Here is a 52,821-nt window from a genome sequence, read left to right as displayed (position 1 = left end):
GGTTTTTAAAAAAAGAAAAAAACGAAATTTTGATGAAAGAAAATGTTTAGAAAGCGGATACAAAATTAAAAGTTTTATTTTATAAAAAGGGAGCTAAAAAAACTCCCACAAAAACTTGACTCAATCTAAAAGAAATATTTGGTTGACCACATGAAAAAAAACTGTTAACATCACATTATATTTCTTAAATAAATTACATGCTATGAATGTTATGGATCAAACTATAACAGGAGCAGCTTCTGGAGAGACCGTTTGGATTCCCAAACGGCACCGAAGGATTCACAATCTCAGGTAAAAGGACAGAAGAACAACCAATACATATTTATAATCATGTCCTGGTTCTTCTTATCCTTTGAAACAGATTGGTGTATCCAATCTGTTTTTTTCATACATTCATTAAATCGTTTTATTTGAGAAGCAAACAAAATTGTGAGGTATGAGGTGAAATAATGGTTCAACAACGTCGAGCAGTCGTAAGTGTCATTGGAAAAGATCAAATTGGAATTATCAGTAAGGTAACAACAATCCTTTCTAATAATCACATTAATATCCTAGATATCAGTCAAACCATCCTACAAGATTTCTTTACAATGATGATGTTAGTAGATATTACCGATAAAGAAAACTTGGATAACTTAACAAAACAGTTTGATGAATTAAGCGAGCAACTTCATTTAAAAATTAATATCCAATTAGAAGAAATTTTTCAATCCATGCACCGTGTCTAAGAAAAGAGGGTCAGAAAATGAAAATTGCATTGAATGAAATGATGGAAACCATTAATATGGTACAGATGGAAAGCCTTGATATTCGTACTGTTACGATGGGAATCAGCCTTTATGATTGTGCTGATTCAGATTTTCAAAAGTTAAATGAGTCTGTCTATAAAAAAATTACAAAGTATGCAAGCAAATTAACGGAAGTAGCAAATGCTGTTGAAAAGGAATATGGAATTCCCATTATTAATAAGCGTATTTCTATCACTCCAATTGCAGAAATTCTAGGAAATAGTACAGTAGAACAAGCAGTAACCCTAGCAAAAACATTAGATAAAGCCGCAAAAGATTTAAATGTAGATTTTATAGGTGGATATTCTGCCCTTGTACATAAGGGGATTACTAAAGGTGATCAAACATTATTAGCTGCCCTTCCAGAGGCACTTTCTGTGACAGAACGCGTTTGTGCCTCCGTATCTGTTGCTACGACTAGAACCGGTATTAATATGGATGCAGTAAAACAAATGGGTGAAATAATTAAAAAAGCTGCTGAAAATACAAAAGATCAAAATGGTCTAGCATGTGCTAAGCTAGTGGTTTTCTGTAATCCTGTTGAAGATAACCCATTTATGGCTGGAGCCTTCCATGGAGCAGGTGAAGGAGAAGTTGTAATCAATGTTGGTGTTAGTGGACCTGGCGTTGTATTAAGTGCATTGAAGAAATATCCTGAAGCTGATTTAGGAGAAGTCTCAGAAATCATCAAAAAAACAACTTTTAAAATAACTCGAGCTGGGGAATTAATTGGACGAGTAGTTGCGGAACGTTTAGATGTACCATTTGGAATTATGGATTTATCCCTTGCACCGACTAATGCTATTAATGATAGTGTTGCAGAAATATTAGAAGAGATTGGTTTGGAACGTGTCGGAACACATGGGACCATTGCAGCATTAGCTTTAATGAACGACGCAGTTAAAAAAGGTGGAGCAATGGCAAGTAGTTATGTTGGTGGATTAAGTGGCGCCTTCATTCCAGTAAGTGAGGATAATGGAATGATTAAAGGAATTTTAGATGACAGCTTAACCCTTTCTAAACTGGAAGCAATGACTTGTGTATGCTCTGTTGGACTTGATATGATTGCCCTGACTGGAGATGTTACAGCAGCTACGTTATCAGCAATCATTGCCGATGAAGCAGCTATTGGAATGATTAATAAAAAAACAACAGCTGTCCGTGTCATTCCTGTCCCAGGAAAGAAAGAGGGAGAAATCGTAGAATTCGGCGGTCTTTTAGGTCGAGCACCTGTAATGGGAGTTAATCCATTTAGTTCAGCTAAACTCATTGACCGAGGCGGACGTATACCATCTCCCCTACAAGCATTAATTAACTAATAGTATCTTTACATGACAAATACATGAGGCTGGGACATAAGCATTTCATTCAACAATAAACACGAACTATTATGTAATTAATTTGCATGAAAATTCGTGTTTATTGTTTTGAAAAAGGTTTAAAAAACGAAGTGTAATGGAGCGGAGGATGCTCGACTCCTGCGGGAAATAGAGGAAAGGCTGAGACCCCGCAGCGCAGCGAGGAGGCTTAGCTTCCTCCCCGGCGCATCGTGCGTCCGTAGCGCAATGGAACGACTTAGTTTTTACACCTGACTATATTTAAAAACATAGAAAACCATCATGAGAAAGTAGCTTTATTTAAAAGCTACTTTAGAGATTATTCGTCTTTAAAGATTAGTTTTTTAGTTTTGTCCCAGCCTCACCTTCTTGTTAGAAGCGAAAACCAATTATTTAGGCACAGGTTTAATCCATAAGAACAGCAAGAATACTAAGCTTATGTAACCAAATATAGGATATAAAAAGGATAATAATGTGCCATACTGTACGAAACTAATTAAATAGGAAACCAAAATAATTCCACCGATTATTACCATACTTGGTAAAGGAATGAAGCTCCGCAACTGCCTCTCTAACCCATAAATATTCCCGATTACCGAACTGAAAATTTCTCCATATATGACTAAAATATAAACCCATGAAAGCTGTGGAGCTAAATTTTTCATAATAATAGCCATAGGAATAGAATACAGATAAACATCCTTCAGCATAATAAGGGAAAAATGACTGGATATTAGAATCATCATTAGAGCAATTCCACCTAAAATACCTCCCCATTTAACCACTTCTTCATCACCAATTTCAGAGGCTGCAGGTACTAGCACAGCAATTGCTAAAGCCAAATTTAAGGCAGTATACGAAAACGGAGAGCTGATCGTTTTCCAAGTAATGGTCTCCATTTGAAATATCTCTCCCAAAAATCCTGGCAAAGAAATAGAAAGTATAAAGAGAATAAAGCTGAAACTGATCATAATAGGTACAACAAATGTGTTTACGGCAAATAACCCTCTTGTTCCTACCATCATAACCATTAAAGAAAGGACAATTGTAAAAATGACGCCAACCGTTTTATCTAGGCCGAGCTGCTCTTCAAATACAGCACCAGCTCCTGAAAACATCACAGCACAGACTCCTATTAGCATAAGTAATAATAGAATGTTAATCATTGTTCCTATGACATTACCAAATAAGTAAATAGTAAACTCTTGATAGGAAGATGCCTTTATTTTGACCGAAATACGCATTAGTTTCGCCCCAAAATACGCAAAAATAAATCCACTTACAATGATTCCTAACAAGCCGATAAATCCATATTGTGAAAAAAAGACTACTATCTCTCTTCCTGTCGCAAATCCAGCACCGACAACAGTACCTACATACACCGCTGCTAGCTGTATTGCAGCATACCATTTATTTTTCACAGATTTCCCTCCCTACATCAACTATATGTAGAAATGGACAAACAATGACGAGCATTTTCTCTAAATAAAAAATAAATTTTTAAATGAAATAGCTTCCTAATTTTGAACAAGAATATTTACATTTGGATTAGGAAGAACCCAGTCTATCTTCCTCCCATTCTGTATGCAAGTAAAGAGTCTTCAGGAGATTTTTAAACGGAATAAAATTCCATTAATATTTTTTAAGCAAAAAACTTGAAAGTCAAAAAAGGTCAAAGTATAATCATAATTACAAAAGGTCAATATTAGTCAAAATCAAAAGGAGGATATTTAATGATGAAATGTGAAATTTGCCAACAAAACAGTGCCACAATCAGCTTACGATTTGTATTAAACAATATGGAAAGCACAATGAATATTTGTCATGTTTGCTATCAAAAAGAAAAGCAAAAAATGACAGCACAAAACGGCCCAATGTTTTTCCAACCTTCCCCTTTTGACGAGTTATTTCAATCACTTAACCAATCAAATTCATTAGGGGGAGCTAGTGCTTCAAAGGAAGCTCCTTTTATTAATAACAATAAAAAAGCTGGCATTCTCGATAAACATGGGAAAAACTTAAATCAAATGGCTAATGCTGGTTTGATTGACCCAGTTATCGGAAGAGAAAATGAAATTGAACGTATAATCGAGATTCTAAATCGAAGAAATAAAAATAATCCAGTACTAATCGGGGAACCTGGTGTCGGGAAAACAGCGATAGCAGAAGGATTAGCTTTAAAAATTATGGAAGGCAATGTTCCAAAAAAATTACAAAATAAAGAAATTTACTTATTAGATGTGGCTTCCCTTGTATCAAATACAGGTATTCGCGGTCAATTTGAAGAAAAAATGAAGCAAGTCATTCAAGAAGTACAAGCTAGAAAAAATGTTATTGTCTTTATTGACGAAATCCATCAGTTAGTAGGTGCAGGCTCTGCAGAAGGCTCTATGGATGCTGGGAATATTTTAAAACCAGCATTAGCTCGCGGCGAACTGCATATCATTGGGGCAACAACCTTAAAAGAATATCGTCAAATCGAAAAGGATGCTGCCTTAGAGCGACGATTCCAGCCAGTGCAAGTAAGTGAGCCATCTGTGGAAGCTACATTATCGATTTTAAATGGCATTAAGGATAAATATGAAAAATTCCATGAAGTTTCTTACACGGAAGATGCAATAAAAGCATGTACTGAGCTATCCCATCGTTATATTCAAGACCGCTTCTTACCAGATAAAGCGATTGACTTAATGGATGAGGCTGGTTCTAAAATGAATCTTTCTTCTACTTATCAAAACACGGAAGAAATCGAAAATCGTCTTGCTATGATAGCAAAAGAAAAAGAAAAAGTATTAAAAGAAGAAAATTATGAAAAAGCAGCTCAACTGCGCAAAGAAGAACAACAGCTTGAAAAGGCATTAAATGAACCAAACAATGATGATAAGCCGATTGTGGATGTTGCCCTTATCCAGCAATTAATCGAAAAGAAAACGGGCATTCCAGTAGGAAAATTACAGGAAGATGAACAGCAAAAAATGAAGTTTTTAAGTGATCGATTAGCAGCAAAAGTAATTGGACAGGATGAGGCTGTTCGCAAAGTGGCTAAAGCCATTAAACGTAGTAGAGCAGGACTTAAATCAAAAACGAGACCAATTGGTAGCTTCCTTTTCGTCGGTCCAACTGGTGTGGGGAAAACGGAACTTACCAAAACACTAGCAGAAGAATTATTCGGCAGCAAGGATAGTATGATTCGCCTAGATATGAGTGAATATATGGAGAAACATAGCATTAGTAAAATCATTGGTTCTCCTCCAGGATATGTTGGTCATGAAGAAGCAGGACAATTAACAGAAAAAGTTAGAAGAAATCCATATAGCATTATTCTGCTAGATGAAATCGAAAAAGCACATCCTGATATTCAATCCATCTTCTTGCAAATTCTAGAAGACGGACGCTTAACAGATAGCCAAGGACGCACTGTCAGCTTTAAAGACTCTGTTATTATTATGACAAGTAATGCAAGTGTCGCCCATAAACATAGGGTTGTTGGCTTTGGAAATAATGATGCAATCGAAGAAAGCAATCTTTTACAAACATTAGGAAACTTCTTTAAACCAGAATTCCTTAACCGCTTTGATGCGATTATCGAGTTTAAATCATTGGAAAAAGAACACTTACTACAAATTACAGACTTATTATTAGAGGAACTTTCTCAAAATTTACAAGAACAGCAAATCACTTTACAAGTAACCGAAACGGCCAAAGAGAAAATCGTAGAATTAGGAACACATCCAAGCTTTGGTGCTCGTCCTTTAAGAAGAGTAATTCAAGAGCATTTAGAAGATCAATTAGCAGATGTTATTCTCGATGAGCCAACAGTTAAAGAATTAACTGCAGTTATTGAGGATGACCAAATTAAGGTCAAACCAGTGCAAACACAATCTATTAGTCAGTAAATAAAAAGAAAACCGTGGGGCAATCCCACGGTTTTCTTTTATAGATTTCGGTCATCTACAGAACTTAACCACTCATCAATTACGCCGACAACTGACTCTACACAGCCATTTTCAAATGGAGAGATTAAATTAGCCTCTTTCACTAATTCCGTAAACGGCATGCTTCCCCCTAATTTGCATAGCTTAACATAATCAGCCCAAGCATCTTCTTGATTCTCTCTTGAACGTTTCCAGAATTGGAATGCACAGATTTGCGCCAATGTATAATCAATATAATAAAATGGAGAACTAAAAATATGCCCTTGCTTTTGCCAGAAGCCACCATTCTCTAGAAACTCATTTCCATCATAATCAAGATGTGGACTATATTTTTTTTCGATATTTCTCCAAGCCTGTTTTCTTTCTTTTGGAGTAGCGGTCGGATTTTCATATACCCAATGTTGGAATTCATCCACTGATACTCCATAAGGAAGGAATAAGAGTGCTGAGCTTAAATGAGAAAACTTATATTTCTCTACATCTTCTTTAAAGAATAATTCCATCCATGGCCATGTAAAGAACTCCATACTCATCGAATGAATTTCTGCAGCTTCATATGTCGGCCAATAGTATTCAGGAATATCAAATCCACCACTAGAGTACACTTGGAATGCATGACCTGCTTCATGTGTTAATACATCAATATCTCCTGAAGTTCCATTGAAGTTAGAAAAAATAAATGGCGCTTTATAATTTTCAATAAAGGTACAATATCCTCCCCCTGCTTTTCCTTTTTTAGCAACCAAATCCATTAATTCTGTTTCTCTCAAATAGGAAAAGAAATCACCAGTTTCTTTTGATAGTTCCTTATACATTTTTTGACCATTTTCAACTATCCAGGCTGGATCTCCTTTAGGAGTAGCATTCCCCGTTAAAAATTCGAATGGTTCGTCATAATATTTTAAGGAGTCGACCCCTATTCTTTTTTGCTGTCTTTCTTTTAATTTTGTTGTTAATGGGACGATATGTTCTTTTACTTGATCTCTAAATGCGGCAACCATTTCTGCATTATAATCGGTACGATACATACGATAGTATGCTAGCTCGACAAAGTTTTCATATCCTAGCTTTTTGGCAATTTCTGTACGAACCTTTACCATATCATCATATATTCTATCTAACTGCTCTTCATGCTCACCAAAGAAAGCAAAACGGGCTTCACTAGCAGCCTTTCTAGTATCACGGTCTTTTGATTCCGTAAATGGCTGCAATTGTGCAAGTGTTCTTTCTTCTCCCTCAAACATTATCTTTGCAGAAGCTACAAGCTTTGTGTATTCTGTTGATAGTTTATTTTCTTGTTGCAAAAGCTCTACTACTTCTTCTGAGAACACTTTTAATTGAGCTTCCGCTAATGCAAATAGCTGATGTCCCCATTTTTCTTCCAATTGTTCTTTAAACTTAGATTTTACAAGCGCTTCGTAATATTTAGTAGTAAGCCCCTCCACCTTAGGAGATACTTCATCCATATAATCTTGTTCTTTTTGATAAAATTCATCATTTGTATCAACAGAGTGTCGAATATAGCATAAATTAAACATTGTAGAAACATCATTTCTTAGCTCGTTTATTTTCTCTATCGCAGTAATTTGCTGCTGAACATGTTCTGCATTATTAAAATCTACTAATAGTTCATTCATCTTAACTGCAAACTCTTCAATATTTGGTCTTTTGTATGTAAATTCCGAAAATTTCATTTATATACCCCCTATTTCTTCTATGTATCACTATAATTATACATGAATATTAACAACACAAATACATAAAAGCGAAATTCGTAAGGAAGATTTATTTCAAATAGTTCCTTCGAAATAAACCTTTATCCTATTTATGAATACTCGCTTTTTACATTATACAATGACTATTTTCCAACTGATAAACCAAGGCGTTTAATTAATTCAATTGCCACATCTTTTTCTCCTGGTGATAGTTCAGACATGATTTCATGGATTCTTTGTTCGTGATTTGGAAAAATGCTTTCAATCAACTGTTTGCCATTTTCCGTTATTTGAGCGAATGTGACTCTTCGATCTGTTGGACAGGCAATTCTTCTTAAATACCCTTTTTCTTCCAGTTTATCAACTACATAGGTAATACTTCCACTTGCTAATAAAATCTTACCTCCTATTTGCTGTAACGGTTGATCTCCTTTATGATACAACAATTCGAGAACAGCAAACTCAGTTGGATTCAATCCATTTGCAGTAATTAATTTATTCACATTTTCATTGATTGCTCGAAATGCTCGAGACATAACAATATATAATTTTAATGATTGTTCAATATCTTTTTTTTCCATATAAAACTTCCCTTATTAGAATAATTCATTATCTCGAATTCAGATAAATTATAGTATTCTCCCTTAGATTTGTCAATTTCTGTAGAACTCCGCCTGTCATTGAGCTTTTACCATTTCATGTTATAATGAAGTTTATACATTGGAATTTCGTTATGGAGAATCTATTAATGAAAATAACTACACAAAAAAAAATTTCGTATATTGTAATCGTTGTTATTCCTATTATGATTACTGCAGTTCTTTTTTTTAATTACCAAATAAATAAAGAAGAAGCCAAAAATAAAGCTCATGCAGAATGGGTTGCTTCCATCCACCAAAAGCAATGGGACTCTTATATAAACAAAGTAGTATCCTCTTTAAATATATTAAGTCTATCTATTCAACCAAATATTGATACACCTAATGAGATGGATAGCTTACTTAAAAAAGTATTTACGAATGAGCATATCTATGGGGGTTTATTTTTACTCGACAGTAAAGGGAAAACGATTGCAGGGGTAAATGATACTTATGATTCCATTGATATTTCAGAGGAAGATTATATATTGGAAGTTATAAACTCAAAGGATTTAGTGATTTCTAATCGAGAAGAAGTATTAAGTAACGGACAGAAGGTTATCGGTATTGCAATGCCAATATTAGGTCAACATAATAGACTAGACGCGATTATAACAGCATATCTTCGTGTCGATTACCTTATTAATTTAACGAAGATGTTATCCTCAGAGGAAAATATTGCGATTATGAATGGGCAAAAAGAAACCATTCTCTATATAAATGATGGTGCAACTTTAGGCGAAAATGTCATTAACATGCCGATTGACCGTTTACCTTGGTCAATCATGGTTGAATTAGTAAAACCGAATATTTGGAACATTGTCAAAGCAAATATTTGGATACCTCTGTTCTTCATTCTCATTTTTCACCTTATTTATCTGATTATGATTCTTTACTATCAAAGAAAAGTAAGAAAGGAAGAAACAAAAGAGAATGAAATCCAAAAATTAGAGCTTGTTGGTAATTTAGCTGCTAGTTCAGCTCATGAAATTAGAAACCCTTTAACAGGAATTAAAGGATTGATCCAATTATTAAGTGAAAAACATCAAGATCAAAAGGATCAGCTATACTTTTCCATTATCCAAAAAGAAATTGCTCGAATAAATGAAATTGTAAGTCAATTCCTCATTTTAGGAAAGCCTACAGCACAAAAAAAACATAATATGAATTTAAAAATGATTATAGCAGAACTTAATCCACTTATTATTTCAGAAGCAAATTTATATAATGTAAAGTATATTGAAAAAGTGCCTGATGAAGACATTTATGTACTTGGAATAGCAGATCAAATGAAACAAGTACTGTTGAATTTAACAAAAAATGCACTTGAAGCAATGGAAAATGGTGGTCAATTAGAGCTTACAGTTCGTCCTATTCGTTCAAACGTACTTATTTCAGTAACGGATAATGGTATAGGCATGTCCAGCCGTCAATTAAAGAAAATATTTGAACCATTTAACACTTCGAAGGAATCAGGTACCGGCTTGGGGCTTGTTGTATGTAAAAGAATCATTGAATCATTCGATGGTGAAATACAAATATCTAGTAGAGAAAAGAAAGAAACAAGGGTGAATATTATTTTACCTTTAATAGACTAACAACCTACTTCTTCGCTTCTTGCATGTTCCTTTATATTTCCCTTCTTTCCACAAAGAGGGGAATAACTATTGAACAAAAGATGCTTTTTTCTTTATCCTGATCGTGGACACATGCGGAATAATGGGGTATTAACATCATTTAATTACAGAAGGGCATTGATTTAGATGAGATATTATTAGGTAATTACTGCCATTACCCTTCACCAATATTATTTAATAGTATATTATCTATATACAACCTCAGAATAATTTTTGCGCTTATATTGACTAGCATTAGACCAAAAAATTCGAGTGTTTTTATATTTTCTTTTTATTTGTTTTCTTTTTTCTCGTTCGTAACGAAAAACAAGCTGATATTTATAGATTAATTCATCAAGCTCTTGACTTAACCTAATCGTCTCCGCATCAATAGTACCAAGCTCTTTTGCTGTTTTTATCATTACCTCCCTCTTCTCTTGAATTTCATCTAACAATTCTGTTTTCTTACAATACACCTTTTTCTTCCTCCTAATCAAATTCCAACTTTCAAACAATTCATTATTGTTTACTTGATGAATTATTACAATAAAACAAATAAAAGTAAATAGATTCGCAATATTAGACATTTTTTTAAGAAAAAATAGGTAAAAAGACCTATTTATCTATCTAACCATTACTGTTGTTCGACAAGAAACGCGACGAAAATAGTCGAATGGTATGACTAAAGTAAGCAAACGCTTTCTTTTTGGTTATTTCCGCCCATTATTTCCCCTCATATAAAAAAAGCTAGTACTCTTTATATTAAAAAAGGATTAAATAGATAAAAATCTATTCAATCCTAAATGAAATTTTATAGCTTTATTCCATCTTATTTAAAAATCGGAAGTGTACTTAATCTTTCAATGGCCTCTTGTAATCTATCCACTTCTGTTAATAACCCCACTCGAACATATCCCTCTCCAAATTGACCAAAACCCGATCCTGGAGCCATTGCAATATGTACTGTCTCTAATAAATAATCACTAAATTCTTGTGACGTAAAACCATCTGGTATTTTCAGCCAAGCAAAGAAGGATCCCTCTGGCGCCTTCACTTCCCAACCAATTTCGTTGAGTCCTTTTATTAATATATTTCGTCTCTTTTCATAAAGCTCATTCATCCTTTTTACACTCTCTTGAGATTCTGTTAATGCCGTGTAAGCAGCTTCCTGTATCGCACCAAATAAACTTACATACAGATGGTCTTGGTAAAGATTAATAGCTGAAATAACACTGCTATTTCCAACTGCAAAGGCTACTCTCCAGCCTGCCATATTAAACGTCTTTGACAATGTATATATTTCAACTCCAATATCCTTTGCTCCATCAGCTTGAAGAAAACTAATTGGTTTCTTTCCATCAAAGCCAATCGCACCATATGCAAAATCATGGACAACACAAATGTCATGCTTTTTACTTAGAGAAACTGTCTCATCAAAGAATTCCTTTGTTGCTATCGCTCCTGTCGGATTGTTTGGGTAATTTAAAAACATTAACTTTGCTTTCTCTAAATCCTTTTCTGCTATATCCTTATAATTGGGCAAAAACCCATTTTGTTCTCGCAACGGCATCATAACTGTTTCTGCTTGTGCTAAAGCAATCCCAGATAAATAGTCGGGATAGCCAGGATCTGGAACCATTACTGTTTCTCCTGGATTTAATAGACATAACGGAATTTCAACAAGACCTGCCTTCCCCCCAAATAAAATAGCCACCTCTGTTTCAGGATTTAAATCTACATTATATTCTTGCTTGTAAAATAGAGAAATGGCCGTTTTTAAATGAGGATAGCCTCTAAAAGGTGAATACTTATGGTTTTTCGGTTCTTCTGCTGCAGCTTGCAGGCTCTGGATAATAGTAGAAGGAGTCGGTTGATCTGGATTACCTTGTCCTAAATTAATCACATCATAACCTCTCTCAATATAGCTATTAACTTTTGTAACTAATGAAGCAAAGAATTGTTCTGGCAAATTTTTCAATAACTGAGATTGTTCATATTTCTTCATATAACTCACACCTTCTTTAAACGATAAAGTGAAACTTCCATCAGGGAAATTTTTCTTCTTTTTCCCCGCTGATGTTAATGGAATCATTCAACCTTTACAAACAGTTGATTATCAAATCTCCTACAAAAAGAAATGAGCGTGTTCCTGTCCGTTAATAGTGGGATAATCGCTAAAAATATTTCACTTACTTAAATGATGCAATACAAAAATAATCATTTAATAATTCGCTTTTTTATGATATAACCAAATTACCTTAATAATTGGATTTTTTAGTTGATTATCATTATATAGGAAAATAACGAAGATGAATAGAGGTGTTAGCTTTTGAATTTTCGAATTAGTTTGATTCAAATGGATATTGCATTCGGTAAACCAGAAGATAATTTTCAGCAAGCAGAAGAAAAAATTACGGCCGCTTGCAAAGATAACTGCGATATCATTGTATTGCCTGAGCTATGGTCAACGGGCTATGACTTAGCAAGACTTTCATCAATTGCTGATAATCATGCCAAAAGAACTATCTCTTTTTTAAGTGAATTAGCACTTAAACATCAAGTTCACATCATTGGTGGATCTATTGCGAATAAGAAGGAAAATGGCATATTTAATTCCCTTATTGTTATAGATAAATCAGGAAATGTCGCCCACACCTATGACAAGCTCCACCTTTTCCAATTAATGGATGAACATTTATATTTAAAAAGCGGAACATCAAGTGGATTGTTTTCTTTAGAAGAGAGAATGTTTGCTAGTATGATTTGCTATGATATTCGCTTCCCAGAATGGATAAGAGCACATACAACAAAAGGGGCGGAAGCAATCTTTGTTGTTGCTGAATGGCCAAAGCCAAGATTGGCACACTGGAAAAGCCTCCTTATTGCTCGAGCCATTGAAAATCAATGCTTTGTAATTGCTTGTAATCGCGTTGGTGCAGATCCTGATAATGTCTTTGCAGGACATAGTATGATTATTGATCCATGGGGAGAAATCGTAGCAGAAGCCGGTGAAGAAGAAGAAATTCTAACAGCCTCTGTTCATTTAGATAAAGTTACAGAAGTTCGGAAGACTATCCCTATTTTTACCGATCGCAAACCAGAATTTTATAATTGATTTTAGCATTTTTATAAAAATATTCTAAGTAGAAATAATGAGCAGCCTGAATACACATAAACTTAGACTCCTCTTGGATTTGCGGAGGGCACTGAAAAAGAATAGTATCTCCAAATTAAATAAGAATTTATTTATTTGAAAGCGAATATTAAGTTGGTTTGGAGAGGCGTCCGCTCGACTCCTACGGGAGATGCGAGAAAGTCCGAGACCCTGGCTGTGAAGCGGCTCGGCGCTCGCCCCTATGAGTCACGTGGGCACCTCGGAAAACAATTTGCACATCTAAGTTTAAAAGGCAGTTACTCTCAATCATCAATAGCTATCACTTTTTCAGTGATCTCGATTTGCGAGAGTGAGATCCTATAGCCGAAACACGGGGATTAAAAGCTTTCCCATTTGAAAGCAAAGTGTATTTAGGCAGCGGATTATAGCAAAAATATTAACAAAAATACCGATCATTCTTTTAAGGACTGTTTGACTCTGTTGATCAGTCCTTCCTATTTTTTACTTTGCCCACATTTCCTCTGGATTAAGTTCATATATATTATTTTCTCTATACATAAAATGATTAATGATAAATTCTCTTCTAATAGTGGCATAATCATCAAAGTACTGTTTTATATGTTCATTTATTTCTTTTTCCTCATATTTTCTTCCAAAAACTAATCCTTTTAACATGTATTTGAATACTATTAATTTCTTCTTTCTTTGAGCAGGGATATTCTTAAGTCTCCCCTCTGCAGTAAAGAAGTTTTCGATAATTTTTGATTGTTCCTCATTGTTAACAGTCATTACACTTTCCTCCATTCCTATAGCAAGTTTTTTTAAGGCTTCTGTTTGCTGCAAAATAACAGATTTGTTTAAATAAAAATAAATCGTGTTCTTATCTCTTCTATCATAGACGATATTTATTTCACGCATTTTCTTTAAATGATGTGTAATCGTAGGGGCAGATAAGCCTAGTTTATCTGCTAAAGCTTGCCCATTCCATGGTTTGTTTGCTAATAAAGAAATAATTCTTATTCTCGTTGGGTCTCCCATTGTTTTATAAAAAGCAACCAATTTATCTAATTGCATTCAACCACCTACTTTCATAACCTTCTAATTAGATACTAATAAAAGTAGTTGGTTGTGTCAAGAAAGAAAATCAGTATTAACTAATTCTTTTTTCCTATTGAAAAAACAACAATCTTTTAGAAAACGGACAAAGTTTACGAGATGCTTTCCCTTTTACCTTACTTCAACAAAAAAAGACCTAGTTTACATCAACGGGGTCTTTTGTAATAATTCCATTAGTCTATTTTGTTTATGTTTATTGGAAGTAGGAGGTGAAAAGTCGTACCAATGCCCAGCTCCGACTCTACTTTCACTTTCCCTTGATGGTCTTCTATTATTTGATAAGATACTAATAAACCTAATCCTGTTCCTTTTTCTTTTGTCGTATAAAAAGGCTCTCCGATTCTAGCTAGCTTTTCTTTACTCATCCCTTTTCCATTATCCCGGATTGCTATATGGAAGTAATCTTGTTTTACTTCCATCGAAGCCTCGATTTCTCCGCCATCTTCTAATACCTCTATTGCATTTTTGATAATATTTATAAATACTTTTTTCATTTGATTAGGTTCACAGTAAATCATCTGAATTTCTTCTTCGTATTTTTTTATAAATTGAACATTTTGTAATACTGCTTGAGCATGAAGTAATTCCATCGTTTCATTCATAATCTGTCTTAAATCACTTTTTACATATTTGACTACCTGTGGCTTAGCAAGCAATAAAAATTCATTAATAATGGATTCAATTCTCGTTAGCTCCGATTTTATTACCCCAAAGTACATTTCATTTTCAGGAGAAGCCACATCTGTTTCTAATAGTTGAATAAACCCTTTTAAAGCTGTCATTGGATTACGAATTTCATGTGCTATTCCTGCTGCCAATTCTCCTACAACATTTAATGTAGATGATTTCCTCAGTTGTTCTTCCAAGATGGCATTCTCTGTAATATCACGTAGCGTAGTAATACTTAAGCCAGAATAAACATTAAATTTATTTCTATATTCTAGCTGTGTGTACTCCCATTTATTCTGAAATTTCACTGTATATAGTCCTTGATTTTGTCCTTCTTCCTTCAAATGAATTAATTTAGGCTTGATATCTTCGCCTATCGATTTAGCAGGAGGAAGAGTGGATAATAAATCTAGACCGATTACTTGCTCTTTATTTTTGCACAATAGACGTTCTGCCGCTTTATTCATATCTATTATTGTAAATTTCTGATCCCAAATAATAATACCATCAAAAACTTCTTCAAAAATATTTTCGAACATCGCCTTACTTTCTCTTATTTCCTCTTCCATTTTGTATCGTTCCGTTACATTGCGAAAAATACTCATATTTAAACCTTCCACCGAATGGAGTTTTGTTGTAAATTCCAGTATTTTCTTCTGCCCATTTGGCATCAAAAACATTAATTCATCACGATTTTCCTTTTGATGATATAAATTCATGACTATTTCAGCATATTGCTTATCTTTTTTATAAATATAGTCACTAATCTTCGAAGTCAGCAATTGTTCCTTCGTGCTTTCAAAAATTTTAAGAGCAGAGGCATTAGCTGCAATAATTTGCCCTGTTTCTTTCCATAGCATTATCCCATCTAGTGCTTCTGTAAAAAATTCATTATACAAAATTTGTGTTTCTTCTTTTTCTTTCTCTTTCTCTATTTCTTCTGTAATATTTTCGATGATTGTTACAAACCCCATATCATATGGCAAGCAACTTGTTAAGGTTTCAAAATAATGTAATTTATTATTAATTGTTAACGGTAATATGCTACGTTTTGAATGCAAATCAGATTTGGTTATTAGATTGTTAATATTATTTCTTATCATCGAACGCTCTTCTTGTTGAAGGAAGTGGGTTATATTTCTACCGACAACTTGATCAACTTTTAAGTTAAAGTTATCACAAAGAAATGTATTGATATCGCGAATAACACCATTTTTATCAAATATAATGATTCCTACATTTATTGTTTGGAAAGCAGTTGATCGCCTATCCTGTATATGACTCTTTTCCTTTAGTTTTTTTCTCAGAATTGTATTCTCTTTCTCGACTTCGCTTAGTTTCTTCTGCAATTGGCGATATTCTTCTGAATAGGATATACGATCCATCCTAGTGGTTACCCTCCTTACAAACGTAGTGTTTACATTATTCTACATAATTTCCGAATTTCCTTTACTTCTGGAAAAAATAAGAGAATAAAACTATTTTTATAAATAGGAAAAGGAAGCTCCCAATTTAAAAGAAACAAATGAATTGTCACAATCTATCCAATATATCCCTTTCTCCCCTATTATTTCTTAATAGAGACCCACAAAAAATTAAACAAATTTAAAGTTTTACCTGCTATGATAAATAAGATTTTTTCTCTTTGGGTTGTTCACCAGTTCATTTCATTTTTGTAATAAATAAAAGTTATTTATTTAACAGATTGACTACATGCGATTAAAACAAGGGATTTTGTGTTATATATAGTTAGTGAAATATATGATATTTCCATTCATGAAAGGATGAGTTTATGAAACAACGGGATTACTACTTTGATAATGCAAAATTTATTTTGATCTTTTTCGTTGTCTTCGGTCATTTTATCCAATCATTTATAAATGACAATCAAAATATTTATACGTTATATAAAGTAATTTACACTTTTCATATGCCGGCATTTATATTAATTTCGGGATTTTTTGCTAAGGGGATTGCGGAAAAGGGCTATATAAAAAAATATGCAAAGAAGCTGATTATTCCTTACCTGATCTTTCAATTAGTATACAGCATTTTTTATTATTTTCTTTATGGAAAGTCGACTTTTGCCATTGAACCGTTAACACCACATTGGTCATTATGGTTTTTAATTAGTTTATTTTTTTGGAACATCTTCTTATTAGCTTTTGTGAAATTAAAGCCGATACAAGGGATTATTATATCCCTACTTTTAGGACTTGCAATAGGTATGATTGACTGGACATCAACCTATTTAAGTTTAACAAGAACATTCGTTTTCTTCCCTTTATTCTTAATGGGCTTTTATATGAAGAAGGAACATTTCAATTTAGTTAAAACGAGAAAAGCTAAAATTAGCGCTATTATCATTTTCGCTCTTGTTTTTATCGGTTTTCATTTCTTTCCGTCGATTAATTATCAATGGTTATTTGGTTCTAAATCTTATGAGACATTAGGAGAAGGGTATATTGCAGGAATGGCAATGCGAGTATTTTTCTATATATTAAGCTTTCTAATGATTTTTTGTTTTTTCGCATGTGTACCAAAAAGGGAGTATTTTTTTACTAAATTTGGTAAATCAACGTTATATGTATATTTATTACACGGTTTCTTTATTCGTCTTTTTAGACAAAGCGATTTGCCGGATATATTTGTATCTCCGAGATCCTATGTGATGATTGTCGTTGTATCATTCTTAATAACGATGCTGCTTTCAAGCAATATAATCATTTCTTTAACACAGCCGCTGATTGAGTTAAGAAGTTCAAAATTGAAACAACTACTCTTTAAACGGTCGACATATACTTCGAATAGATAGATTTTGAAGAATCTTCCCATCAGTTACGGATTCACTGATGGGAAGATTTCTTTATTTCCTTCTAGCTTTTCCCTTTACTTTATCTTTTGTTAACGCTTCTGTATCAAAGAATTTGCTTGCATTAACATCGCCAAATTCTTGACCAAATTCTACATTTGAGCTCTCTGTTTGTTTACGATTCTTTTGTTTTTTCGACATTTAATTTCCCTCTCTTCCTTGCTTAGAATTTCGATTAGCACCTTTGATTGGGTTCTCGCCTCTGCTAAATTCAGCAGAAAATTCCGTTTCTTGGATGTTTTTCTTCGGAGTTTTACTATATTTTTCTACACTATTAAATTCAGCCTTGCGCTTTGCCATTTTTGTCATCTCTCCTTTCACACTTACATTCTTATTATTCACAAGCAAAAAGAAGATATGCTTCCCTACATTTGTTAAAACGGAATAAGGTACACAAGTATTCTAACTATAAAAAAACCCAAACAAGTACAATTGTTGTTCGGGTTATTAATTAGTTATAATAGGCTGTTTTAGTAAAATTGGTGTTTCACCCAATAATGATTCGTTCTTTTGGATAGTGGAAATTATCTTTTTTCTCTTTTCCACCGATGATATAGATGAAAGAAGTCAATCCAATTCTTCCGATAAACATGAGGAGCATAATTACACATTTTCCAAAGTTAGATAATTCTGGAGTCAAGCCTAAGGAAAGCCCTGTAGTACCGAAAGCAGAACAAACTTCAAAAAGAATTGCAATAAGAGAGGCATTTTCAGATATGGAAAGAGCAATAACAGCGACAATACAAATACCAGTTGCAAATATTGTTACTACTAATGATTTTATTATATCCTCTTCATGTATTTCTCTTTTAAAGATCTTTATATGTCTGTTTCCATTTGCATAATGATAAATAAATAATATGTTTAATGCAAAGGTTGTCGTTCGTATCCCCCCACCGACTGAACTTGGAGAAGCTCCAATAAACATAAGGAAACAAAAAATAAGCAATGTCGTAATAGAAAAAGCATTTAAATCCATTGTTGCTAACCCACCGCTTCGTGTAGACGTAGAATGGAAAAAGGCATTAAAGAATATTTGGTGCCAGTTCATTCCTGCATAATAATTACCCCATTCTAAAAGAATAAACATAATTGTTCCAAATAACAAAAGAAAACCAAACGTCATGGTCGTTAACTTTGTAAATAAAGAAAATTTAAGATTCACATTCCCTTCTTTTGGAAAAAGATAATTCTTTCCTTCAATTAATACAGGAAAACCGATAGCTCCCAATGTAATTAGAATGATATTTACCAACTGTACAAAATAATCATCCTTAAATGGAATAAGAGATTGTCCTGTTAAATCTAAACCTCCATTTGTTGTAGCACTAACGGACGCAAAAGCTCCATGTAAAAGAGATTCTTTCCAGGTAGGATAATAATTATGGAATTGCAATGTAAGAATAATAGCTCCAACAACTTCAATGATTACAATAATTTTAAAGATTTCTCTAATTAAATTGACTAACCCTGACAGATTAGACTGATTGTGATCAATCATAATTAACTGTCTCTCTCTTAATCCTATCTTCCTCCGAAAAATCATCCAGAAAAATGTTCCTATAGCCATAACGCCAATTCCGCCAAATTGTAAAACAAGCATTAAGATGATAATTCCATATGTACTATATGTCTCTGCGATATTAATTACCGTTAGTCCTGTTACACTTACTGCTGTTACTGCAGTAAAAAGTGTATCCATAAACGATACCGTTACTCCTTCTTTATGTACACCTGGTAAACTCAATAACAGAACAGATATACTAACTGCTAAAATATAATAGCTGGTTATCATTTGCGCAGGAGTTAGGTTTTGAAGGACTAACTTAAACTTCTTGCCCATTAAAAAACAATCCCTTTCTTTCAAAGCTAATTAATTAAAGACCTTTTTTAACAAGATCCTTTATGCATGGATAATAAACAGTATAAGTTATCCCTAGTCGTACAACCTTATATTATAATTGTTTATTTAACTTTTATAGAGGCACTGTAACATTATACGATACGCAAATGTAGTTGGGAAAGATTCATTTTTTTGAAATTCTTTTCATAAAGCAAATGACAAGAACAAATTTTTCAAAAAATTTATGTTGATTGTAATTTATCCTATTTTCTCCCATATAAACAAACATTACCACTAATGAACTTCAATAAAATCCATATATTATTAATACAGAATCATTTATCATTTCCATATAAATTGCAAATGAATTTGATAAATAATCACTGTACTATTAATAAGGAGGAAAAAAGAATGGCTTCTAGTAATAAATTATTAGTTCCGGGAATTGAACAATATTTAGATAGTGTGAAATATGAAATTGCACAAGAATTTGGAGTGAATTTAGGATCAGATACCGTTTCTCGTGCCAACGGCTCTGTCGGCGGAGAAATTACAAAAAGACTTGTTCAACAAGCACAAGCAGAACTATCAGGTAAAACACAGTAATATCGCTAATCTAGCGTAGTTTGTTGAATAAATTATTAGAAAAAGCCATTCCAAATATGGATGGCTTTTTCTAACCTTTTATGCATTGCTTTCCTTTGTTTTAACAGCTTCTTTATTGGAAAAGAAATATCCCCCAATTGCAATTGCTACCAATACAACCCAGAAAATCCCTTTCCATATTTTAGATTCTGGAAAATGTTCATCTAGGAATCCTACTGATGGATGTGCTAAAGTAAATACAGCTAATTTCACACCAACCCAACCAACAATTAAAAATGCTGCTGTTTCAAGAGACGGGCGGGAATGAAGTAACTTGACAAACCAGTTTGCTGCGAAACGCATGATGATTAATCCAATCAAACCACCCATGAACATAACTAAAAATTGTCCGCCATCAATTCCACCAAGCGAAAACCAATTTGTTTTTGGTAAGGTAATTGCAAGCGCAACTGCCGCTAACATAGAATCGATTGCAAAAGCAATATCTGCTAACTCTACTTTTAAAACAGTCATCCAAAAACCAGATTGTTTCTTCGTCTTCTTCTCCTTATCCCCTTCATTCTTCTTCGCATATTTGCCATAAATATTATGCACCGCAATGAAGAGAAGATAAATGGCACCTATCGCTTGAACTTGCCATACGTCTACCAAAAACGAAATCATAAATAATGTAGCAAAACGGAAAACAAACGCACCCAATAGGCCATAAAAAAGCGCCTTTTTTTGTTGCTCAGCAGGTAAATGTTTAACCATAACCGCCATAACTACTGCATTATCTGCTGCCAATAACCCCTCTAATACAACTAGAATTAATAAAACCCAACCATACTCTAATAACATGCTCGCATCCAATAATTTTTCCCCCTTTAGGTATTTATTTGTATACTTCCTATTAGCAGGTTTTGCTACAACTCTCGTTATTATGTACAAAAGTGCGCAAAAAAGACCTTTGCCAAATAGGCAAAGGTCTTGCTAAGCACTAATATGCCAACAAAGCCGATGGCAAATGCCATGAACTGACGACTTTGTTTTAGGTATCAACCTAAAAGCTACTCCCCTTTGAGTAGTATACAAATATTAATATGTATTAATTATATACATAGTTGAGCTATTTTGCCAATAGTTTTTTCTATATTTTTTTATTTTACTGATAATTTTTTGAATAAACATAATGAATCCTATGCTTTCACCCTATATCTAGGATCTAGCATACGTTTCACAAATGTCTCTTTTTCCTATAATAGATTAAACAATACTTTACTATATGACCGCAAATGATACCAGGTATCAAAAAAACCATCGGTAAAAAAACAGGACCGAACAATACGCCAAATAGCTTCAACTTTGTTGAATAAAAAACGCCCACCGTAACAAAATATGCGCAAAAAACAAATGGCAAAAATGCGTATTCATTGTCTGTATCCATTACTTCTTTATAAGCATCCCACATCGCAAACATATATAAACACGGATAAAACAATATCCATTGAAAGTCTATTACGTCTATCGCTTCTTGGATATTGCCACAAAAACTAAGCATAATTGCCATATTGAAGTTACTTTTCGCATTTATAATAAACTCTAAAATAACAAACAATGTTCCTTTCCAATATTTTTTCAATAACAACTGACTAAAACCTGGAAGTGCAATACTCCACATGATTGCTTCAAGTCTACTTAGGCCCTTCATTGGTATCACCATCTATTTTTCTGTACCTACTTATATAATTATCAAAATAGTGATTTTTTATACAAAATGAATTTCTAAATTTTTACATCATTAAAAAACTTACTATACTGCACCAATATTCTTATTTATCCACCCCTCTCCTCTTGCTTATGAGAATTGCAGAAAGATAGTTGGTGATGAAGTTGCGTTATATTAAAATAGAATAAACAAAAAAAAGGCCAAATGGCCTTTTTTTAAAGTATCTGAGATAAGAAAGCTTTCGTCCGTTCATGCTTAGGATTGTCAAATAATTCTTCTGGTTTACCCATTTCTACAATTTCTCCTTTATCAAAAAGGATAATACGGTCTGCTACTTGTCTTGCGAATCCCATTTCATGTGTTACGACAAGCATAGTCATACCAGATTCTGCCAGAGTTTTCATAACATCTAATACTTCTTTTACCATTTCTGGATCGAGTGCAGATGTAGGTTCATCAAATAGCATTATCTTAGGCTGCATCGCTAATGCTCTTGCAATTGCAACACGCTGCTGTTGCCCACCTGATAATTGTCCAGGGTATTTATTCGCTTGTTCAGGAATACCTACCCTTTCTAGCAAATCCTTTGCAATTTGCTCCGCTTTTGTTTTCTTCCACTTTCTCACCCAGATAGGAGCTAAAGAAATATTTTTCAAAATTGTCATATGTGGAAATAAATTAAAGGATTGAAATACCATTCCCGTTTCTTTACGAATCTCTTCAATATTTTTAACATCATCAGTTAATGCAATATCATCAACAATGATTTCACCTTTTTGAAATTCTTCTAAAGCATTAATCGTACGAATAAAGGTTGATTTGCCTGACCCAGATGGTCCTAAAATAACGATAACCTCTCCTTGCTTAACCGTAAGATCTACATCCTTTAATACATGATGATCTCCATACCATTTATTCAATTTATTTACTTTAATAATATCTTCTCTCTCCGTTAAAGGGGTTGTTAATTTATTTACTCCAAATACACTTTCCATATAATCCGATTCTCCTTTCTATCTCGTTCCAACACCAAGTGATTTTTCGATATGTTTACTTACATGGGACATTAAAAAGCAGAAAATGAAGTATATAAACGCAATGACAATGTATAACTCCATATATTTTCCTAGATATTCAGGGTTGGCAGCGATTTTTTTCCCCATACCAAGGAAATCCGCTAATCCTATCACCGCAACCAATGATGTATCTTTAAAAACAGAAATAAATTGTCCAACCATTGCAGGAATAACGGCTTTTAAGGCTTGTGGCAAAACAACAAAAATCATTACTTTGACATTATTTAACCCAAGTGCCTGTGCTGCTTCGAATTGTCCTCTCGGAATCGATTGTAATCCACCGCGAATATTTTCTGCTAAATATGCGGCACTAAATAGGGTGAATGCAATCATGGCACGAACAACATTGTCTAATTGAATACCTCCAAGAAACATAGGAAGCAATAATTGTGCAATAAATAAAACCATAATGAGAGGCATTCCACGAATTAATTCTATATACAGAATACAGCAATACTTTATTATAGGCAGTTTACTTCGTCTACCTACTGCAAGTAATAAACCTATTGGAAAAGAACAAATAATTGCTACCGACGCAATTACTAAAGTTAATAAGAATCCTCCCCAAACATTTGATTTTACAGGCTCTAATACTCCAAATCCGTTAATGATAGAAAGACAGATTGGAATATATAATATCCATAGTACAAGCATAGGAATTTTTAATTTTGGAACATATTTCCCAACGAAATAAAAAACAACAATCGTAGCAATACATGAAAACAAGTATACTTTGGATTCATTTTCTGTATACGGAAGAATGCCGAATACTAATAATAGAGCACCAAGACTAATTGCTACATGACCGATTATCCCTCTCCAAACTCCCCAAGAAGTACCTAATAACACAGACATAAATAAAAGGGATACCCACAATCTCCAAATTTCTTCTATTGGAAATTGCCCAACAAATAGTAGTCTCAAATTATCAGTGACAACATTCCATTCACTGGCAAATAAAAATTTCCCTATATTTGCAAGTAAATAAATTGTAAACATTAGGGTCACAATCGTTACTATTGCATTTTTCCAGTCTTTAAATAAATTATTTTTAAGCCATAACTGTAGTTTTTTCTGACTATTTAATTTTGTGGTTTCCATAACTGGTTCCGTGTTTTCTAATTGTATATTATCCAATTCGCTTCCCTACCTTTCTACCAGCTGGAATTTTTTGTTGAAAAGATTCATTAACAGGGATGTAGTTAAGCTAAACAGTAAATATACAGAAATTACAATTAATAGTGTCTCTAACGTATGTCCTGTTTGATTAATGATTGTATTTCCGATTCCAACAATATCTTGATATGCTACCGCCATCGCTAAGCTTGAGTTTTTTATTAAATTTAAATACTGGCTTGTCAACGGCGGGATAATTATTCTGATTGCCTGTGGAAAAATAATTAACCGAAGCGCAGTGCGACTTTTAAAGCCAAGTGCTTTTGCAGCTTCTGTCTGTCCTTTTGGAACGCCCATAATTCCAGCACGGACAATTTCTGAAATATAAGTAGATGTATAGATAGTTAGTGCCACGAGCACAGACATAAACCCAATAGATAAAGATGTTCCACCATCAAAAGAATTTCCATTAAAAACTGGAACAGATAGACCAAATGGGCCATTTCCTAAAACAAGAAAAGTAATAATCGCGCCAATTACTATTAATCCGATACTGGAGATTAGTGGATATGTAGATTTACCTGATTCTAATGATACCTTTGTTAATATTCTGAATAAAAATACACTACCTACAATGAGGAGAATGAGTACGATTAACCAAATAAGCGTATTATCTTGTAATGTAAACCATGGGATGGATGTCCCTCTATTAGAAAAATAGAAAGAACCGATAGAGAGTGCTTCTTGTATTTTTGGCATCGGTAAAAATACGGCAAAATTCCATATAAATATTTGTACCAAAAGGGGAGTATTTCTAAAAACCTCTACATATACAGTAGCCACCTTGCTTACTAACCAGTTATCAGATAAACGTGCAACACCCACTATAACTCCGATAATGCTTGCAAATATAATTCCAAAAATAGAAACCTTAAACGTATTTAATAATCCTACCAATAATGCACGTATATATGGATCATCAGGTGTATAGCTAATAATAGATTCTGAAATCGGAAAAGATGCTTTTAAAGTTAAATAATCTAATCCTAATGTCAATCCTATTTGTTCAAGACCAGATATCACATTATTGACCATAAAAATAATCACTGTTCCTACTAAAATGACAAAGAGGATTTGAGCAATAATCGGTATTATTTTTCTATTTCTCCAAAGAGGAGTCGATGTTGTCTTTTTTACTTCCACTCTTTCTCACCTCTCACCTAAAAGAATAGGGGGTACTCAAAAGGGTATGACAATTTGAGAACCCCCCTTATTTTTAAACTTAATAATTCATATTAACGGAACGGAATAGAGTACAATAATCCGCCATCACTATATAATGCATTTTGAGCACGCTCTAATTTGAACACTGTATCTGGACCTAAGTTACGGTCATAAATTTCACCATAGTTACCGACTTGTTTAATTACTTGGTAGGCAAAGTCATTAGATAGTCCTAATTGTTCACCAAGGTTTCCTTCTACTCCTAATAAACGTTGAATTTCTGGATTTTCACTAGTTAAGAAATCATCTACGTTTTGAGACGTAATACCAAATTCTTCTGCTTGAATTGTTGCAAATACAATCCAAGTTACCGCATCTGCCCATTTTTCATCTCCATCTTTAACAGCTGGAGCTAAAGGTTCTTTTGAAAGTGTTTCTTCCAAAATAATATGTGCATCTGGATCTTGTAATGTAGACTGACGAGAAACTAGTCCTGATTTATCTGTTGTCCATGCATCGATTGAGCCTTGCTCATATGCAGCTATTACTGCATCAGCATTATCAAATGTTTGTGCTGTATAGTTAACGCCTGCCGCTTTCATTTGATCCGCTAAGTTTAATTCAGTTGTTGTTCCTGTTTCTACACCAATTGTTTTTCCTTCTAAATCTTGTAACGTTTTGATATTACTATCTTTCGGTACCATAATTCCTTGCCCATCGTAGAAAATTACTGGAGCAAAGCTTAAGCCTACTTCGGCATCACGGTTTGTTGTCCAAGTTGTGTTACGTACTAACACATCAACTTCACCAGACTGAACAGCGGTGAAACGGTCGGTAGCTGATAATGGTCTAAATTCAATTTTCGTTGCATCTCCAAGTACTCCTGCTGCAACTGCTTTTGCAAAATCAACATCAAAACCAGTATTTTCTCCATCTGATCCTATGTATCCAAAGCCAGGAAGTGCATCATTAATACCAGCTTTTAAAGTTCCTCTTTCTTTTATAGTATCAAGTAGACTGCTAGAATTTGATGTTTCTCCACTGCTACCATCCTCGTCAGATCCTGTCTTACTTGAACAGCCGGCTAAAGCAAGTACAAGCACTAGTAAAATGCTAAGAGTAAGCGAAAAACTTTTTTTCATGCAACATATCCCCCTATTATCTATTTTGTTATCATACTACCTGACTTCCATTGAACGAATATTCAATCTTTTTAACTTAATAGAATACTCTTATTGCATCGAAAGATAGTATCATCATTGCTAAATTGCTAACAAGTCAAATATGTTAACATTTGTTTGTTAACTTTTATAACAACTTGTTTTTATTATACCTATTTTTTTTCTAAATACAAATAGTTTTTTGAAAACTTTTAATTTTTATAATTATCGCGTGTTAATTATTTATTTAGACATACAAAAACCTTATATATCAGTAATTCGACTATCGAAAGACTTTTATTCCTACTATGAATACTAATAATTTATTAATTATTTTAATAATTATCAGAAAAAACAAATAGTATTCTTCTAAAATATATTATACCAACATAATAATCTCTCTCCTTTTTCAATAAACACTTGTTTTCTTCATCTATTTTCCTTCCTACATTTGTTCAAAAACCTGACATACTCTTTAGACATATCTCCTCCTTCCTATGATATCTTTTTATTGATTGACCATCCTAATGAATCAATCTAAATAGATTACATAGGGTCCCTTGGAAACAAGAATTATTCCAAATAAAAAAAGACTGTTCCAGCCATGGAACCCCCCTTAAATAAACAGGGGATATCCATTTGAAACAATCTTATTTCTATCTTATTCTTGTTCATCCATCGGATTAAATAATTTCATTTCTGGATTTTTATCTTGGAACCATCTTAAGGCAAATTCATTTTCAAATAAAAATGCTTTTTTGCCGAAACGATCCTCCACCAATAAGCTTCTTCCACTAGAAAGATTTTCATTCACTTCTTCATCTACTAGCCAACGAGCAATTTTAGAGCCAACATGTTCCATAATTACTTCAACATTGTATTCATTTCTCATGCGGTGCTCAAACACTTCAAATTGCAATTGACCTACTGCTCCAAGAAGATAATCTTCCGTTTTAACAGTCTTATACAGCTGAATTGCTCCTTCTTGAACAAGCTGCTGAATCCCTTTATGAAAATGCTTTTGTTTCATTACATTTTTTGCTGTTACCTTTACAAAAAGCTCTGGTGTAAACTGTGGTAATTTTTCATACTGAAAGGATGTTTTACTAACCGTTAACGTATCTCCAATTTGATAAAATCCTGGGTCATATAATCCAATAATATCCCCACTAACCGCTTCATTTACAGTGCTTCTGTCATCTGCCATAAATTGAGTCGATTGAGCTAGCTTCACTTGTTTTCCAGTTCTCGGTAAATTAACAGTCATTCCTCGTTCGAATTTCCCAGAACAAATCCGTAGGAATGCGATACGATCACGGTGAGCTGGATTCATATTCGCTTGAATCTTAAAAATAAACCCTGAAAATTCCTCAGAAAGCGGATCAATCTCGCCAACAGAAGAGTTTCTTGCTTGTGGCGATGGAGCAAATTGCAAGTAGGTTTCTAAAAACGTTTGAACACCAAAGTTGCTTAAGGCACTCCCAAAAAATACTGGCGTTAAATCCCCATTGTTTATTTTCTCCTCAGAGAATTCATTCCCTGCTTCATTTAATAGCATAATCTCTTCTAACGTTTGATCATATAAGGAATCCCGTTTAATTGGATGGTCTCCCTCAATTTCGCCATCTTCATTCAGCGGAATATACTTATCAGTATCTTCTACACGGAACTGTTCAATCCGTTTATAAAAACGATCATATATTCCTAGAAATTCTTTTCCCATTCCAATTGGCCAATTCATTGGATAGGACTCTATTCCCATCACTTCTTCCAATTCTGCAAGTAACTCAAGAGGTGCTTTCCCTTGGCGATCCAATTTATTTATAAAAGTAAAAATAGGAATACCCCTCATTTTACAAACTTTAAATAGCTTTAATGTTTGTTCCTCTATCCCTTTTGCAGAATCAATAATCATGACAGCACTATCAACTGCTGTAAGTGTACGATAAGTGTCCTCACTAAAGTCTTGGTGACCTGGTGTATCCAAAATATTTACGCGTGCATCTTGATAATCAAATTGCATCACACTGGAAGTAACAGAGATTCCTCTTTGCTTTTCTATCTCCATCCAGTCACTTGTTGCATATTTCCCTGTCTTCTTCCCTTTAACAGTTCCAGCATCGCGAATAGCGCCACCGAATAGTAATAATTTTTCCGTTAATGTCGTTTTACCAGCATCCGGATGGGAAATAATCGCAAAGGTGCGACGTGACAGTACATCCTGTTTAAAATTCTTTGACATGTTACTTTCCTCTCTTTTTACGCTTTCAAATTTAGTCCATTCCCTTATATTATCTCGATATATCAAAGTTTGCAATGGGTTTAAATGTATTTAAACTAGTTTTATTTCGACTATTTTCTTCTATATTCTCAAAGAAGCTTTAATTTCTTTTGCTCTCCCCCATACTGTTCATTATAGCTTAGAATTTATTTCCTCTAATACGCTGCCAATTGGTTCATGAATAACGATATCTGCAATCCCATCCATTTCTGTTGGTTCTTTGTTTACTATAATTAACTTAGCTCCCGTTTCACTTGCTAGCAATGGAAATTGATTTGCTGGTGATACTGATAAAGAAGAACCTAATACTAAAAAAACATCTGATTTAATGGCAGCTTCTTCTGCCGTTAAAAAAGGCTGTTCTGGGAGCATTTCACCAAAGAGTATAATGGAGGGTCTCAATACACCACCACAGCCACATGTATAATTATCATGTAGATATTCTTCACTTAGATAGCTTCTTCCACACGTTTCACAATGAACCTTTTTTAGTGTCCCATGTAGTTCAGCGACTTTCTCACTTCCTGCTTCTTGATGAAATCCATCAACATTTTGGGTAATGATTTGTTTTAAATACCCCTTTCTTTCCCATTCAGCCAGAATTTCATGCCCTTTATGTGGCTTGAAGTCATGGATACCTTGTACTCTTTTTCTATAAAAATCGGTGAATTCTTGTAAATGATTATTTAAGGCATTCGTACTGGAAAGATATTGCTTTTGTTCGGTTGTCCATAATCCACGGTTAGCTGACCGAAAATCTGGTAATCCACTTTCTGTTGACATACCTGCACCTGTAAATACAACTAAATGATTTGCAGACTTGATTAATTTTACTAATGAAACCATCTTACACTCCCCCTTACGTACCTCTTATCCCTTCATTTTATCAAATGGATGAAAGTACTCAAAATCAATGTTCTTTCCTATTAATTTCGATTGGTTTCCTACTCTTTCCTTCTGTTATAATGAATGAAAGAAAATATCTATTATTGGAGACTATAAGTCATTTCTCCAATCTAACATTTAAAGGTGATGAAAGATGAAACAGATAATAGATGCACATATTCATTTAGATCAGTACAGCAGAGACGATATACTTCGTTTTGCTATGGAAGAAACAGTGCAATATGCCATCAGTGTTTCAAGTAATTTAGAATCATGTAAAAAAACGAAAAAACTGAGCCAGGAGTTCGCTTTTATTAAAGCCGCATATGGATATCATCCCGAACAATCTATCCCTTCTGACAAATCCTTATCTGCTCTATTTACATGGATGCACGAAAATCAAGAAAGCATGACTGCAATTGGTGAAGTTGGTTTGCCCCATTATATACGGAGAAAATCTCCTTCTTGCATTCCTTTAGAACCTTATATGGAAATTTTGGAGCTATTTATTATATTTGCAAAAAAATTTAAAAAACCCGTTATTCTACATAGTATTTACGAAGAAGCAGATATCGCTATTCATTTACTTGAAAAACACAGCTTCTCAAAGGCACATTTTCACTGGTTTAAGGGAAATCCCAAAACAATAGAACAAATGATATCAAATGGTTATTCTATTTCCATTACTCCTGATTTATTATATAAGGAAAAAACTCGCCAACTTGCAAAACTATACCCAATTGAAAATATAATGGTAGAAACAGATGGCCCTTGGTCACTCGAAGGACCTTATCACCATCAAAAAACTGTTCCAATGATGATTCACGATACCGTTCACTATTTATCGGCAATTAAAAACATTACATTACCAGATATGTACAACCAGCTTTTGAAAAACACGAAAAATTTTTACTCTATTTAATTGATCGCTATAGTAGTAGAGAAAAGGAGACTGATCCCTTCGAATCAGTCTCCACCTTTTCAACATTTTACCATTTGAAACAAGCTGCACCTACAATGATTAAAAGAATGAATAAAACAACGATTAAGGCGAAACCTCCGCCGTAACCTCCACCACCATAGCCATAGCTAGGATATCCACAACCACCATATCCGTACATTCTAGTTCCTCCTTTTACATTCTATTCAGTTACGGATTATTAAAATCCGCCGTAACCCCAAGAAGCACCGATAATCACCAATAAAATAAATAATACTACTAAAAGAGCGAAACCTCCGCCGTAACCTACTCCAACTTCACCCATGAATAAAAACCTCCTTTTTTTGATTCCATATATCCTATTCAGGAATCTAAAATGTGCGATAGACAAATGCACATTTTTTAGGTTTTTTAACCAGTTTTGACTTTGAGCAAATTGTTCTCCCTTAGATTTCCTTTTCTTTTTTACTTTATTTGCGTAAATCCAAAAGGTTTTATTATCGTCAAAAAAACAAAAAAATGTTTTCATATATGGTTTTATATCAAACCGTATATGAAAACACCCTTTTAGTAAAATTTACTTAGATTTATTTTTCGTCTTCTTTTTTTGGTACTAAATGAAATATTTCATGTGATTCCAAACTATCTACAAACCGATCTAGCCAATTATAGTAATTGATTGCATAATTTAATTTTTCTAAGTCATTTTCCGCATCTTTCTTAACATCTTCAGAAATATCGTCTTTATTTATTAAGACTCTTAATTCATTAATGGACTTTTCAATGGCATACACATTTTCCGTAATTGCCAATCTCCATTTGATCGTGAAAAAATCGATAAATGATTGATACCAATCTTCTTCCGCCTTATATAAATCTTTTCGAACACCTTTTCGCCAAACTTTGTCCACCATTTTCAATTCAAGTAAGGTTCGAACCGATGTACTCATACTGGTTTTACTCATCCCCAGCTCTTCTTTCATTTCGTCAAGAGTCATTGGGTCTTGCTGGAACAATAACATCCCATATAATCTACCAATTGATTCTGTTACACCATATAAATCCATATTTTGTGCTACAGAATCAATTACTCTCTCTCGAGCAATATTTAACTGCTCCCTATCCGTCATTTATCATTCACATCCATATTTTATGTTTACTTAATCATTTTAATAATGATTATTTCAATAATCAAGGTGAATCAATAATCAAAAACTTAAAAGTATATTCTGTTTATAGATTAACATGAATGAAAAAAAAGTAAAGTAACATCAACTATAGGAAAAGGAAGCATTTGGGCGCATTATTAAGAATTAAGCACCTACAGTTAGTTCAGTTTTTTCTGTACGTTCAGAATGAATGATTTCAACTGATTATACCGTTTGAAATACTTGCTAATTATCTCCTATAATAAGTGAGGGCTCGATATACAATAGAGCGGTTAGAATTAAAGAGGTGAAAAAATGGAAAGTATGGCAAAATTAAAAATCGAAAATGTAACAAAAATTTTCGGGAAAAATGCAAAAAAGGCCATTCAGCTATTAAATAATGGTGAATCAAAAGAAGATATTCTTAAAAAAACAGGAGCAACAGTCGGGGTAAATAAGGCTAGTTTTGAAGTGAATCCTGGAGAGATATTTGTAATCATGGGACTTTCAGGAAGTGGTAAATCAACATTAGTTCGTATGTTTAACCGTCTGATTGATCCAACCATCGGGAATATTTATATTGATGGGAAAGACATTGTACGTATGTCTAAAGAAGAGTTACGCAATGTTCGTAGAGAAAAAGTAAGCATGGTCTTTCAGAAATTTGCATTACTTCCCCATCGAACAATCTTAGAAAATGCTGAATTTGGTTTAGAAATTCAAGGTGTAGATAAAGCGACTCGCAAAGAACAAGCCTTAGAAGCTCTTAAACTAGTTGGTTTAACAGGTTACGAAAATCAATATCCAGACCAACTAAGTGGCGGGATGCAACAAAGGGTAGGTCTTGCTCGTGCATTGGCAAATGATCCAGATATTCTTTTAATGGATGAAGCATTTAGCGCACTTGATCCTTTAATTCGTAAAGATATGCAGGACGAGTTATTAGACCTGCAATCAAATATGGAAAAAACAATCATATTTATTACACATGATTTAGATGAAGCATTGCGAATTGGTGATCGAATCGCATTAATGAAGGATGGATCTATTGTCCAAGTAGGAACGCCTGAAGAAATTTTAATGAATCCTTCCAATGATTATGTAGAACGATTTGTCGAAGATGTTGATTTATCGAAAGTTTTAACGGCAAATCACATAATGAAACGTGCAGAGGCAGTCAATATAGAAAAAGGTCCTCGTGTTGCATTACAAATGATGAAGAAACTCGGAATCTCAAGTATCTATGTTGTAAATAAACGTAGAGAGCTTCTTGGAGCAATTACTGCCGATGATGCACGTATAGCCAGCGAAAAAAATGAAGGAATCGAAGCAATCTTACAAAAAGATGTTATTACGGTAACAGGTGATACATTATTATCTGACCTATTCGATAAAGTTTCCACTGCAATCATTCCAGTTGCTGTTATAGATGAGCAAAATAGGTTAAAAGGGATATTAGTAAGAGGTGCAGTTATTGGTGCACTTGCTGGTAATAATGAACTTATTAATGCACCTACATCGACAGAAGCCGTACCAGTTGGGGGGGATAATAATGAATAATCTATTTCCTAAACTGCCTGTCGCAGATTGGATCGATTCCTTTGTTGACTGGCTTACAACTACTTTTGAAGTATTATTTGATGGAATTACAGCAGTACTAGAATTTGTAGTTAATATTATAGTTTCTTTCTTTGGATTCATTCCTCCTATTCTATTAATCATTTTATTAGCATTACTGGCTTGGAAATTAGCGAATAAGAAGATTGCACTATTTACGCTTATAGGCTTATTACTTGTTGATAATTTAGGCTACTGGGAACCAATGATTGATACATTAGCCCTTGTTCTTTCAGCTGTATTTATCTCGATTGTTATTGGTATTCCGCTAGGCATTTGGGCTTCTCAAAACAATACAGTCCGCAATATCGTAATCCCGATATTAGACTTTATGCAGACAATGCCAGCTTTTGTATATTTAATACCGGCCATTTTCTTCTTTAGTATCGGGGTAGTGCCAGGAGTAGTTGCTTCTGTAATTTTTGCAATGCCACCTACTATACGCTTAACAATTCTTGGTATCCAACAGGTACCAAGCGATATTACAGAAGCTACCGAAAGTTTTGGTAGTACTACATCTCAAAAATTATTAAAAGTTCAATTACCACTTGCAATGCCAACTATATTAGCTGGTATTAATCAAAGTATCATGCTTGCGCTATCAATGGTAGTAATTGCTGCAATGGTTGGTGCGCCTGGATTAGGTGCAGATGTCTATCGTGCTGTAACTCAGATTCAAATTGGTCGTGGGTTTGAAGCCGGTATTTCTATTGTAGTACTTGCAATCATTTTAGATAGAATTACCCAAAATGTGGGCACAAAAAAAAAGGGGGCAAATTAATATGAAAAAAATGACAAGCTTACTAGGAGCAATCACGCTTACTTTAGGGTTAGCTGCCTGTGGTTCTGACAGTGCAGATAACGAAAATGCTACAATTGGTGAAAAGGTCGATTATGAAATTATTGGGATTGACCCTGGAGCAGGATTAATGAAAGCAACAAATCAAGCAATTAGTGACTATGAATTAAGCGATTGGACTTTAGTAGAAGGATCAAGTGCGGCTATGACTGCAGCGCTAAAAAAAGCATATGATAAAGAAGAACCTATCATTGTAACAGGCTGGACTCCGCACTGGATGTTTACTGCCTATGATTTGAAATACTTAGAAGATCCAAAAGGCTCATATGGTGAAGATGAAAACATTCATTCCATTGTACGTAATGGCTTAAAAGAAGATATGCCTGAAGCATATGCAGTATTAGATAATTTCCATTGGACAACAGAAGATATGGGAGTTGTTATGATGGATATTTATGAAGGAGAGTCACCTGAAAAAGCAGCCGAAAGCTGGGTTAAAGAAAATGCTGATAAAGTTAGTGAATGGACTGACGGTGTAGACAGCGTTGATGGTGACAAAATTAAAATTGGTTACGTTGCATGGGATAGCGAAATTGCAAGTACAAATGTTGTTGGCCAGGTATTAACAGATTTAGGCTATGATGTAACATTAAGTCAAGTAGAAGCAGGTCCTATGTGGACTGGTGTTGCTGACGGCAGCTTAGACGCACATATCGCTGGCTGGTTACCAATTACACATGAAGACTATGCAAGCAAATATGAAGGCCAATTCGAAGATTTAGGCGCTAACCTAGAAGGAACAAAATTAGGACTAGTCGTACCAAGCTATATGGATATTGATTCCATTGAAGATTTGAAAGAATAATAGCATATTGAAAAAGGGTCCGATTATAAATCTGACCCTTTTTCTTCCTTATTCTGATTTATTACTTAAATTATCATTCAATTCATTAATACTTTGACGAATATTCCCTTTACCAGATAAATTCTCCAATAATTCTTTAACATCAATCCCAGCTGAAGCCTTTAAAGATTCTTGCATTGTTGACATGAGGTTTGTCGCATAGCCAGTAACTTTATTTGCTCCACCATTACTACCATCACTTCCTGTATCAACAACTGTTATCTTATCAATATTCGCTAATGGACTAGCCACTTGTTTTGCATATTCAGGTAACATGTCAAGCACCATATCTAAGATTGCCGCTTGGCCGTATTGTGCATATGCTTCTGCAATCTTGCGTTTCGCTTCCGCTTCTGCCAAACCTTTTAAGCGAATGATGTCTGCTTCTGTTTCCCCTTTTGCTTTTTCCGCTTCCGCTTTCGCTAAACCGTCTACACGGACTTTTTCTGCCTCGGCTTTCGCTTGTGACTCAATACGATATTGATTAGCATCTGCTTCTGCAATTTCACGACGTTTATTTGCCTCAGCTGCCTGTTCCATTGCATAGCGATCTGCATCAGCTTTCTTTTTAACCTCTGAATCATATTGCTTTTCTCTTCTTAAAATTTCTTTTTCTTCTAATTCAATTTGTTTCTGTCTTTCAATGATCTTAATTTGCATTTCTTGTTCGGTAACTTCTTGCTTAGAACGAGCACTTTCTAAATCATACGCTTGGTCAGCACGCGCTTTTGCAATATCTTGATCTCTTCTATAATCAGCAATTTTCATTTGATTTTCTTTTTCTGCTTCGGCAATTTCCGTAGCTCTTTCTAATTCAGCCTTTTTAGCATCCTTATCTGCTTCTGCCTTTTTAATTCTTGTTTCTTTATCGGCTTCTGCAGTTGCTATGTCTGCATCTCTTTTTACTTGTGCAATACGCGGTTTACCAAGGGATTCTAAGTATCCATTTTTATCTCTTACATCTTTAATGGTAAAAGAGACAATGACCAGACCCATTTTTGCCAAGTCATGTGAAGCAACTCTTTGCACTTCTTGTGAAAACTTATCTCTATTTTTATAAATTTCCTCTACTGTCATACTACCAAGGATAGAACGCAAATGTCCTTCTAATACTTCTCTTGCTTCGTTTTCACGATCTTGTTTGGTTTTCCCCAAAAACTGTTCAGCTGCTGTTGCAATTTCACCAATAGAACCACCAATTTTAATAATTGCTGTACCATCTGCCATTACTGGAACACCTTGCTCTGTATATACTTCGGGTGTCGAAACATCTAATTTGCTAGATAATAAGCTTAAAGGCTCTGATTGTTGGAAAACAGGGAGAATAAATGCCCCTCCGCCTCTAATGATCTTAATTTTATTTCCAGATTCATCAACATGAACATTTTTTGATCCTAAATAGCTTCCTGTTACAATTAGCGCTTCGTCAGGTCCTGCTGTTTTATACTTTGCCATAAATATACTAATAAGTGCGATTAGTAAAATTGCTACAATTCCTATTACAATCCAAATCTCCATTTGCATCCAGTTTTCCTCCTCTTATTAACTTTCCTAAATTCCGTTATTACGGACTACATAAGCAACATTCTCTTTAATCTCTACTACAACCGTTTCCTCACCAAAGCCAATTTCTTCATTATAAAAGCTTGCTGCGGTCTTTGAAATATTACCGCTTATACTCTCAATTAAAATTTCTCCATATCCATCTTTCGGAATAGCAGTAATCACTCTGCCAATTCTCCCTTTTAATGATTCATCATTGTAAACCAATGACTCCTCTGCATTGGCAAGTGGGATAAATACAAAAAAATGTAAACAGCTAGAAACAATGAGTGCAATAACTGCTGAAATAGATAGAATCATAACACTATTGATATCGGAATACTTTTCCATCAAATAGCCACTTGCTGCTAATATCGTAAAAAAAGCAAGGATTAAAGTGGGATTGAAGACACCAATATCTCCGCCAAATAAATCTGATAATAATAATGTTAAAATGACACATATTCCCGATCCTATTAATACGGTTAAATAAATGGTGGGAAGATCAAAGCCGAATATTTCCATATACATCATTCACTTTCCATTTTTTAAATTTTATTATGTGGTCACCTAATCATTCCTCCTTCATGTTATTTCTTATCAAATATACGATTAGAAATAAAAAAGGTTTCAGGAATATTTATAAAAAACAAATTCACCCTATTCATTTTTCCTTTCCATATCCATTATGCCTCATATGTTGTAAGAATCGATCTTTCTCGCAGTTCCCCTAGAGATGCTACGATTATTCAAGCGGTTCCGTTATTCTCATTAATTGCTTTTCCTATAAAAAGCAACATTCTTTTAGAAAACACCTTTCCTAACAATAAACTACATCAAAAAAGGGAAAACGATATTACATTCAAATTTTCGTCATCTTTATGTTTTTGTTTCATATCATAATTTAGAGGGAATTTCATATATATCAACCTATTATTACATCTGCCATTGATACCGTTTTAGCAATTATTTTTAACGAAAAGGGGATATTGTGGAGGCGCATATGAAAAGTACGGAAAAACACGACGAAAAGAAAAATAGTATTAGCAAAAAAATCATCTATTTTTTAGGTTCCATCTTACTCTTAACTACCCTATTTGGAGGCTATATTTTCTCAGATAAATATTTTGCTAGTGAGCCCAGAACAGGAAAAGAAGAATTCGGAGAAAAAGTAGTTATCACCTTACCAAATGGAAAAAAGGTATTTACCTACGAAAACCTAATCGTGAAAGAAGATGGCAAACTTCTTTATAAAGGGGAACGTAATACCATCGATTTATCAGGTGGAGTTGTAGTGTATGAAGATTGGAAAGACTAGATTATCTTTTTCATCCTAAGCTGTCAAAAGACTAAAAACTAACTTTTGACAGCTTTTCTTCTATGTATATTAAAAATGTCCCGTACTAGATTAAACCAATTTCTTTCAAACCATAAGAGAGACCGCCTTCATTCACATGTTTTGTGACCATTTTCGCAAATGGTATCACTTCTTCATGAGCATTTCCCATCGCTATCCCCATACCTACATACGAGAGCATTTCTTTATCATTTAACCCATCTCCAAATGCCACAGCTTCCTGAGGATCGATATTTAATCTATTTAAAATTTCCACTATTCCTGCTGCCTTTGACCCACCAGTGGGGATAACATCCATTGATAAAGGATGCCAACGTACAAAGTGAATCGTTGAAAAAGTTTCTTCATATAAATTTTCATCTTTTTCTTCACAGAAAAGCAAGCATTGATAAATATCCGCCTCCTTCCAAAAATCTTTTCGATAGGATGGCGCATTTAATTTCAATGACTGAAAGGATTCAATAATATGAGCATGCTCTTGATGATTTGCACAGCATTCCTTACTTCCTTGAAATACTAACGGATGATCATTTTTTAAAGCAATTTGTTCTAATTTCTCTAGCGTCTCTATCGGAATCGGTTTTTTATATACCTCCTCTTTCTCATGAACAACGTACGAGCCGTTAAAAGAGATATATGATGTTAAATTTAATTCAGCTAATATATCTGAAAAGAAATACGGTGCTCTTCCTGTTGCTAAAACGATGGGAATATTGCGTTTCTTTAACTCATTAATTGCTAATTTTGCATCATGAGGTATTTTTTTCTCCTCATTCACTAACGTTCCATCTATATCTATAAAGACAATTTTATAAGCCACAATCTATTCTCCCTTTCCTAATTTTCGATCAGTGAGCGCTTTTTTCTAGCCAAAAGCGGCCGTTCGTTATTCCAAATAACTTCAACTGGTAACGAAAAAAAGCTACTCATATTTTTGCTCGTTAATATATCCTTTGTATAGCCAGAGGAAAATTCCTTACCTTCTTTCAAGAGAAAAGAGTGGGAAAAAACTGGCAATACCTCTTCCACATGATGTGTAACATAAATGATGCTTGTGTCCTCGTTTACTATCTTTGAAATGGTGTCCAATAATTGTTCCCTTGCCAAAAAATCCAAGCCAGTTGCTGGTTCATCCAAAATAATAAGCTCCGGATCCAGCATTAATGCTCTTCCAATAAGAACTTTTTGTCTCTCACCTTGCGATAAGCTATTATATGGTCTGTCAGCATATTCCAAACTACCTAACTGCTTCATAATAGCAATAGCTCGATTTCTGATTTCAGTTGTCGGTGACTCATATAAACCAATAGACGCATAAGCGCCACTTAGCACGATTTCAAATGCACTGTCAGATTCATATAATTTTTGTTGCAGACGATTTGATACCAATCCAATTCTTCTTCTCAGTGCTCCCCCTAATTCAGATTTCCCAAATACCTTTCCTAGAACTTCCATCTTACCTTCTGTTGGATGATAATAGGCACAAATCATATTTAATAAAGCTGTCTTACCGGCACCATTAAGACCATATAAAATCCAATTCTCCCCTTTTTTAATCTCCCAATTAATATGTTGTAGAATCCACTGTCCATTTCTTTTTAAGCCCACATCATCTAATTTTACAATCATGCCAATCCTCCTATTCCCTTTTCATTTTACTAAAAATTCTCATATTATGTACAGAGAGAAATGGAGATAGCGAATATATAGAAACGAACGCATCCATGAAATGCGCTATTTTATCATTGAAAAAAAACAAAAAAAGATCTAGCTTTTGTAATGTAAAGACAACAAAAGTCAGATCTTTTTTTGTTAATATCGAAATGTAAACGCTTTAACAAAGCTACAAAAAAATAAATGAGAGTGACCCCCATTTCAGAGGGTCATTGAAGCATAAAGATTAACCAACTAATCCTTCTTTTTTAAGGACAGTTTCTACACCTTCAACTGCTTCTACTTCATCTTCGCCAGTTGCAGAAATAGTAATTTCTCCACCCTTTGGTACACCTAGTGACATTACGCCCATAATAGACTTTAAGTTTACAGATTTACCTTTGAAAGAGATTTGCATATCAGATTTGTATTTACTAGCAGTGCTTACTAATAATGTTGCTGGTCTTGCATGAATCCCAGTTTCATCAATTACCGTAAATGTTTTTTCGCTCATTGTTATGCCTCCTAAGAAAAAATTGTCTTACCTTATTATTTTAGCTGATTTTAGGAGTTAATACTAACTTTTTTTTCATCTTTTTCTGTTTTTGCCTTTATCTTTATCTTCATGACTGTTTTTTCTTATGACTTCATTTTATGTAACATGTTCACTTTTTCTAGTTTTGCTCTCTTTATAAATTCAGCAAAAATTTGATTCATCTTTTCATTGGTAGATGCCATAGATTCAGGATGCCATTGTACTCCCAACAAGAAATTTTGATAACTCTTATGCTCGACCGCTTCAATGATGCCATCCTTACTTCTTGCAACCTCCACTAAATCCTTTGCTAACATATCAATCGCTTGATGGTGAATGCTATTTACCCTTGTTTTCGTTTCTCCTATTATAGATGCTAATTGACTATCTTCTTTTATGGTTACAAAATGAGTATCCCAGCTTCTTTTCACAGATTGAGTATGTTTAATACTATCTTTCACTTGAGAAGGAATATCTTGAATTAGTGTTCCCCCTAAAGCAACATTTAATATTTGAATCCCTCTGCATATTGCTAGTATTGGTTTATTTGTCTCCATCGCTCTGTTAATTACATTTAATTCCACTTTATCCCGCAGGAGAATTGTATCCCCGATATTTTGATGTGGATCTTCTCCAAATGTAATAGGATCTATATCCTCTCCACCACTTAGAATAACGGCATCACATAGATCTACCATTTCTACTGCAAGATTCTCTTCTACAAACGGAAGAATGATCGGCAACCCACCATTGGCCGCAATTGATTTTTGATAATCATGATGAACGTATGTACCTTCCATGAATTTATTTTTAAATATATAAGCACCTGTTATCCCTATTATCGGTTTACTCAACATCTTCATCCCCTGACGCTTCTATTTTTTTAATATTAACAATATTAAAAATGAAATAAAAGGGCATGTCAATACACTTATCTAAAAGAATAATAAAAAATCAGCTATTATCGATAGACCCACATATATTCTCTCGAAAATAGCTGACTATTTTACCCTATAGACTTGTTTTCAGCCCTAAATATAATCACCAAATAACTTTCCAATTATGATTACAAGTGGCGGGCACAATTTTTCGCTCCATTATATAATTTGCAAGTAATTCTGAAGCATCAAATTGAATCTCTCGGACTACAGGTTTATTCTTAAACATAAAGAAATCACCGCCACCCCCAGCTCGATAATTATTCATTACCACTTCATAAATAGCTTCCTCATCTATTGGTTTGCCTTCAAAATCTAGCTGAATGACTCTTTGTCCATGAGGTTTTGTTATATCAAGTGTATATTCAATCCCCTCCCACATATCATAGTTATAATGCTGTGGTTTAGGATAAACAAAGGAAGGATTTACTATTGGTTCACCTTCCTCATTCAAAGCAAAATATTTGGCGCTTTGCTCAAGTGCTGCACGAATATCTTTCCCAGTTAAAGCTAGTACTTTGAATGTATTAGGATAGATATAATTGGAAACAATGTCCCTCATTGTCACATTTGGTTTAAATCCAGGGGATTCATTATTAAAGAGTGCCGTATTACTGATTTTTACATTCGCAGCTTCCATTTGCACTTTATTAATAAATTCAATGAGCGGACTATCTGCTAAGCGAATCTCCATTGGATCTTTTACAAGCATATCTCCATCAATATGTCCTATTGGCGTATCCAGCCATTTTTGTGTACTATCTTCATATTCTTTTGCTAACATAAGGATTTCTTCATCTGCATCCACATCTGCTACTGATAATAATTCGGAGTCTTTCTTTATTACCTCCCCGTTTTCATCAAGCACCAATGTTATTTTGCCCACAAATTTTCCATTATTGCTTGGCTGTATAATTTCTGTGCCATTTATATTACCAGTTAATTCTCGATGTTGATGGCCAGTTAATAGCACATCAACACCATCTATCTGTTTGCAAATGCTATATCCCTGATTCTCCCTAGTCAATACTTCCGTTGGCTCTCCCGTTTCCAGATTCCGTTCAAATCCACCATGATAGGAAATGACAAGAACATCTGGCTGTTCTTCTTTATTAATAAAATCTACCCATTTTTTTGCACTATCGAATGCATCATTAAATTGAAGTCCTTTGATATTCTTAGGGTTTTCCCAATTCGGAATATAGTGCGTTGTCAAGCCAAGAATTGCAATTTTAAAGCCATTAATTCTTTTAATCAAATAAGGGGTACCTAAAAACGGCTGATTTGTTTTTTCTTCGACAATATTCCCACAAAGCCAAGGAAAATTTGATTCTTTTACAGCACTTTTTAAAATAGTTAAACCGTAATTAAATTCATGATTTCCAATAACAGCCCCATCATATTTTAATTGATTTAAGATTGTTATCATTGGATTTTTTTTATCTGCTAAAAAATTCACATAATGGTATGTTAAAGGCGTACCTTGTATTAAATCACCATTGTCTATTATAATCGTATTTGGATTCTTTGCCCTTTCCTTTGCTATAATAGTAGCAACTTTTCCTAGGCCCACATCAGATGGCGCATTATTCCCATAGTTCACTGGAAATATATTTCCATGGACATCACTTGTTAATAAAATAGTTACTTCTGTATTCAAGATTTCATCTCCTGTTACTTTATTTCATCATCTACTTCCATTCATTAACTTCCACGTACTTACTCATTAATAGCATTTTCATTATAGCAAGTTCATCCTTCAATAACTACTTATAATTCTTTATATTTCAACTAAATTAGTAATTCCTCCAAATAGAAAGCATAGAATTATTTAAAATAAGCAAAATAGTTCCAATTATCTTATTATTTGTTACAATAGTAATAATACAATCAAATAATAAAGGAGTGTCCTCCATATGAATAGCAGAAAAATATTAATTACTCACCCCCTCCATCCTTCTCTATTGGAAAAAGTTAAGTCCCAATTCTCTGCATGGCAAATTATTCATGCATCAAAACAGGATGAATGGCAAGAGCATTTGATTGATTCTGAAATAATTGTTGGTTGGAGAAACAGTTTTGATATGCAAAGCATTAACCAGAATGACCAGCTCAAATGGATTCAAACATGGAGCGCTGGTGTTAATAGCCTTCCATTAGATCAATTAAGTAAAAAAAATATTTTCATTACAAGCGCAAATGGAGTACATAGCTATCCAATTTCTGAAACGATTTTCGCTCTCCTACTAGGATTAACAAGAAATATTCATACATATGTTCGAAATCAGCAAACAAAAAAGTGGGATGGTACCGATATCAAGTTGGAAGCTCATAAAAAAACGATTGGTATTATTGGCGTAGGGGCAATCGGGCTAGAAACAGCTAAAATTGCGAAAGCATTTGATATGCATGTCATCGGTGTACGAAACTCGCTGAAACCGACAGACTATGTGGATAAATTATACACTTCCAATCAACTAGCTGAAGTACTTCCAATATGTGATTATGTTGTTGTCACTCTTCCATTAACTGATGATACATACCATTTATTCCAAAAAGAACAATTTCAGCAAATGAAAAAGTCAGCATTCTTTATTAACATCGGACGTGGAGAAATTGTGAAAGAAGATGATCTAGTTGAAGCATTAATAAGTGGAGAAATATTAGGTGCGGGATTAGACGTCTTTGAAACAGAACCATTACAGCAATCAAGTCCATTATGGGATTTAGAAAATGTCATTATTACTCCTCACACATCTGGTTCTACAGAGCATTATAGCAGTAGAGTGATAGAAGAAATATTTCTGCAGAATGCAATTTACTATCTAAAAGGAGAACCACTCCCGATTAATTTAGTAGACTACCATAAAGGATATTAACTAAATAGATAAAAAGAGGAGCCAGCTATTAATAGCACTGACTCCTCTTTTTTTACCCTACTTTTTTATAATTTTTCTGGCTTGATGCACGACGAACTATCATATAAACCTTTTGACTTAAGAAACCTATAAGCAAGATAACTACCAATAATAACGTTATCGTTGCTCCAGGAGGAGTTCCTAAATGATAGGATGAAAATAAACCAGTAAAAATACTAACTGCCGCTACTAAAATGGCAACAATAAACACCCATTTAAAACCTTTTACTAATTTAATGGAAAAAGCAGAAGGTAGTACCAACAGGGCAGAAACTAATAATACTCCAATAGTTGGTATAATAACAGAAATTGCAATACCCGTTAAAATGCTAAATGCAATAGATAGCATACTTGTATTAATCCCACTAGTTGTAGCAGTATCTTGATCAAAGGTCATAATATACATCTGTCTCGTAAAGAAAAGAAAAAATAAAAGAATAATTCCAGTTACAATTGCTAACACATTTACTTGCTGTTTACTTATCGTAATAATACTCCCAAATAAATATTGATCCATGCTTGCCGTCATTCCACCACTTGATAAGCTCATAAGAAATAACGCAAATGACAGACCAGCAGCCATCAAAATAGCTATCGATACTTCTGAATAAGTATGATATGCACGACGCATATATTCAATCCCAATCGCCCCAGCGACAACGACTAGTAGACTAGAGAGTGTCACATTTGTTTGAAAGAAAAAACCAATCGCAACACCAGCTAATGAGATATGGGACAAAGTATCGGCCATTAACGCCTGTCTTCTTAAGACTAAATAAATCCCTATGATTGGTGCAATTATTGCAATGAGCCCACCTGCCCAAAATGCTCTTTGCATGAATTCAAGCTCAAACATCTCCATCCACCTTTTTCTCCTTTCTCTATATGAATAATCTTATCTAAATAACCTTCTACTTCATCTTGATCATGGGTTACCATGACTACCGTTCTATTATGTTCTCTAACCTGATGCTTCATAAATTCATAAAATCCTTTTCTACTATCCGCATCCATGCCTGTTGTCGGTTCATCTAAAACAAGTAAATCCGGTTCTGACGCTAGTATTCGGGCAATCACAATCTTCTGTTTTTGTCCTCCAGATAACTCTCCTATTTTCTTATTTCGATACTCCCACATTCCAACCATTTCTAAAGACTTCTTCACTGCCTCATGATCAACTTCCTTCAGTCTCTCATAAAACTTTTTACGCTGATATCTACCTGAACGAACAAGTTCTATCACCGTGCTCGGGAATCCAACATTAAAAGAAGAGATTTGCTGCGGAACATAACCAACTGTTAATTTTTTTTCCTTCGAATTAAGCTTACTTATTTTCACACTGCCTGACCAAGGTTTAAGCAAGCCCAATAATAACTTTAAGAGTGTAGATTTACTTGCACCATTCGGGCCAGTAATCCCAACAAACTCACCACTTTCTAATTCAAAAGAGACATTTTCAAGAGAAGGGACATGCTCATATCCAAATGTAATTTTTGATACTGTCGCCAGTTTCATAGTAATTACTCCTTTCCATTTGTAATTCACGTCATCAATTCATTATTTAAATAAAAGCCGATTAATCTAAGATATAAAACCATACCATGTCAAAGGTGCTAGCTTGGTTATACCGATTTTTATATCAATGATTGATATAACATATATCTCCGTGTCCATCCACTGTCGAGACACATCTAAACTTTTATAATTTTTGCCATTTCCTACAGGTATATACTCTATAACATATATTGAGTAGCTTACTTTCCTAGTTTGAGAAAGTAAATCTATCCTTTAACCATTTCGTATTCATTACGATTTAAAGAAGAAATGGAACACACCTAGTTATTCATTTATTTAGATTAATCATAAATGAAAGCTATTCCTACCTTTTTCTTTTATATATTATACATGACACTTAATAATAGACTTTTCCCATTAAGGTGTCAACATAAATCCAAACGATTCCGATTAAAAATTTTATAATAAACTTTTTAATTGGTCAAGAATTTTACCTTCTTAAGAATACTCGCTTTTATCTTCCATCATATTATCCATTTAATAATAGAGGGAAACAAATTACTATTACACTAATAATAAAAATGTCGTGAATCCTTTTAGAAAAATTGTGGTCCTTCATCCTTCACTAAAGGTTAGTTCTAGCTTAGAAAACCATTTAGGGGCTATTTACTCTCCCACCTATCCTTCTTAAACGCTCACAAGCTTGTAATTAATGTCTAACTGAAGTTGGGAGATAAATAAAAAATTAACGCATCTTTCAAAAAAAAGGAATATTTTTTTTACTAATGGGTATTATATAAGTAAACAGAACAAAAGCATTACCAGATAAAACTCACTAGTAATGCTTTCCTGAAATGATTCTATTAGAAACGAACAACTCTTCCATTAAATACAGATTTCCAATACCCGCTATTCATAGATGCTATTGCAACACCAGTAGAGCTTTGTGAACCGATAAACTTACCTCCACCAATATAGATTCCAACATGACCATCTGTTTTATATGTGTTAAAGAACACTAAATCTCCTGGTTGCATATCGCTTGTAGACACACGCGTTCCGGAGTTCTTTAAAGCATCCGTACTTGCAGGAATGCTATATCCAGCTTGTGAATAAGCCCAGCTAACAAATCCAGAACAATCAAACAATCCGTTTGCTACATCTGAAGCAGTTCTTCCACCGCCAAATTTATAAGTTGAATTCCCAATGTATTTATAACCAGCAGTAATTGCTTTTGATTTACTACCGCTTGCTTTTTCACTTGAACTCTTACTAGCACTCCCACTGTCATTCGTTCCAATTGTGGAAGCAACCAATTGATTTAAGTTATCTTCTTCTTTTTGTTGAATCATTTTTTTTATTTGTGGCTCTACAGATTGTAAAGAACCGTATTTCTGTTCCAATTCTGCTTTACGCTCTTTATTTTCAGCTTCTTTAGCCTTTAAATCTTTTTTGGATTGCTCATTTTTCTTCTGTTGATCTTCATTTTGCTTTTGCATTTCTTCAAGATCTAACTTCGTATTATTCAACTCATCATATTTATCTTTTATTTCATTTTGCTTTGTTTCTAAATCTTCTTTATCTTTCTCATTGCTTGCAATTAAATCTTGATCTGCTTCCATAATTGTAGCAACTGCACCTACACGGTCAACAAATTCCTTAAAACTAGCAGCACCGAATAATACTTCAATATAATCAACACTTCCTCCATTTTCTTGGAAAGAACGTGCTCTTTCTTTTAATACATCATTACGCTTTTCAATTCTATCTTCTAATTCTTTTATTTTTTTCTCAAGAGAGTCAATTTCTTTCTCCGTAGCTTTCATTTTAGCCTTTGTTTCCTCAATAAGACTTTTATTTTCCTCAATTGCTTTATCTACTCTTTTAATTTGAGCCTCTAATTTTTTTAACTCTTCTTGCGTTTCTACAATTTTAATTTGAGCGTCAGAAATTTGGCTTTTTAAAGATGCTTGTTGTTGCGTAATGCTAGTTGGTTGAATCGCATGAGCATTTATTCCTGGGATCGCTAAGCTAGTACCCAATCCAAGTAATATCGTCGTATTTAGTACCACTAGTTTCTTTTTTAACATTCCATTTTCCCCCTGCACATTTATCTAATGTAGAATTCTTCTAATTTATTTATCTATGTATCTTCTTTATGTTTATGATGTAATTGGTAGAGAGACTCTTATAATATAGTATTCTCTACAGTGTAAATCAAACAATAACCCTGTTTTCGACGAAAGTTCTTTATATAAAACATCTTTCGCCACAAATAGAAGTATAACATCATAATTTGTCATTTAAGTAATAGAAATATTACAATTATATTTCAATTGTCATTTTTCATCGTTTGTTCACATTTTTTTCAAACTTTTTTCCTATATATCACTCCAAAAAATGGAAGCGACTAAATAATATTAAAATAATGAACCGTTCTTAATAGAAGTATTTTATCGTTTTATTTCGACACAACTCAACATTTTTCTTTTTTGTTAAAAAATGCGAATTTCTTTCTATTTGAACCACTATGTTATATTAGAAATAGCTCTTTACCTTGGCTGTTTTTCAATAATTGGTTTTTTAAAAGAAAATTAATACATGACAAGAAGGCATTTTAGGGATAACTCAAAGGCTAGCCCCCCTTTGCAAACAATAGGGTAACCCTTCCCATAATTTGTGATGACAATATACTTTCAAATTACGACCAACAAACTTTGAAACCAGTCCTAACTTAATATATAGAAGGAATTGATTAATACATGAAAAAAGTAATTGTAGTAGGCGGAGGGATACTTGGCGCCTCTATTACATTTGAATTAGCAAAGCGTGGAGCAGAGGTTATAGTCATTGATCGAGAAGATCAAGGACAAGCAACAAAGGCAGCAGCTGGCATCATTTGCCCTTGGAATTCCCAGCGTAGAAACAAAAAATGGTATGTATTAGCAAGAGAAGGTGCGAAATACTATCCATCCCTTGTTGAAGATTTAAATAGCTATCATCAATTACATACTGGTTATAAAAAAGTTGGTGCTCTAAGCCTTCATTCCGATCTTACAAAACTAGAAGCTATGGAAGAGAGAACATTAAAAAGAAAATTAGAAGCACCAGAAATTGGAGATGTAAATATTCTTACCTCATCAGAAGCAAAGGCATTGTTCCCGTTATTAGCTCCAGGATATGGCGCTTTACATATTAGTGGAGCAGCAAGAGTAAATGGCTGGGCACTACGAAATGCTCTTATAGAGGCTAGCAAACAATTAGGTGCAACCTTTATTCACTCAAATAGTACGCTTATCAAAGAAAAAGACGAAATTATTGGCGTAAAACTTAGTGATAACACTACTATTTATGCGGATGAAGTAGTCATTGCTGCGGGGGTATGGGCAAATGAGTTACTTAAGCCATTACAATTATCCTTTGATGTGAAAGCACAGAAAGGACAGATTTTGCATGTAAAGCTAAAAGATGTAACATGTTCTGATTGGCCTGTTGTCATGCCACCACATGATCAGTATATATTAACTTTAGAAGATAACAGCATTGTGATAGGCGCAACACACGATAATACGACTGCGTTAGCTGCTGACATAACGGTTGCGGGAATAAAAGAGATTATCGATAAAGCTTTACTATTCGCTCCAGGCTTATCCGATGGAATCTGGGGAGAAGCAAAAGTTGGCTTCCGTCCATTTACAAATGACTTTCTTCCAGTATTCGGAAGACTGGCACAGTATAAAGGATTAACGATTGCGAATGGTTTAGGAGCATCAGGCTTAACGATGGGCCCATTTATCGGCAAACAACTGGCCAAATTTGTCCTTGGATCTGCATGTGATATCGATTTATCTCCATATTCTATCGATAGTTCCGTTCAAGAGATATAATTGCCTTTTTTTTAAATACGCTGCTCGATTATATTTTGTTTATTTAATTAATACCATCCGAAAAAAAAAGGATGCCTGATCCCAGCTACCTTTTTGGGAGATTCAAGCATCCTTTTTCTTTATAAGGATTACCCTTCCTTAAAATAATTTTTTTCAGATACAATATTAGGTAATTGTCCTTATTTTTTTCGTTCACAGCTAATTATATATGCTCTGTTCCAAATAAAGTGAGCCCATTAGCCGTCACTCTTCACTAGGCTTTTTTCCTATTACCCATCCAAAACTCTTACAAATAGAACTCCCTCCTCTACATTAGGTTGAAATTCAATAGAATAGATAGTATTTTCTACATATGGTTCTTCGCCAATTTTCATATTAAAATTGTTCTATATTACGTTCACTTTCATTCTATTAAACGTTCTTTCTTCATTATTATTTAGGAATAATCTAGTTAACTGCAATTAGTGATTTATTGTTCGTTCACTAATGGATCATTACGAACTTACTGTTGAGAGACTGCCCTCTTTCATCAGCCTTTTTACATTTTAGGGGGATTAAAAAATGAGTCGAATAATTACTATTACTTCCGGGAAAGGTGGGGTTGGAAAAACTACAGTTACTGCTAATATCGGTATTTCCCTTGCATTAAAAGGCTATAAAGTGTGCTTAATTGATGCAGATTTTGGTTTACGAAACCTTGATATTCCATTAGGCTTGTCTAATCGAATTATTCTAGATATTTCGGATTATTTGCAAAAGCTATGTTCCTTTAATCATATGGTCGTTAAACACCGTACATTAAAGAACCTTCATTTAGTACCCGGTAGTAAAAAGCAAGTGACAGAGGTAGAATTTCTCTCGTTTGTGGAGATGCTACAAGAAATTGATTCACTGTATGATTTTATCTTAATTGATTCTCCCTCAGGATTGGAAAGTGGATTTTTCTATGCAATAAACGGAGCCGATGAAGTTATTATTGTAGCTTCACCTGATAAAACTGCATTACAGGATGCAGACAGGGTAATTGGTATACTGGAATCACAAAATAAACAGCCATTATCTCTCCTTGTAAATGGTTATAAACATAACCAGGAAGTTGAAAATATCTTGCAATTATTGAATATAAATATTCTAGGAGCCATTCCTTCTGATGCAGATATTATCGCAGCTAATAACAAAGGCAATCCAATTGCATTAAACCCAAGTTTACAATCTGGAGTGATGTTTAGAAAGATTGCAAGTAATCTTTCCAAACACCATTATAACCAGAGAATTGATTTACCTTCTTATAACCAGAACTTTTTTACACATAGAAATTTAAAGCTGTCTTTTTAAAAACATTTACGAATGAAAGAACTTATAGTCTCTTACTTAGCGTTTACTTGATAGGTTGGAATTTCATAGTTTAATGTATATGTACTTATTAAACTATATAAATTATAAATTTGATTTACCTGTTTTGTTGCCCAGCCTATATCGGAAGCATACTGATGTGTTGCAGTCCCTGTTTTTTCAGCTGCATCAGGATTCCATCTCATTTTATATAAAGTATCTTGTCCAGCATTGATATAACCTTGCGCAATAAATTTTGCACCACCTATAATCGCAGCTTCAGGTGTAAACCAGCCAGCATTATAGGCATATTCGGCACCACTTGAAATAGCAGATCCATCATAGGCACCAATACCATACATGTTATAGACCATTTTACCATTAACTTCAACACCATTTGCCAAAGTAGAAGTACCATTTCCAGTCTCTAAAAGAGCATGAGAAATCAAGTATAGTTCATTAATTCCGTAAGCATTAGCCGCAGTGACAAAAGCAGATGCTTTACCAGCTAATATACCTTTACCAGCTAATATCTTACTATCTACTTCTTTATCATCCACATTTGCTTTTGCAGACAATTTAAGAAATTGCAAAGATTGGATATCACTATTAATAAAGTTATCGGGGTTTAGATAATAGGCAGTATCTTCTTTACTAGCACTAACCCATGCCTGTGAATAATCTACTTTATACCAGTAGTATCCATCCGTTCCTTTTACTTTGGAAACAACCGTTAATACCTGTCCACTCGTTAAAGTACTAACAACAGAATAATCGGTTCCAGCACCTCCACGCAATCTCCAGCCACTACCAAGTACAGTTCCTTTTGTGGAATCAGATGTTTTGAAAACAATCGCATCTTCTCTGATATATGTATCATATTTTGTATCCGTTTGTGGATTGACTTTTAATTGAATATTAGTCATGTCTTCTAAAGTCAGATTGTAATTAACATAACTCTTATTTATTGTTACATTAGTGCTCCCATTATCTTTAGCCGTTAAATATTCTGTACTAACATACCCTTCCAGATTATTCACTATTATTTTGGACCAACCATTTTCTTCTGATTGAACAGTTACTACTGTTCCTGCTGCAAGCTTGCTTAAGATTGTTCCACTCGTTGATGGTGTAGCTCTCATATTTAAGCTAGAACCCGCTTGGACATTAACAATCTTTTCCACTGCTGTTGGTGCTTCCTCTGACTGCTTGTCTTCCTCTTGATCTGTTTGGTCGTCTGTTCCATTTTCAGGGGTAGTAATACTTGTCAAGTACTCACTGCTTACATACCCTTCTAGATTATTCGTCTTAATTTGTGACCAGCCATTTTTCTCTGATAATACTGTTACTACCGTTCCTGCTGTAAGCTTTCCTTTTATTACTCCACTTGTTGATGCTGTGGATCTCACGTTTAAGCTTGATCCTGCTTGAACATTGACTTTCTTTTCCACTGTGGTTGGTGTTTCTTCTGGCTGCTTGTCTTCCTCTGGATCTGTTTGGTCGTCTGTTCCATTTTCAGGGGTAGTAATCCTTGTCAAGTACTCACTGCTTACATACCCTTCTAGATTATTCGTCTTAATTTGTGACCAGCCATTTTTCTCTGATAATACTGTTACTACCGTTCCTGCTGTAAGCTTTCCTTTTATTGTGCCACTTGTTGATGCTTTCGATCTCACGTTTAAATTAGATCCCGTCTGCACATNGATCTCACGTTTAAGCTTGATCCTGCTTGAACATTGACTTTCTTTTCCACTGTGGTTGGTGTTTCTTCTGGCTGCTTGTCTTCCTCTGGATCTGTTTGGTCGTCTGTTCCATTTTCAGGGGTAGTAACACTTGTTAAGTACTCACTGCTTACATACCCTTCTAGATTATTCGTCTTAATTTGCGACCAGCCATTTTTCTCTGATATTACTGTTACTACCGTTCCTGCTGTAAGCTTTCCTTTTATTACTCCACTTGTTGATGCTGTGGATCTCACGTTTAAGCTTGATCCTGCTTGAACATTGACTTTCTTTTCCACTGTGGTAGGTGTTTCT

At 34.1% G+C, this 52,821-nt stretch carries 48 protein-coding genes and 2 riboswitches; of the genes, 15 read left to right on the top strand and 33 right to left on the bottom strand.

What is annotated here, in order from left to right; all coding sequences use genetic code 11:
• Nucleotides 1-229: 229 nt before the first annotated feature.
• Nucleotides 230-313, top strand: a riboswitch (glycine riboswitch).
• A 136-nt stretch (nt 314-449) separates the two neighbouring features.
• Together QQZ16_RS08885 and QQZ16_RS08880 are read left to right on the top strand one after the other, a co-directional pair.
• Nucleotides 450-728 carry an ACT domain-containing protein gene (locus tag QQZ16_RS08885; RefSeq protein WP_031534154.1) on the top strand — a complete coding sequence of 93 codons (279 nt, stop codon included), beginning with the start codon at nt 450-452 and terminating at the stop codon, nt 726-728.
• Between the two features lie 17 nt (nt 729-745).
• Nucleotides 746-2,107 carry a PFL family protein gene (locus QQZ16_RS08880; protein WP_251627370.1) on the top strand — a complete coding sequence of 454 codons (1,362 nt, stop codon included), beginning with the start codon at nt 746-748 and terminating at the stop codon, nt 2,105-2,107.
• A gap of 407 nt (nt 2,108-2,514) precedes the next feature.
• On the opposite strand, the gene QQZ16_RS08875 is transcribed toward QQZ16_RS08880, so the two are convergent.
• Complete coding sequence (locus QQZ16_RS08875) at nt 2,515-3,546, bottom strand: YkvI family membrane protein (protein WP_031534151.1); 1,032 nt, start codon at nt 3,544-3,546, stop codon at nt 2,515-2,517.
• A gap of 315 nt (nt 3,547-3,861) precedes the next feature.
• On the opposite strand from QQZ16_RS08875, the gene QQZ16_RS08870 reads away from it, so the two are divergent.
• Nucleotides 3,862-6,021 (top strand): ATP-dependent Clp protease ATP-binding subunit, encoded by a 2,160-nt coding sequence (locus tag QQZ16_RS08870; protein ID WP_031534149.1) that lies wholly within the window; start codon nt 3,862-3,864, stop codon nt 6,019-6,021.
• A 38-nt stretch (nt 6,022-6,059) separates the two neighbouring features.
• Here QQZ16_RS08870 and QQZ16_RS08865 read toward each other — a convergent pair whose 3' ends face one another.
• Nucleotides 6,060-7,754: a M3 family oligoendopeptidase gene (locus QQZ16_RS08865; RefSeq protein WP_031534147.1), complete on the bottom strand. Its 1,695-nt coding sequence runs from the start codon at nt 7,752-7,754 to the stop codon at nt 6,060-6,062.
• 164 nt (nt 7,755-7,918) lie between these two features.
• Entirely contained in the window at nt 7,919-8,356 is a 438-nt protein-coding gene (locus QQZ16_RS08860) for a MarR family winged helix-turn-helix transcriptional regulator (protein ID WP_031534145.1), read from the bottom strand.
• A gap of 167 nt (nt 8,357-8,523) precedes the next feature.
• Here QQZ16_RS08860 and QQZ16_RS08855 point away from each other — a divergent pair, with 167 nt between their 5' ends.
• Nucleotides 8,524-10,011, top strand: a complete 1,488-nt coding sequence (locus QQZ16_RS08855; RefSeq protein ID WP_284561298.1) for an ATP-binding protein — start codon at nt 8,524-8,526, stop codon at nt 10,009-10,011.
• 224 nt (nt 10,012-10,235) lie between these two features.
• Here QQZ16_RS08855 and QQZ16_RS08850 read toward each other — a convergent pair whose 3' ends face one another.
• Together QQZ16_RS08850 and QQZ16_RS08845 are read right to left on the bottom strand one after the other, a co-directional pair.
• A complete protein-coding gene (locus QQZ16_RS08850; RefSeq protein ID WP_051640897.1) occupies nt 10,236-10,505 on the bottom strand; it encodes an aspartyl-phosphate phosphatase Spo0E family protein in 270 nt (89 codons plus the stop codon).
• 353 nt (nt 10,506-10,858) lie between these two features.
• Nucleotides 10,859-12,034, bottom strand: coding sequence for a pyridoxal phosphate-dependent aminotransferase (locus QQZ16_RS08845; RefSeq protein WP_284561297.1), 1,176 nt, complete (start codon nt 12,032-12,034; stop codon nt 10,859-10,861).
• A 324-nt stretch (nt 12,035-12,358) separates the two neighbouring features.
• Here QQZ16_RS08845 and QQZ16_RS08840 point away from each other — a divergent pair, with 324 nt between their 5' ends.
• Nucleotides 12,359-13,144 (top strand): carbon-nitrogen family hydrolase, encoded by a 786-nt coding sequence (locus QQZ16_RS08840; RefSeq protein ID WP_031534138.1) that lies wholly within the window; start codon nt 12,359-12,361, stop codon nt 13,142-13,144.
• A 501-nt stretch (nt 13,145-13,645) separates the two neighbouring features.
• Here the strand turns inward: QQZ16_RS08840 and QQZ16_RS08835 are convergent.
• On the bottom strand, nt 13,646-14,218 hold the full coding sequence (locus QQZ16_RS08835; RefSeq protein ID WP_031534135.1) for a metalloregulator ArsR/SmtB family transcription factor: 573 nt from the start codon (nt 14,216-14,218) through the stop codon (nt 13,646-13,648).
• A 215-nt stretch (nt 14,219-14,433) separates the two neighbouring features.
• Nucleotides 14,434-16,314, bottom strand: coding sequence for a PAS domain S-box protein (locus QQZ16_RS08830; protein WP_284561296.1), 1,881 nt, complete (start codon nt 16,312-16,314; stop codon nt 14,434-14,436).
• A 407-nt stretch (nt 16,315-16,721) separates the two neighbouring features.
• On the opposite strand from QQZ16_RS08830, the gene QQZ16_RS08825 reads away from it, so the two are divergent.
• On the top strand, nt 16,722-17,744 hold the full coding sequence (locus QQZ16_RS08825) for an acyltransferase family protein (protein WP_284561295.1): 1,023 nt from the start codon (nt 16,722-16,724) through the stop codon (nt 17,742-17,744).
• Between the two features lie 51 nt (nt 17,745-17,795).
• On the opposite strand, the gene QQZ16_RS08820 is transcribed toward QQZ16_RS08825, so the two are convergent.
• The 3 genes from QQZ16_RS08820 to QQZ16_RS08810 all read right to left on the bottom strand — a co-directional run bounded on the left by QQZ16_RS08820 (nt 17,796) and on the right by QQZ16_RS08810 (nt 19,644).
• Nucleotides 17,796-17,942 (bottom strand): hypothetical protein, encoded by a 147-nt coding sequence (locus QQZ16_RS08820; RefSeq protein WP_192840939.1) that lies wholly within the window; start codon nt 17,940-17,942, stop codon nt 17,796-17,798.
• Nucleotides 17,943-18,101, bottom strand: a complete 159-nt coding sequence (locus tag QQZ16_RS08815; RefSeq protein WP_192840940.1) for a hypothetical protein — start codon at nt 18,099-18,101, stop codon at nt 17,943-17,945. It abuts the gene before it with no gap.
• Nucleotides 18,102-18,288: 187 nt separating this feature from the next.
• Nucleotides 18,289-19,644 carry a TrkH family potassium uptake protein gene (locus QQZ16_RS08810; RefSeq protein ID WP_031534131.1) on the bottom strand — a complete coding sequence of 452 codons (1,356 nt, stop codon included), beginning with the start codon at nt 19,642-19,644 and terminating at the stop codon, nt 18,289-18,291.
• Between the two features lie 411 nt (nt 19,645-20,055).
• Between QQZ16_RS08810 and QQZ16_RS08805 the strand changes: the two genes are divergently transcribed.
• Entirely contained in the window at nt 20,056-20,250 is a 195-nt protein-coding gene (locus QQZ16_RS08805) for an alpha/beta-type small acid-soluble spore protein (RefSeq protein WP_235250218.1), read from the top strand.
• 78 nt (nt 20,251-20,328) lie between these two features.
• Here the strand turns inward: QQZ16_RS08805 and QQZ16_RS08800 are convergent, their stop codons facing one another.
• The 8 genes from QQZ16_RS08800 to QQZ16_RS08765 form a co-directional block, all read right to left on the bottom strand.
• Nucleotides 20,329-21,090: a TerC family protein gene (locus tag QQZ16_RS08800; protein WP_414630337.1), complete on the bottom strand. Its 762-nt coding sequence runs from the start codon at nt 21,088-21,090 to the stop codon at nt 20,329-20,331.
• A 134-nt stretch (nt 21,091-21,224) separates the two neighbouring features.
• A riboswitch (yybP-ykoY riboswitch) is annotated at nt 21,225-21,320 on the bottom strand.
• A 146-nt stretch (nt 21,321-21,466) separates the two neighbouring features.
• Nucleotides 21,467-21,940, bottom strand: coding sequence for a hypothetical protein (locus QQZ16_RS08795; protein WP_031534125.1), 474 nt, complete (start codon nt 21,938-21,940; stop codon nt 21,467-21,469).
• A 233-nt stretch (nt 21,941-22,173) separates the two neighbouring features.
• Nucleotides 22,174-22,953, bottom strand: a complete 780-nt coding sequence (locus QQZ16_RS08790) for an amino acid ABC transporter ATP-binding protein (RefSeq protein ID WP_031534123.1) — start codon at nt 22,951-22,953, stop codon at nt 22,174-22,176.
• A gap of 18 nt (nt 22,954-22,971) precedes the next feature.
• Nucleotides 22,972-24,171, bottom strand: a complete 1,200-nt coding sequence (locus QQZ16_RS08785; RefSeq protein ID WP_031534120.1) for an amino acid ABC transporter permease — start codon at nt 24,169-24,171, stop codon at nt 22,972-22,974.
• A gap of 9 nt (nt 24,172-24,180) precedes the next feature.
• Entirely contained in the window at nt 24,181-25,353 is a 1,173-nt protein-coding gene (locus QQZ16_RS08780) for an amino acid ABC transporter permease (protein ID WP_284561294.1), read from the bottom strand.
• Between the two features lie 92 nt (nt 25,354-25,445).
• Nucleotides 25,446-26,516 (bottom strand): amino acid ABC transporter substrate-binding protein, encoded by a 1,071-nt coding sequence (locus QQZ16_RS08775; RefSeq protein ID WP_235250263.1) that lies wholly within the window; start codon nt 26,514-26,516, stop codon nt 25,446-25,448.
• Between the two features lie 679 nt (nt 26,517-27,195).
• Nucleotides 27,196-28,776 carry a peptide chain release factor 3 gene (locus QQZ16_RS08770; protein ID WP_235250277.1) on the bottom strand — a complete coding sequence of 527 codons (1,581 nt, stop codon included), beginning with the start codon at nt 28,774-28,776 and terminating at the stop codon, nt 27,196-27,198.
• A 171-nt stretch (nt 28,777-28,947) separates the two neighbouring features.
• Nucleotides 28,948-29,661 carry an NAD-dependent deacylase gene (locus QQZ16_RS08765; protein WP_235250287.1) on the bottom strand — a complete coding sequence of 238 codons (714 nt, stop codon included), beginning with the start codon at nt 29,659-29,661 and terminating at the stop codon, nt 28,948-28,950.
• A 193-nt stretch (nt 29,662-29,854) separates the two neighbouring features.
• Here QQZ16_RS08765 and QQZ16_RS08760 point away from each other — a divergent pair, with 193 nt between their 5' ends.
• Complete coding sequence (locus QQZ16_RS08760; protein WP_284561293.1) at nt 29,855-30,622, top strand: TatD family hydrolase; 768 nt, start codon at nt 29,855-29,857, stop codon at nt 30,620-30,622.
• Between the two features lie 67 nt (nt 30,623-30,689).
• On the opposite strand, the gene QQZ16_RS08755 is transcribed toward QQZ16_RS08760, so the two are convergent.
• From QQZ16_RS08755 to QQZ16_RS08745, 3 genes are all read right to left on the bottom strand, one after another.
• Nucleotides 30,690-30,821 carry a YjcZ family sporulation protein gene (locus tag QQZ16_RS08755; protein ID WP_081836521.1) on the bottom strand — a complete coding sequence of 44 codons (132 nt, stop codon included), beginning with the start codon at nt 30,819-30,821 and terminating at the stop codon, nt 30,690-30,692.
• A gap of 39 nt (nt 30,822-30,860) precedes the next feature.
• Nucleotides 30,861-30,965: a YjcZ family sporulation protein gene (locus QQZ16_RS08750; protein ID WP_081836530.1), complete on the bottom strand. Its 105-nt coding sequence runs from the start codon at nt 30,963-30,965 to the stop codon at nt 30,861-30,863.
• Between the two features lie 262 nt (nt 30,966-31,227).
• Entirely contained in the window at nt 31,228-31,770 is a 543-nt protein-coding gene (locus QQZ16_RS08745) for a GbsR/MarR family transcriptional regulator (protein ID WP_031534108.1), read from the bottom strand.
• 333 nt (nt 31,771-32,103) lie between these two features.
• Between QQZ16_RS08745 and proV the strand changes: the two genes are divergently transcribed.
• Genes proV through QQZ16_RS08730 form a run of 3 tightly spaced genes read left to right on the top strand, consistent with a single transcriptional unit; the run spans nt 32,104 to nt 35,069 of the window.
• Nucleotides 32,104-33,348 carry a glycine betaine/L-proline ABC transporter ATP-binding protein ProV gene (gene proV / locus QQZ16_RS08740; RefSeq protein ID WP_284561292.1) on the top strand — a complete coding sequence of 415 codons (1,245 nt, stop codon included), beginning with the start codon at nt 32,104-32,106 and terminating at the stop codon, nt 33,346-33,348.
• Nucleotides 33,341-34,186, top strand: a complete 846-nt coding sequence (locus QQZ16_RS08735; protein ID WP_031534103.1) for an ABC transporter permease — start codon at nt 33,341-33,343, stop codon at nt 34,184-34,186. The genes proV and QQZ16_RS08735 overlap by 8 nt, the downstream gene beginning before the upstream one ends.
• 1 nt (nt 34,187) lies before the next feature.
• Nucleotides 34,188-35,069: a glycine betaine ABC transporter substrate-binding protein gene (locus QQZ16_RS08730; RefSeq protein ID WP_284561291.1), complete on the top strand. Its 882-nt coding sequence runs from the start codon at nt 34,188-34,190 to the stop codon at nt 35,067-35,069.
• A gap of 48 nt (nt 35,070-35,117) precedes the next feature.
• Here QQZ16_RS08730 and QQZ16_RS08725 read toward each other — a convergent pair whose 3' ends face one another.
• Nucleotides 35,118-36,632 carry a flotillin family protein gene (locus tag QQZ16_RS08725; protein ID WP_031534099.1) on the bottom strand — a complete coding sequence of 505 codons (1,515 nt, stop codon included), beginning with the start codon at nt 36,630-36,632 and terminating at the stop codon, nt 35,118-35,120.
• Nucleotides 36,633-36,659: 27 nt separating this feature from the next.
• Entirely contained in the window at nt 36,660-37,181 is a 522-nt protein-coding gene (locus tag QQZ16_RS08720) for a hypothetical protein (protein ID WP_048717690.1), read from the bottom strand.
• 472 nt (nt 37,182-37,653) lie between these two features.
• Between QQZ16_RS08720 and QQZ16_RS08715 the strand changes: the two genes are divergently transcribed.
• Nucleotides 37,654-37,968, top strand: a complete 315-nt coding sequence (locus QQZ16_RS08715) for a hypothetical protein (protein WP_031534095.1) — start codon at nt 37,654-37,656, stop codon at nt 37,966-37,968.
• An 85-nt stretch (nt 37,969-38,053) separates the two neighbouring features.
• Here QQZ16_RS08715 and QQZ16_RS08710 read toward each other — a convergent pair whose 3' ends face one another.
• From QQZ16_RS08710 to QQZ16_RS08690, 5 genes are all read right to left on the bottom strand, one after another.
• Nucleotides 38,054-38,827, bottom strand: coding sequence for a Cof-type HAD-IIB family hydrolase (locus QQZ16_RS08710; RefSeq protein WP_031534093.1), 774 nt, complete (start codon nt 38,825-38,827; stop codon nt 38,054-38,056).
• A gap of 17 nt (nt 38,828-38,844) precedes the next feature.
• Nucleotides 38,845-39,636, bottom strand: a complete 792-nt coding sequence (locus QQZ16_RS08705; protein WP_031534091.1) for an ABC transporter ATP-binding protein — start codon at nt 39,634-39,636, stop codon at nt 38,845-38,847.
• 271 nt (nt 39,637-39,907) lie between these two features.
• The gene (locus tag QQZ16_RS08700; protein ID WP_251627379.1) at nt 39,908-40,174 is read right to left on the bottom strand and encodes a phosphocarrier protein HPr; all 267 of its coding nucleotides are present in this window, start codon (nt 40,172-40,174) and stop codon (nt 39,908-39,910) included.
• A gap of 125 nt (nt 40,175-40,299) precedes the next feature.
• Nucleotides 40,300-41,052, bottom strand: a complete 753-nt coding sequence (locus tag QQZ16_RS08695) for a gamma-glutamyl-gamma-aminobutyrate hydrolase family protein (RefSeq protein WP_284561290.1) — start codon at nt 41,050-41,052, stop codon at nt 40,300-40,302.
• A 184-nt stretch (nt 41,053-41,236) separates the two neighbouring features.
• Nucleotides 41,237-42,793 (bottom strand): bifunctional metallophosphatase/5'-nucleotidase, encoded by a 1,557-nt coding sequence (locus QQZ16_RS08690; protein ID WP_235250344.1) that lies wholly within the window; start codon nt 42,791-42,793, stop codon nt 41,237-41,239.
• A gap of 256 nt (nt 42,794-43,049) precedes the next feature.
• Between QQZ16_RS08690 and QQZ16_RS08685 the strand changes: the two genes are divergently transcribed.
• A complete protein-coding gene (locus tag QQZ16_RS08685; RefSeq protein WP_235250357.1) occupies nt 43,050-44,012 on the top strand; it encodes a D-2-hydroxyacid dehydrogenase in 963 nt (320 codons plus the stop codon).
• 52 nt (nt 44,013-44,064) lie between these two features.
• On the opposite strand, the gene QQZ16_RS08680 is transcribed toward QQZ16_RS08685, so the two are convergent.
• The 3 genes from QQZ16_RS08680 to QQZ16_RS08670 all read right to left on the bottom strand — a co-directional run bounded on the left by QQZ16_RS08680 (nt 44,065) and on the right by QQZ16_RS08670 (nt 47,656).
• Complete coding sequence (locus QQZ16_RS08680) at nt 44,065-44,913, bottom strand: metal ABC transporter permease (RefSeq protein ID WP_031539913.1); 849 nt, start codon at nt 44,911-44,913, stop codon at nt 44,065-44,067.
• The gene (locus QQZ16_RS08675; protein ID WP_235250365.1) at nt 44,850-45,566 is read right to left on the bottom strand and encodes a metal ABC transporter ATP-binding protein; all 717 of its coding nucleotides are present in this window, start codon (nt 45,564-45,566) and stop codon (nt 44,850-44,852) included. Before QQZ16_RS08675 ends, QQZ16_RS08680 begins: the two co-directional genes overlap by 64 nt.
• Before the next feature lie 863 nt (nt 45,567-46,429).
• Entirely contained in the window at nt 46,430-47,656 is a 1,227-nt protein-coding gene (locus QQZ16_RS08670) for a coiled-coil domain-containing protein (protein ID WP_284561289.1), read from the bottom strand.
• Between the two features lie 672 nt (nt 47,657-48,328).
• On the opposite strand from QQZ16_RS08670, the gene QQZ16_RS08665 reads away from it, so the two are divergent.
• Nucleotides 48,329-49,453: an NAD(P)/FAD-dependent oxidoreductase gene (locus tag QQZ16_RS08665; RefSeq protein ID WP_284561288.1), complete on the top strand. Its 1,125-nt coding sequence runs from the start codon at nt 48,329-48,331 to the stop codon at nt 49,451-49,453.
• Between the two features lie 561 nt (nt 49,454-50,014).
• Nucleotides 50,015-50,788, top strand: coding sequence for a septum site-determining protein MinD (gene minD / locus QQZ16_RS08660; protein WP_284561287.1), 774 nt, complete (start codon nt 50,015-50,017; stop codon nt 50,786-50,788).
• A gap of 32 nt (nt 50,789-50,820) precedes the next feature.
• On the opposite strand, the gene QQZ16_RS08655 is transcribed toward minD, so the two are convergent.
• Both QQZ16_RS08655 and QQZ16_RS08650 read right to left on the bottom strand, forming a co-directional pair.
• Nucleotides 50,821-52,461, bottom strand: coding sequence for an SH3 domain-containing protein (locus QQZ16_RS08655; RefSeq protein ID WP_284561299.1), 1,641 nt, complete (start codon nt 52,459-52,461; stop codon nt 50,821-50,823).
• A gap of 27 nt (nt 52,462-52,488) precedes the next feature.
• Nucleotides 52,489-52,763, bottom strand: a 275-nt coding sequence (locus tag QQZ16_RS08650) for an SH3 domain-containing protein (RefSeq protein WP_284561286.1), incomplete at its 3' end; no start/stop codon positions are given.
• Nucleotides 52,764-52,821 lie beyond the last annotated feature (58 nt).

This window comes from Bacillus sp. T2.9-1 (genome assembly GCF_950097965.1).
GTDB classification, from domain to species: domain Bacteria; phylum Bacillota; class Bacilli; order Bacillales; family Cytobacillaceae; genus Niallia; species Niallia hominis.
The sequence above is the reverse complement of the archived record's forward strand: the minus strand, read 5'-3'. Positions and strand labels throughout refer to the sequence as shown.

Coding starts and splice junctions, on each gene's coding strand:
- QQZ16_RS08885 (WP_031534154.1), top strand. CDS start 450: ATGGTTCAACAACGTCGAGCAGTCGTAAGTGTCATTGGAAAAGATCAA.
- QQZ16_RS08880 (WP_251627370.1), top strand. CDS start 746: ATGAAAATTGCATTGAATGAAATGATGGAAACCATTAATATGGTACAG.
- QQZ16_RS08870 (WP_031534149.1), top strand. CDS start 3,862: ATGAAATGTGAAATTTGCCAACAAAACAGTGCCACAATCAGCTTACGA.
- QQZ16_RS08865 (WP_031534147.1), bottom strand. CDS start 7,754: ATGAAATTTTCGGAATTTACATACAAAAGACCAAATATTGAAGAGTTT.
- QQZ16_RS08860 (WP_031534145.1), bottom strand. CDS start 8,356: ATGGAAAAAAAAGATATTGAACAATCATTAAAATTATATATTGTTATG.
- QQZ16_RS08855 (WP_284561298.1), top strand. CDS start 8,524: ATGAAAATAACTACACAAAAAAAAATTTCGTATATTGTAATCGTTGTT.
- QQZ16_RS08845 (WP_284561297.1), bottom strand. CDS start 12,034: ATGAAGAAATATGAACAATCTCAGTTATTGAAAAATTTGCCAGAACAA.
- QQZ16_RS08835 (WP_031534135.1), bottom strand. CDS start 14,218: ATGCAATTAGATAAATTGGTTGCTTTTTATAAAACAATGGGAGACCCA.
- QQZ16_RS08830 (WP_284561296.1), bottom strand. CDS start 16,314: ATGGATCGTATATCCTATTCAGAAGAATATCGCCAATTGCAGAAGAAA.
- QQZ16_RS08825 (WP_284561295.1), top strand. CDS start 16,722: ATGAAACAACGGGATTACTACTTTGATAATGCAAAATTTATTTTGATC.
- QQZ16_RS08820 (WP_192840939.1), bottom strand. CDS start 17,942: ATGTCGAAAAAACAAAAGAATCGTAAACAAACAGAGAGCTCAAATGTA.
- QQZ16_RS08815 (WP_192840940.1), bottom strand. CDS start 18,101: ATGGCAAAGCGCAAGGCTGAATTTAATAGTGTAGAAAAATATAGTAAA.
- QQZ16_RS08810 (WP_031534131.1), bottom strand. CDS start 19,644: ATGGGCAAGAAGTTTAAGTTAGTCCTTCAAAACCTAACTCCTGCGCAA.
- QQZ16_RS08805 (WP_235250218.1), top strand. CDS start 20,056: ATGGCTTCTAGTAATAAATTATTAGTTCCGGGAATTGAACAATATTTA.
- QQZ16_RS08800 (WP_414630337.1), bottom strand. CDS start 21,090: ATGTTATTAGAGTATGGTTGGGTTTTATTAATTCTAGTTGTATTAGAG.
- QQZ16_RS08795 (WP_031534125.1), bottom strand. CDS start 21,940: ATGAAGGGCCTAAGTAGACTTGAAGCAATCATGTGGAGTATTGCACTT.
- QQZ16_RS08790 (WP_031534123.1), bottom strand. CDS start 22,953: ATGGAAAGTGTATTTGGAGTAAATAAATTAACAACCCCTTTAACGGAG.
- QQZ16_RS08775 (WP_235250263.1), bottom strand. CDS start 26,516: ATGAAAAAAAGTTTTTCGCTTACTCTTAGCATTTTACTAGTGCTTGTA.
- QQZ16_RS08770 (WP_235250277.1), bottom strand. CDS start 28,776: ATGTCAAAGAATTTTAAACAGGATGTACTGTCACGTCGCACCTTTGCG.
- QQZ16_RS08765 (WP_235250287.1), bottom strand. CDS start 29,661: ATGGTTTCATTAGTAAAATTAATCAAGTCTGCAAATCATTTAGTTGTA.
- QQZ16_RS08760 (WP_284561293.1), top strand. CDS start 29,855: ATGAAACAGATAATAGATGCACATATTCATTTAGATCAGTACAGCAGA.
- QQZ16_RS08755 (WP_081836521.1), bottom strand. CDS start 30,821: ATGTACGGATATGGTGGTTGTGGATATCCTAGCTATGGCTATGGTGGT.
- QQZ16_RS08750 (WP_081836530.1), bottom strand. CDS start 30,965: ATGGGTGAAGTTGGAGTAGGTTACGGCGGAGGTTTCGCTCTTTTAGTA.
- QQZ16_RS08745 (WP_031534108.1), bottom strand. CDS start 31,770: ATGACGGATAGGGAGCAGTTAAATATTGCTCGAGAGAGAGTAATTGAT.
- proV (WP_284561292.1), top strand. CDS start 32,104: ATGGAAAGTATGGCAAAATTAAAAATCGAAAATGTAACAAAAATTTTC.
- QQZ16_RS08735 (WP_031534103.1), top strand. CDS start 33,341: ATGAATAATCTATTTCCTAAACTGCCTGTCGCAGATTGGATCGATTCC.
- QQZ16_RS08730 (WP_284561291.1), top strand. CDS start 34,188: ATGAAAAAAATGACAAGCTTACTAGGAGCAATCACGCTTACTTTAGGG.
- QQZ16_RS08725 (WP_031534099.1), bottom strand. CDS start 36,632: ATGCAAATGGAGATTTGGATTGTAATAGGAATTGTAGCAATTTTACTA.
- QQZ16_RS08720 (WP_048717690.1), bottom strand. CDS start 37,181: ATGTATATGGAAATATTCGGCTTTGATCTTCCCACCATTTATTTAACC.
- QQZ16_RS08715 (WP_031534095.1), top strand. CDS start 37,654: ATGAAAAGTACGGAAAAACACGACGAAAAGAAAAATAGTATTAGCAAA.
- QQZ16_RS08705 (WP_031534091.1), bottom strand. CDS start 39,636: ATGATTGTAAAATTAGATGATGTGGGCTTAAAAAGAAATGGACAGTGG.
- QQZ16_RS08700 (WP_251627379.1), bottom strand. CDS start 40,174: ATGAGCGAAAAAACATTTACGGTAATTGATGAAACTGGGATTCATGCA.
- QQZ16_RS08695 (WP_284561290.1), bottom strand. CDS start 41,052: ATGTTGAGTAAACCGATAATAGGGATAACAGGTGCTTATATATTTAAA.
- QQZ16_RS08685 (WP_235250357.1), top strand. CDS start 43,050: ATGAATAGCAGAAAAATATTAATTACTCACCCCCTCCATCCTTCTCTA.
- QQZ16_RS08680 (WP_031539913.1), bottom strand. CDS start 44,913: ATGGAGATGTTTGAGCTTGAATTCATGCAAAGAGCATTTTGGGCAGGT.
- QQZ16_RS08675 (WP_235250365.1), bottom strand. CDS start 45,566: ATGAAACTGGCGACAGTATCAAAAATTACATTTGGATATGAGCATGTC.
- QQZ16_RS08670 (WP_284561289.1), bottom strand. CDS start 47,656: ATGTTAAAAAAGAAACTAGTGGTACTAAATACGACGATATTACTTGGA.
- QQZ16_RS08665 (WP_284561288.1), top strand. CDS start 48,329: ATGAAAAAAGTAATTGTAGTAGGCGGAGGGATACTTGGCGCCTCTATT.
- minD (WP_284561287.1), top strand. CDS start 50,015: ATGAGTCGAATAATTACTATTACTTCCGGGAAAGGTGGGGTTGGAAAA.